The organism is Fluviispira sanaruensis, assembly GCF_004295685.1.
GTDB lineage: Bacteria > Bdellovibrionota_B > Oligoflexia > Silvanigrellales > Silvanigrellaceae > Silvanigrella > Silvanigrella sanaruensis.
On the sequence record NZ_AP019368.1, the window covers coordinates 230,686 to 288,356 of the forward strand.

General features: G+C 33.3%; 45 protein-coding genes and 5 tRNA genes (2 of these 50 only partly in view). 21 read left to right on the plus strand and 29 right to left on the minus strand.

What is annotated here, in order from left to right; all coding sequences use genetic code 11:
• On the plus strand, nt 1-710 hold the 3' portion of the coding sequence (ftsH, locus tag EZS29_RS00995) for an ATP-dependent zinc metalloprotease FtsH (RefSeq protein WP_281276290.1). 1,264 nt of this gene lie to the left of the window's left edge; the window shows 710 of its 1,974 coding nt (coding positions 1,265-1,974); its start codon lies off the left edge, out of view; its stop codon occupies nt 708-710.
• Between the two features lie 216 nt (nt 711-926).
• The gene (locus tag EZS29_RS01000) at nt 927-3,134 is read left to right on the plus strand and encodes an LTA synthase family protein (RefSeq protein ID WP_130605661.1); all 2,208 of its coding nucleotides are present in this window, start codon (nt 927-929) and stop codon (nt 3,132-3,134) included.
• On the opposite strand, the gene EZS29_RS01005 is transcribed toward EZS29_RS01000, so the two are convergent.
• Nucleotides 3,114-3,812 (minus strand): DUF2652 domain-containing protein, encoded by a 699-nt coding sequence (locus EZS29_RS01005; RefSeq protein WP_130605663.1) that lies wholly within the window; start codon nt 3,810-3,812, stop codon nt 3,114-3,116. The genes EZS29_RS01000 and EZS29_RS01005 overlap by 21 nt on opposite strands.
• A gap of 909 nt (nt 3,813-4,721) precedes the next feature.
• On the minus strand, nt 4,722-4,883 hold the full coding sequence (locus EZS29_RS15795) for a hypothetical protein (RefSeq protein ID WP_172603701.1): 162 nt from the start codon (nt 4,881-4,883) through the stop codon (nt 4,722-4,724).
• A gap of 734 nt (nt 4,884-5,617) precedes the next feature.
• Between EZS29_RS15795 and EZS29_RS01010 the strand changes: the two genes are divergently transcribed.
• The 3 genes from EZS29_RS01010 to EZS29_RS01020 all read left to right on the plus strand — a co-directional run bounded on the left by EZS29_RS01010 (nt 5,618) and on the right by EZS29_RS01020 (nt 9,569).
• A complete protein-coding gene (locus tag EZS29_RS01010; protein ID WP_130605665.1) occupies nt 5,618-7,075 on the plus strand; it encodes a hypothetical protein in 1,458 nt (485 codons plus the stop codon).
• 639 nt (nt 7,076-7,714) lie between these two features.
• Nucleotides 7,715-8,563 (plus strand): dihydropteroate synthase, encoded by an 849-nt coding sequence (gene folP / locus EZS29_RS01015; RefSeq protein WP_130605667.1) that lies wholly within the window; start codon nt 7,715-7,717, stop codon nt 8,561-8,563.
• A gap of 55 nt (nt 8,564-8,618) precedes the next feature.
• Entirely contained in the window at nt 8,619-9,569 is a 951-nt protein-coding gene (locus EZS29_RS01020; protein WP_130605669.1) for an HAD family acid phosphatase, read from the plus strand.
• A 14-nt stretch (nt 9,570-9,583) separates the two neighbouring features.
• Here the strand turns inward: EZS29_RS01020 and EZS29_RS01025 are convergent.
• Both EZS29_RS01025 and EZS29_RS01030 read right to left on the minus strand, forming a co-directional pair.
• Nucleotides 9,584-9,660, minus strand: a tRNA-Glu gene (locus EZS29_RS01025).
• A 195-nt stretch (nt 9,661-9,855) separates the two neighbouring features.
• A tRNA-Glu gene (locus tag EZS29_RS01030) sits at nt 9,856-9,931 on the minus strand.
• 222 nt (nt 9,932-10,153) lie between these two features.
• Between EZS29_RS01030 and EZS29_RS01035 the strand changes: the two genes are divergently transcribed.
• Nucleotides 10,154-12,430: an aconitate hydratase gene (locus EZS29_RS01035; RefSeq protein WP_130612693.1), complete on the plus strand. Its 2,277-nt coding sequence runs from the start codon at nt 10,154-10,156 to the stop codon at nt 12,428-12,430.
• A gap of 54 nt (nt 12,431-12,484) precedes the next feature.
• Here EZS29_RS01035 and EZS29_RS01040 read toward each other — a convergent pair whose 3' ends face one another.
• The 7 genes from EZS29_RS01040 to EZS29_RS01070 form a co-directional block, all read right to left on the minus strand.
• Nucleotides 12,485-13,843 carry a hypothetical protein gene (locus tag EZS29_RS01040; protein ID WP_130605671.1) on the minus strand — a complete coding sequence of 453 codons (1,359 nt, stop codon included), beginning with the start codon at nt 13,841-13,843 and terminating at the stop codon, nt 12,485-12,487.
• A gap of 316 nt (nt 13,844-14,159) precedes the next feature.
• A complete protein-coding gene (locus EZS29_RS01045; RefSeq protein ID WP_130605673.1) occupies nt 14,160-15,407 on the minus strand; it encodes an MFS transporter in 1,248 nt (415 codons plus the stop codon).
• Between the two features lie 356 nt (nt 15,408-15,763).
• On the minus strand, nt 15,764-16,150 hold the full coding sequence (locus tag EZS29_RS01050) for a GNAT family N-acetyltransferase (protein WP_172603702.1): 387 nt from the start codon (nt 16,148-16,150) through the stop codon (nt 15,764-15,766).
• 214 nt (nt 16,151-16,364) lie between these two features.
• A complete protein-coding gene (locus tag EZS29_RS01055) occupies nt 16,365-17,174 on the minus strand; it encodes a hypothetical protein (protein WP_130605677.1) in 810 nt (269 codons plus the stop codon).
• Between the two features lie 11 nt (nt 17,175-17,185).
• The gene (locus EZS29_RS01060; RefSeq protein ID WP_246035212.1) at nt 17,186-19,273 is read right to left on the minus strand and encodes an HD domain-containing phosphohydrolase; all 2,088 of its coding nucleotides are present in this window, start codon (nt 19,271-19,273) and stop codon (nt 17,186-17,188) included.
• Nucleotides 19,274-19,391: 118 nt separating this feature from the next.
• Nucleotides 19,392-20,759: a replicative DNA helicase gene (dnaB, locus tag EZS29_RS01065; protein WP_130605681.1), complete on the minus strand. Its 1,368-nt coding sequence runs from the start codon at nt 20,757-20,759 to the stop codon at nt 19,392-19,394.
• 69 nt (nt 20,760-20,828) lie between these two features.
• Entirely contained in the window at nt 20,829-21,296 is a 468-nt protein-coding gene (locus EZS29_RS01070; RefSeq protein WP_130605683.1) for a helix-turn-helix domain-containing protein, read from the minus strand.
• A gap of 246 nt (nt 21,297-21,542) precedes the next feature.
• On the opposite strand from EZS29_RS01070, the gene ychF reads away from it, so the two are divergent.
• Nucleotides 21,543-22,652: a redox-regulated ATPase YchF gene (ychF, locus tag EZS29_RS01075; protein ID WP_130605685.1), complete on the plus strand. Its 1,110-nt coding sequence runs from the start codon at nt 21,543-21,545 to the stop codon at nt 22,650-22,652.
• Here ychF and nth read toward each other — a convergent pair.
• The 3 genes from nth to EZS29_RS01090 are packed head-to-tail and all read right to left on the minus strand — an operon-like array spanning nt 22,642 to nt 28,093.
• Nucleotides 22,642-23,301 (minus strand): endonuclease III, encoded by a 660-nt coding sequence (nth, locus tag EZS29_RS01080; RefSeq protein ID WP_216678697.1) that lies wholly within the window; start codon nt 23,299-23,301, stop codon nt 22,642-22,644. The genes ychF and nth overlap by 11 nt on opposite strands.
• Nucleotides 23,298-26,192, minus strand: coding sequence for a sulfatase-like hydrolase/transferase (locus tag EZS29_RS01085; RefSeq protein WP_130605687.1), 2,895 nt, complete (start codon nt 26,190-26,192; stop codon nt 23,298-23,300). The genes nth and EZS29_RS01085 overlap by 4 nt, the downstream gene beginning before the upstream one ends.
• Nucleotides 26,189-28,093 carry a sulfatase-like hydrolase/transferase gene (locus EZS29_RS01090; protein WP_172603704.1) on the minus strand — a complete coding sequence of 635 codons (1,905 nt, stop codon included), beginning with the start codon at nt 28,091-28,093 and terminating at the stop codon, nt 26,189-26,191. Before EZS29_RS01090 ends, EZS29_RS01085 begins: the two co-directional genes overlap by 4 nt.
• A 421-nt stretch (nt 28,094-28,514) precedes the next feature.
• Here EZS29_RS01090 and EZS29_RS01095 point away from each other — a divergent pair, with 421 nt between their 5' ends.
• The 3 genes from EZS29_RS01095 (at nt 28,515) to EZS29_RS01105 (ending at nt 30,756) form a co-directional block, all read left to right on the plus strand.
• Nucleotides 28,515-29,369 carry a type IV toxin-antitoxin system AbiEi family antitoxin domain-containing protein gene (locus EZS29_RS01095; protein ID WP_130605691.1) on the plus strand — a complete coding sequence of 285 codons (855 nt, stop codon included), beginning with the start codon at nt 28,515-28,517 and terminating at the stop codon, nt 29,367-29,369.
• A gap of 92 nt (nt 29,370-29,461) precedes the next feature.
• Nucleotides 29,462-29,538: transfer RNA gene (locus EZS29_RS01100), tRNA-Gly, on the plus strand.
• Nucleotides 29,539-29,670: 132 nt separating this feature from the next.
• Nucleotides 29,671-30,756 (plus strand): NAD(P)H-dependent flavin oxidoreductase, encoded by a 1,086-nt coding sequence (locus EZS29_RS01105; protein WP_130605693.1) that lies wholly within the window; start codon nt 29,671-29,673, stop codon nt 30,754-30,756.
• On the opposite strand, the gene EZS29_RS01110 is transcribed toward EZS29_RS01105, so the two are convergent.
• Nucleotides 30,745-33,060 (minus strand): alkaline phosphatase family protein, encoded by a 2,316-nt coding sequence (locus EZS29_RS01110; protein WP_172603705.1) that lies wholly within the window; start codon nt 33,058-33,060, stop codon nt 30,745-30,747. The genes EZS29_RS01105 and EZS29_RS01110 overlap by 12 nt on opposite strands.
• A gap of 172 nt (nt 33,061-33,232) precedes the next feature.
• Between EZS29_RS01110 and EZS29_RS01115 the strand changes: the two genes are divergently transcribed.
• A complete protein-coding gene (locus EZS29_RS01115) occupies nt 33,233-33,655 on the plus strand; it encodes a nucleotide triphosphate diphosphatase NUDT15 (RefSeq protein ID WP_130605697.1) in 423 nt (140 codons plus the stop codon).
• Between the two features lie 123 nt (nt 33,656-33,778).
• Here the strand turns inward: EZS29_RS01115 and EZS29_RS01120 are convergent, their stop codons facing one another.
• Together EZS29_RS01120 and EZS29_RS15800 are read right to left on the minus strand one after the other, a co-directional pair.
• Nucleotides 33,779-34,651: an MFS transporter gene (locus EZS29_RS01120; protein ID WP_130605699.1), complete on the minus strand. Its 873-nt coding sequence runs from the start codon at nt 34,649-34,651 to the stop codon at nt 33,779-33,781.
• A gap of 78 nt (nt 34,652-34,729) precedes the next feature.
• Nucleotides 34,730-34,867: a hypothetical protein gene (locus EZS29_RS15800; protein WP_172603706.1), complete on the minus strand. Its 138-nt coding sequence runs from the start codon at nt 34,865-34,867 to the stop codon at nt 34,730-34,732.
• Between the two features lie 217 nt (nt 34,868-35,084).
• Here EZS29_RS15800 and EZS29_RS01125 point away from each other — a divergent pair, with 217 nt between their 5' ends.
• Nucleotides 35,085-35,552, plus strand: a complete 468-nt coding sequence (locus tag EZS29_RS01125) for a PH domain-containing protein (protein WP_130605701.1) — start codon at nt 35,085-35,087, stop codon at nt 35,550-35,552.
• A gap of 108 nt (nt 35,553-35,660) precedes the next feature.
• Here the strand turns inward: EZS29_RS01125 and EZS29_RS15805 are convergent, their stop codons facing one another.
• The 3 genes from EZS29_RS15805 to EZS29_RS01135 form a co-directional block, all read right to left on the minus strand.
• A complete protein-coding gene (locus tag EZS29_RS15805) occupies nt 35,661-35,831 on the minus strand; it encodes a hypothetical protein (protein ID WP_172603707.1) in 171 nt (56 codons plus the stop codon).
• Between the two features lie 179 nt (nt 35,832-36,010).
• Nucleotides 36,011-36,084, minus strand: a tRNA-Gln gene (locus EZS29_RS01130).
• Nucleotides 36,085-36,161: 77 nt separating this feature from the next.
• Nucleotides 36,162-37,607: an amidohydrolase family protein gene (locus EZS29_RS01135; protein ID WP_130605703.1), complete on the minus strand. Its 1,446-nt coding sequence runs from the start codon at nt 37,605-37,607 to the stop codon at nt 36,162-36,164.
• Nucleotides 37,608-37,667: 60 nt separating this feature from the next.
• On the opposite strand from EZS29_RS01135, the gene EZS29_RS01140 reads away from it, so the two are divergent.
• Nucleotides 37,668-39,245, plus strand: coding sequence for a hypothetical protein (locus tag EZS29_RS01140; protein WP_130605705.1), 1,578 nt, complete (start codon nt 37,668-37,670; stop codon nt 39,243-39,245).
• A gap of 123 nt (nt 39,246-39,368) precedes the next feature.
• Complete coding sequence (locus EZS29_RS01145; RefSeq protein WP_130605707.1) at nt 39,369-39,560, plus strand: hypothetical protein; 192 nt, start codon at nt 39,369-39,371, stop codon at nt 39,558-39,560.
• Nucleotides 39,561-39,868: 308 nt separating this feature from the next.
• On the opposite strand, the gene EZS29_RS01150 is transcribed toward EZS29_RS01145, so the two are convergent.
• On the minus strand, nt 39,869-40,267 hold the full coding sequence (locus EZS29_RS01150) for a hypothetical protein (protein WP_130605709.1): 399 nt from the start codon (nt 40,265-40,267) through the stop codon (nt 39,869-39,871).
• A 975-nt stretch (nt 40,268-41,242) separates the two neighbouring features.
• Here EZS29_RS01150 and EZS29_RS01155 point away from each other — a divergent pair.
• Nucleotides 41,243-41,500, plus strand: coding sequence for a hypothetical protein (locus tag EZS29_RS01155; RefSeq protein ID WP_130605711.1), 258 nt, complete (start codon nt 41,243-41,245; stop codon nt 41,498-41,500).
• On the plus strand, nt 41,478-41,954 hold the full coding sequence (locus tag EZS29_RS01160) for an alpha/beta hydrolase family protein (RefSeq protein ID WP_130605714.1): 477 nt from the start codon (nt 41,478-41,480) through the stop codon (nt 41,952-41,954). The genes EZS29_RS01155 and EZS29_RS01160 overlap by 23 nt, the downstream gene beginning before the upstream one ends.
• On the opposite strand, the gene EZS29_RS01165 is transcribed toward EZS29_RS01160, so the two are convergent.
• Both EZS29_RS01165 and pnp read right to left on the minus strand, forming a co-directional pair.
• Nucleotides 41,951-42,259 (minus strand): hypothetical protein, encoded by a 309-nt coding sequence (locus tag EZS29_RS01165; RefSeq protein WP_130605715.1) that lies wholly within the window; start codon nt 42,257-42,259, stop codon nt 41,951-41,953. The two genes, EZS29_RS01160 and EZS29_RS01165, sit on opposite strands and share 4 nt — an antisense overlap.
• A gap of 109 nt (nt 42,260-42,368) precedes the next feature.
• Nucleotides 42,369-44,492 carry a polyribonucleotide nucleotidyltransferase gene (pnp, locus tag EZS29_RS01170; protein ID WP_130605717.1) on the minus strand — a complete coding sequence of 708 codons (2,124 nt, stop codon included), beginning with the start codon at nt 44,490-44,492 and terminating at the stop codon, nt 42,369-42,371.
• 291 nt (nt 44,493-44,783) lie between these two features.
• Between pnp and EZS29_RS01175 the strand changes: the two genes are divergently transcribed.
• The 3 genes from EZS29_RS01175 to EZS29_RS16170 all read left to right on the plus strand — a co-directional run bounded on the left by EZS29_RS01175 (nt 44,784) and on the right by EZS29_RS16170 (nt 46,358).
• On the plus strand, nt 44,784-45,437 hold the full coding sequence (locus tag EZS29_RS01175) for a peptide deformylase (RefSeq protein ID WP_172603708.1): 654 nt from the start codon (nt 44,784-44,786) through the stop codon (nt 45,435-45,437).
• A gap of 316 nt (nt 45,438-45,753) precedes the next feature.
• The gene (locus EZS29_RS01180; protein ID WP_130605721.1) at nt 45,754-46,224 is read left to right on the plus strand and encodes a hypothetical protein; all 471 of its coding nucleotides are present in this window, start codon (nt 45,754-45,756) and stop codon (nt 46,222-46,224) included.
• A 5-nt stretch (nt 46,225-46,229) separates the two neighbouring features.
• Nucleotides 46,230-46,358 (plus strand): hypothetical protein, encoded by a 129-nt coding sequence (locus tag EZS29_RS16170; protein ID WP_281276291.1) that lies wholly within the window; start codon nt 46,230-46,232, stop codon nt 46,356-46,358.
• Nucleotides 46,359-46,490: 132 nt separating this feature from the next.
• Here EZS29_RS16170 and EZS29_RS01185 read toward each other — a convergent pair whose 3' ends face one another.
• Nucleotides 46,491-46,991 (minus strand): c-type cytochrome, encoded by a 501-nt coding sequence (locus EZS29_RS01185; protein ID WP_130605724.1) that lies wholly within the window; start codon nt 46,989-46,991, stop codon nt 46,491-46,493.
• Nucleotides 46,992-47,131: 140 nt separating this feature from the next.
• On the opposite strand from EZS29_RS01185, the gene EZS29_RS01190 reads away from it, so the two are divergent.
• Entirely contained in the window at nt 47,132-48,733 is a 1,602-nt protein-coding gene (locus EZS29_RS01190; RefSeq protein WP_130605726.1) for a hypothetical protein, read from the plus strand.
• 3 nt (nt 48,734-48,736) lie between these two features.
• Here EZS29_RS01190 and EZS29_RS01195 read toward each other — a convergent pair whose 3' ends face one another.
• The 5 genes from EZS29_RS01195 to accD all read right to left on the minus strand — a co-directional run bounded on the left by EZS29_RS01195 (nt 48,737) and on the right by accD (nt 55,371).
• On the minus strand, nt 48,737-49,738 hold the full coding sequence (locus EZS29_RS01195) for a M23 family metallopeptidase (protein ID WP_130605728.1): 1,002 nt from the start codon (nt 49,736-49,738) through the stop codon (nt 48,737-48,739).
• Nucleotides 49,739-49,854: 116 nt separating this feature from the next.
• Nucleotides 49,855-49,931 (minus strand) — tRNA-Arg (locus EZS29_RS01200).
• A gap of 84 nt (nt 49,932-50,015) precedes the next feature.
• Nucleotides 50,016-53,132 (minus strand): LPS-assembly protein LptD, encoded by a 3,117-nt coding sequence (locus tag EZS29_RS01205; protein WP_130605730.1) that lies wholly within the window; start codon nt 53,130-53,132, stop codon nt 50,016-50,018.
• On the minus strand, nt 53,129-54,484 hold the full coding sequence (locus EZS29_RS01210; RefSeq protein WP_130605732.1) for a bifunctional folylpolyglutamate synthase/dihydrofolate synthase: 1,356 nt from the start codon (nt 54,482-54,484) through the stop codon (nt 53,129-53,131). Before EZS29_RS01210 ends, EZS29_RS01205 begins: the two co-directional genes overlap by 4 nt.
• Nucleotides 54,485-54,507: 23 nt before the next feature.
• Entirely contained in the window at nt 54,508-55,371 is an 864-nt protein-coding gene (accD, locus tag EZS29_RS01215) for an acetyl-CoA carboxylase, carboxyltransferase subunit beta (protein WP_130605734.1), read from the minus strand.
• A 139-nt stretch (nt 55,372-55,510) separates the two neighbouring features.
• On the opposite strand from accD, the gene EZS29_RS01220 reads away from it, so the two are divergent.
• On the plus strand, nt 55,511-57,671 hold the 5' portion of the coding sequence (locus EZS29_RS01220) for a translocation/assembly module TamB domain-containing protein (RefSeq protein ID WP_130605736.1). 2,030 nt of this gene lie beyond the right edge of the window; the window shows 2,161 of its 4,191 coding nt (coding positions 1-2,161); its start codon is at nt 55,511-55,513; the stop codon falls past the right edge of the window.

A 57,671-nucleotide genomic window follows, 5' to 3' on the forward strand; every position in this document is an offset into this window, starting at 1 on the left:
AGGAAACTATTCGTGTTACAGCATACCATGAAACTGGACATGCTCTTGTCTCGCATTTTTTAAAATCACGGGAAAATGTGCATAAAATAACTGTGATTCCACGTGGACAAGCTCTTGGTGTCACTGCATATTTACCAAAAGAAGATGTCTACGGTTATTCCAAAGAAGATTTATTGACGACGATTGCTTATGCAATGGGTGGCCGTGCCGCTGAAGAAATCAAATTCTCTCAGTTCACAACGGGTGCCTCAAACGATATTCAGAAAGCCACAGATCTTGCTCGCCGTATGGTATGCCAATTTGGTATGAGCCGTCTTGGACCCATAAACTTTGGACAAAAAAGTGAAAATCCATTTTTAGGGCGTGACTGGGGTGAATCGCGTAACTATTCTGAAACCCTTGCGCATGAAATCGATATGGAAGTTTCTAAGATCATCAACACTCAATATGAATTAGCAAAACAAGTTCTTGTTGAGCATATGGATACATTTGAAAAAGTTTCTAATATTCTACTTGAAGTTGAGACACTGGATAGTGAAGAGTTTCTTGAAATTATCAATAACAATGCAAACGCCGAGAAAATCAAAGAAATCCAGCTAAGCAAAACTTTAAGTGGCAACAGTGATGGAAGTGATGCTTCCGGGGCAAAATCAGACCCGTCAAATACGAGCGCTATAAACCCATTGAACACAACTCCTACACCAGCTTAATTGACAAATAAGCTTATGTAAAAGTGAAGGGTAGGAAAGCGAATGTTTTCCTACCCTCCACTTTTTTTGTATATATCTAATATTGCTGTAATTAATTCTATACTTGATTAACATAAACTTTAATATCTCAATAATATTGTCTTAAATAAATTTGTTGGACTGTGTAAATTTGTTTGCTATATATTTTTTCGTTCGGTTATTTATGAGGAAATCTGAATGAAAATGATTAGAAAAAAAATGTTAATACTGTTTAATAATGTCAATGATTTCTTAGATAAAGAGAAAATATTTTGCATTCTTTTTAGCACTTTCTTCCTAGCGTTGATATCAAGTTTTTCTATTATTAGATATTTTACTGAAAAGTATCTAGGGATCAATCTACTCAATTCTACGGAGTTGAAAGTTCATGCTATTGTCTCTGGAATTCTTTCAGATCTTTTTGTTACAGGTATAATATCTATTATATTTATTACTTTTGCTTTTGCTGCCGACAAATTTATTTTTAATAAATATATAAAAAAAGTTTCTCAAAGAATAAAAGTTTTTTTGTTTTTTATTGTTGCATTTTTTTTTCTGTATCTATTATCTTTTCATATTCCGTATGTAAGTTTTTATTCAAGCCTTATAACTCCATTTCATTTAAAATATTTAATTGATCCTGCTTTTATAGATGCGAGTGCATCATCGGCATTGGACTCTAGAGTTTTAATCGCTTTTTTTGTTCCAGTGGTTTTATCTCTACTCGTATATGTTGCATTTAAAATTCCAACCCGGTTAAAATATTTTAAAATTGTTTTTATTATTTTATTGAGTTTAATGTATGGTGCGAAAAAATTAAATGAAGAATTGAATAGATCAGGACGAGTGTGGACTCCTGTTCATTTAAAAGTGAATTTTATTGAAAATTTGTTTTCAGTTTATATATTTAGTAAATCCTACGCGATAGGGGATCTTTCAAACAAAGAATATAATACATTAACGAATTATTTGGGAAAAAACGAGGAATTATCAAAAATAATAAATATAAAAAATAGTTCTAAAGAAAATGAACTAATTCCATCTGATTGGGAGAATCTTTTATTAAACTCTTCCTTAAAAGCAGAATATCATTTTGGTAAAGAACTTAAAGAGCAAATTCAAGACAGAATTAAAAATAATGATCCTCTATTGGTATGGGTTGTCATTATTGAAAGCTTTAAACCTGAAGATGGAAAGTTTCATTACCCAAGTAGCAAACATACATTTCAACCTTTTTATGACTCTTTATCTGCTTCTGGTATATCATTTACCAATGCTTGGACAGTGGGAGGGGTGACCCGCGCAGGACAAGAAGGAAGTCTTTGTGGATCTTGGGTTGGAGAATTTACAACCGCCATGCAAGAACTCCCTAATATAAATCCTGAATGTTTACCAGAACTGTTGAAAAGAAAGTATCCTGAGCATGTATTTTCCGCTTTCTGGCATGGAGGACGTTTTGACTTTGATGGTCAAGGAGTTTTCTGGAAAAAACATGGAATGGATTTAGTTATAAGTAAGGAAAACTTTGACTCGAATCTCCCCAAAACTCCGTGGGGATTGTCTGATAAAGTTCTTTTAAGAAGAGTTGCTCAAAATCTAGATTCCATTACGTTAGCTAATCAAAATAAAATTCAATTTCATGCAGTCCTCACAGTCACAAATCACGACCCATGGCATCTCCCTAAAGATGCTTCAGTAGAATTAATGGAAAAACATAAAGAGCATTTATTTCTTCCTCCACAAATTACTTCATCTTATACAGATGAGGCGTTAGAAGAGTTTGTTCATTTTCTTAAAAATAAGAAATATCCACATGCTCAAGCAGGAACATATTGGGATAACTCAATCATCTTTTTTGTAAATGATCATGGACATGCTATACCATCCTTGCCTTATCCTCAGAATATTGCCTGGGGGATCAATGCTGAAAATAATTTAATCATAGCAATAAAAAAGAGTCAGGCAAATTTAGTTATCAACGGTGGAATTGTAGAAAAAACTTTGCAAAAAAACTCACATAACAATAATAGAATTGGAGTTAAAATTCCAAATTTAGCAAGTCAGGCAGATATCTATCCAACAATTCTTGATTTCTTTGATTTTAAAAATATTTATTCACTTTCCGATTCCTTATTTGCCAATAAAAGAAGGTGGCCTATTATGGTAGATCTTGGAGATTATGTTTTTGCTCCTTCGCCTTATGAAGTTGGAAAAGGAATGGTTTGGTCAAGAAAAGATGCTCTAAATTTTAAAAGCGATTCTATGCAAAATAGTATGAATTATAATTATTATAATACAGCACGTACATTGTTTAAATCTTCTCAGTTTTTATTATTTAATGGGAATATTATGAAAAATGAAGAAAAAAATACTGATAATGTTGCTTTAATTCATGACCTTAATTAAAGAATAAAATAGTAATTTTATTTTAAAAAATATTTTAATTATTCTCAGTGGTTTTTTAACGTAAATAAGATTTTCGTTCAACTTTATATTTGGGTAATGGATAAATGTTTTTATTTCTCCAATTTCATCGTATTTTTCCTTGCCCCTAATAAATTCTAAGTCATTTAGAGAACCTATTTTATTAAATGCTTGTTCAGTTATGAGAATATATTTTTTACCTTTTACAGAGTTTTTAGATAATCTATGCAGCATAATAACATCGAGACCAGATAATTCTTGATATTGATTTATATTATAGAAAAGAATTTTACCCGAATGAATGATGAGTTTTAAATGTAAAGAATCAAGTGAGCAACAACTTTTACATTTGCATGTATTTACTGATTCCAATTTGTTTTTTGTATTCTCAAATGCCTTAAAAAAATTTAAAATATTGTCCATGAAAATTGCTGCACGAATATGATCTGATTCAGGCATATAGATAAAAATAGCATCACCTTCGAGCTTTGCTACTTTAAAAGGTTCTTTGATTTCGTTTAATAATGATTTTAGAAACTCTGAAATGATATATTGTCCATGAGCCCATTCAAACCCATGTTTTTTAACAAATTGAGTGTAACCACTGATATCAGCGAAAAGTAACATGGCTTCGTTTTGCTCGGTGTTATTGTCTTCCATACTTTCAAATATAACAAAAAAACATTAAAAAAATAAAAGTCAAAATAGTGACAAATAATTTTACTTTTAATTTAAAAGCTGTCCAACACGATTTTTAGATGAGTTAGATTAATTCTAACAGGATCAAGGCTTATTTTTCAACAAAAAAAACAAAAAAAGATAATATCATGGAATATAAAGAAATTTTAAGTGCTTCGCAAGTCATGATTCAATTTTTACCAGAGATCAGAGCAAGGAAACATGATCTAGCAAAGGTCCTTTCTGGAGTTTTTTAAGTATTAATTACAGAGATACAATGGAGGAATTTAAACAGAGAATATCCGTCGAAAAGTACATGCTAATACTGATTTAAATAGCTATTCATTTTCTTATTTTAAATTTCGCAAAATCGCTCGACAAATATATTGTCAAGCGCACGCTCTCGACCATTTATGCTTAATTCTATGCCCTCTAAGATATGTCGAATTTTAAATTCATTTCTGGTGGTTTGAGAACCTTGATTTGTGTTCAATTTAATAGGTTTACAATGCTATAAATCTTCTTCAAGGGCCTCTATACTAAAAGCTGTGTCTAAGTATTTTATAGTTTCCACGATAAAATATAATGGCTAAGCTAATCAATGAGAGCACAAAGTTAAAAAATTTTTTTCTAATCAAATGTATTTGATTTCTGTTCTCCAAATTTGATCTACTTCAGTAATATTCATACCAAATAATAAATAGGAGTATTTTTTATATACTAAATTTAGAATAGAATATTTTTTCTTTGGATATTATGCCTGCAATTCCATAAGCTTCATTCAATGAACAACATTTTTGTACCAGTGAACTTTGAATTTAAGTTATCCTATTTGCTGATATAGCTAAGGAACTTAAACCTCATAAATCTTTAATTCCATCTTTCTTTTGTTTATAAATATGTTTCAAATGCCATCAAATAGTTTTTCCAAGTGTAAACTTTATTAGGATACACTTGGTACAGGTGGCTATTTCTTATATTGTTGTTTTGTTCTTTTAATTTTTCTAAGGCTGTCTTACTTTTAAACTCTGCTGAAAAACGTTTGAGCTGCATAGGATTTCTCAAATTCAGCAATTAGCTTATTCTTATCTCAGTTATGATTAAATGTCATCATTTACGGTTTGTGGGCATTATAGTCTAATAACGAGGTGGAGCAGCAGTTCAAGGAATAGAACTGATAAGATCAACCCCGAATTAAAATATTCCTCTAATAATCTCTGTTTTTCATGGTATCAACATTTCCTATGCGACTTTTCTAACTTGTCCATTGAATTCCTTTTTATTGATGAAAAAAGTTAAATTAAAATAGATCAGGAAGATAATTTAAAACTTAAAAATCATATAATTAAATTAAAAATTATGTGTATAAAGATAAAAAAATTAAAATTATATTTTTTTAAATAATATCAAATAATTATTTATACTTATTGCTGTTGTTTAAAATATAGTAACATTTATAATTGACTTTTGAGAGGAATATTGATAATTTAAGAAGGAAATTTATTTAAATTAGTATTTTTGTCTAATTTAATTTTAAGCTGTATTGGATTTATTGAGCAAAGATTACATTAATAATGATATTATCTGCTAATCTTTGTTTTTGTTTTATTTAATTTGTGTAATAGGTATTTATATGCATTTATATGCATTTATATACTCCAAAAATATTATTATTAATTCTTGCTTCTCCATTCATTTTTCTTTTAAACTCCTGTGGAAAAATTAATAATAAAGAGCAAAATATTTCTTTTGCTGAGAATGAAGATGCGGGAGGAAATGGTTCATTGATGTCAAAGCCAGAATCTTGTTATTATAATACATATTTAAATAAAATGTTTAGCAATAGTTCAGAATACAATTCAGATTATATTCCGCAAGAATATTTTTTTAAAATCATGAGAAATCATGAGTTTACTATTAAAAGATCAGGTTCCGTACCATATAGACCAATGGATTCTTCTTTAGATTCATGCAAAACAAAATGTGATGATTTGAACTTAAATAAAATCTATGAATCATTGATTGCTTTAAATATTTTTAAGTATCCTGCGTTAAATGAAAAAATGTCTAAAATAAACCTCAAAATAATTAATGCTATGAAAAAAGAATTAGGAGATAAATTTGAAAGTTCTATTAGTTTTTGGACAAATAATATTCAAGATAATAAAATATCATACTCATCTCTTCAAAGACAATTAGCGTATCCTAACGATGAATTACCGGAATTCGTAAACAGATATGAGACTATTAAATATATAATCGGTCTTCCTATTTATGTAAATGGCAAGACTATTATAAATAAAAGCCCGAATGTTGGTTTTCAGTTTGACTATATCCTTTCTAACTCTAAATTAATAGATGGTGTTGGTTTTGTTACTAATAATGCTAGTTTATTCTTGCATGAAAGGGACTATTTCTTTAATGCATTTGGTAGACGATTAAGAGGTTACAGAGTTAACTCTAAAAATAAAACAAAGACTCTTTATTATGGAATCTATCCATTTGAAACTCCTGAACTTAAAGCTTCTGATTTAAGTATACCTTGGGTCAATCAAAGGGATAATTGTTATATTGAAATGAATGGAAGTTTATATAATCGATCAGTCGCAGAGTTAAAAATTCCACTTGTTTGTGGGATATCTGGTTCTACTAATTTAGCATTTTCTCCAATTTTTGCTTACTCTGTCAATCTAAGTGAAGATGAGTTAAGGCATTATATTCTTTTAATTTGGTCTATTTTTTCTAATGATACAGGGCATTCATTACAAGAAGTATTAACTTCAGCTAAATTAATTTCAATATATTATTCTGAAATAATGGAAAATGAAAGTGAATCTTTTAAAAAATTACAATCTTTTCTTCCCAAAGAAACAATTCAAAATCTAAGTAGGGTCACAAAAAAGATACGACCTTTGGGAAATACTATAAAGCGTGTTAAAAATGAAAGATGGTATGAAATCCGTGAAAAAATTTATGCTTTTAACAAAGTAGATCCTAACCACCGTTTCTATGATACACTTGGTCCTAAAAATGATCAAAAAAGAAGAAATCTAAGCTCTACAGAAAAAAGTAGAAGAAGTGAAATAGAAGATTTTTTTAATCATTATGAAGAGGTGAAGAATGATAATATCGATTCAAAATTTGGAAAGTATGACGATTTTCTCAGTCACTTATCTATTGATTCTGTCTTAGATGAATCTAATATACAGCTGCTTAATATTGTTGCAAGAGATTGTCAGCAATAAATTTAATAGATTTCTATATTAAAATTTGAAAATGTACTAAATTTCTCTTTTGTACGAATTGGCTTATCATGTCCAATAGGGACAGCATCTCTGTATGATTGTTTTACTTTTCGATTGCTTCCTTTTAGCATAACCTCGGTATTTTTTTAAATACCGAGGTTATGCTAAAATATTTTTTCTTAAGTTTGGACGCTCTATTTTTTCACCATTTATCGAAAGAAAAATATTTTTATACATTTTCAGTTTATTAATCATATATTTATTTAATCTTATAATGAGCTCATGAAATGGACATTGACGTTCATTGACAAATTTCTGTAAAGATTGTTCATTTGCATATGAAATTCTTGATGCTATTGCTCCTATAGATTTTCTCTCGCCATCTAATATTAATCCACATATCTTGAATATAATATATTTTTAATTAACGAAGTAGTAATAATGATTATGGCATAAAAATTTTTTTAAAAATAAATTAAAACAAAGTGATTTTCATGCAGATGAAACATTAACATTAGTGATATGATAAGCTCAGCTATGCGTAAATATAAATTTGATTTTAAACACTTTTTATGTAAAGAGAGAGGATAGCTTGTCTGATTAGACATGGCTTTATTCTTTTATTTATAAGGTTAAAAAATGGTATTATCTGGGGCAGAAAAATTTAGCAAAATATGCTCAGAAAATAGTAATTTATGGATGGGTATTGTCAACTTGACTCCTGATAGCTTTAGCGATGGGGGAGAATATTTTTCTATCGATAAAGCCATGTCCCGTATAGACACATTGGTGAAGAATGGGGCTCATATTCTCGATTTTGGCGGAGCTTCAAGTCGTCCCAATTCTCCTTTAATCACTCCTGAAGAAGAGTTTGAGCGCGTCTATCAAGTGATTTTAAAAGCAAGAAAAAGGATTCCTGAGGATGTTTTAATAAGTCTCGACACCTACTCGCCTCGCGTGGCGCAGAAGCTGGCTGAAGAGGGGCTTATCGACATTGTGAATGATATTTTTTCAGGTTTACGTGCTGAAATTACAAATGGCATAGTGCGAAATACAGCTGAAATAACTGCTGAGTATAAGCTTGGCTATATTTTAATGCATATGCAAGGGGTGCCTGAAAATATGCAGATAAATCCTTCTTATGGCAATTGTTTATCTGAAGTGAGAGACTTTTTACGGGAAAGAATTCTCTTTGCTGAGAAATGTGGTGTGAAATCAATTGCAATTGACCCAGGAATCGGTTTTGGGAAATCGCTTGAGAATAATATAGAGTTGCTTTCACAAAGTGGAATTGAGTTTCTAAAAGAGTTGAATAAACCTATTTTAATCGGTTTATCGCGAAAATCTTTTTTAGGAAAAATTTATCCTAACCTGACTGAACCTTCTATGCGGGATCGTGCGAGCAAGGAGTTTGAAAGTAAATGTCTCCAATTTGGAGCAAAAATAATTCGTTCGCATATTATGGCAAGTGAGTTAAATTTTAATTAAAAATAAGATAAAGTAAATTTGCTCTGCATAATTTTTTAATATTAGGAATAAAATAATGGATACAAATGAATTGTGGCATCTTCTTCAGATGCAAATGGATACAATTAAAAAAGAGTCTGACTCGAGTCATCATCCCGTTCTGGAAAAAGCACTCGGAGTTCTTAAAGAAACAATTGAAAATTATTTAAGTGAACAAGTCACAGCTGGGCTTCCCCACCCTCACCCACGCAGTCGTATTTATCGCTCTGAACCAAAAACATGGGAAATCTACGATAGCTCTTCACATGAAATAATGGATCTTATAACGAAGAAAGCAAAAAGTGCACAAAAAAAACCTGCCTGTGTCTTCGATTTAGATGGGACTTTATTTGATGTCGGTTATAGAACTCTTGGGCTTTTAAATGAATGGTTGGCTTCCGATGCCGCAAAACATTTTGACAAAAGACTTTTGCAGAAGATTGCGAAATTAAATTACAGCCACATTGGTTATAGTTTATCACATGCGTTTGAAAACTCAGGGTTTGATTTAAGAAACCAAGAAACAATGAGTTTATTTTCTTCTGTGGAAAGATATTGGAAGAAAAAATTCTTTGATGGGGCTTCATTGGTGAAATACGATAAAGTTATGGAAAATGCAGATTTATTTGTACAAAAATTGAGTGAAAATAATATCGAGATATTTTATTTGACGGGTCGTTATTTTCATTCAATGGCTAAAGGAACAGAACAGCAGTTGCTGAATTTTAATTTTCCTTTCGATAAAAATAAATTAATTTTAAAACACAATCCCCATGCAGATGATCAAATTTTTAAAGCAGAGCAAGTGCGAAAAATAGCACAAGAGTATGAAATTGTCGGTAACTTTGAAAATGAATATTTAAATATTGCATTTATGTCGCTTGAAGCGCGCGATGCGATTAATGTTATTGTCGATTCACACCACTCTGGTCGTCAGACTCCAGCGCTCGACTTGCCTATTTATCGTGTTTCTCGTTTTGAATTTTGATATTCTGCTTTAATTGGTGACCCTTAAGGGATTCGAACCCATGTCGCCACCATGAAAGGGTGGTGTCCTGGACCTGCTAGACGAAAGGGTCATTCGCATAAACATATACCTAGCAAAAACAATTTTTAATAACAACACTGCGTGAAAAGCAAATTTCTTGGCCTGAAGCTCAGTTTAAAACAATTTTTAATATTTATGTGATTTTGTTTTTGCTTATTTTTTTTCGCAATTGCGGCAATAAAAAAGCCAACCTATGTGGTTGGCTTATTCTAAGTTAGGAAAAATATGGTGACCCTAACCGGATTCGAACCGGTGTTACCGCCGTGAAAGGGCGGTGTCCTAGGCCTCTAGACGATAGGGCCACTTCTTCCGTGAAAAGGTAGGTATTCTTTCGCAAGAAAAGAGTCAAGCAGTTTTGAAATTTTTTTTTCGTTTTGCCATTTCCTTGGAGATATTGACTTTTTTTATGGCTCTAAAAAAATTTTTGCTTCACACTTTGTTTCAAAAGATCCGAGAAGAGCATAGCTATAGGAGAGAAGCATGTGAATCATGCCCTTTTCTTGTGTTTTGATGGAGGTTTTTTTATGGTACAAGATCTTGAAATGATGAAAAAAGTTTATTCAAACTTCAAATCAAATGTGGATTCAGCACGCAAACTTCTTGGGCGTCCGATGACGTATACAGAAAAGATTCTTTACTCTCACCTCAAACCCGCAAATGGGGGGCAAGGAACGGAACTTAAGAACTTTGGCAGAGGGAAAGACTATGTGGATTTCTTTCCTGACCGCGTTGCAATGCAAGACGCAACGGCGCAAATGGCTCTTTTGCAGTTTATGTCTGCAGGGATTCCAAAAGTTGCTGTGCCTTCGACAGTGCACTGTGACCACCTTATACAAGCAGAAATCAATGCCGAAACCGACCTTGCCACTGCAAACCGCGACAATGCAGAGGTTTATGAATTCTTAGCAAATGTTTCCAGAAAATATGGCATTGGCTTTTGGAAGCCAGGCGCAGGGATTATTCACCAAGTTGTCCTTGAAAACTATGCATTTCCAGGCGGAATGATGATCGGTACAGACTCTCACACACCAAACGCAGGTGGCCTTGGTATGGTTGCCATTGGTGTGGGTGGTGCCGATGCCGTTGACGTGATGGCGGGTATTCCTTGGGAACTTAAATTTCCTAAACTTATCGGTGTGAAGCTCACAGGCAGTCTAAAAGGCTGGGCTTCAGCAAAAGATATTATTTTAAAGTTAGCAGGGATTTTAACTGTAAAAGGCGGTACGGGCGCAATTGTTGAGTACTTTGGCTCTGGTACAGCTTCTCTTTCTTGCACAGGCAAAGGCACAATTTGCAATATGGGTGCTGAAATTGGGGCTACAACCTCACTCTTCCCTTATGACTCCCGTATGGCGGATTATCTTAAAAAGACAGACAGAGCAGAAATTGCGAAATTAGCAGATGAAGTGGCTGATTACTTAAAAGCCGATGTCGATGTCGAAAAAAATCCTGAAAAATTCTATGATCAAGTTGTGACAATCGACTTAGACACACTTGAACCACATATCAACGGTCCATTTACCCCTGACCTTGCGACTCCTATTTCAGAGTTTGCCAAGGCTGTTAAACAAAATGGCTGGCCTGAAAAGCTCAGTGCAGCTCTCATTGGATCTTGCACAAACTCTTCGTACGAAGACATTGACCGTGTAACAACAGTTGCTAAACAGGCTCTCAGTCAAGGTGCGAAAGCAAAATGTGAGTTTTTAATCACTCCTGGGAGTGAGCAAGTGCGTGCCACAATTGAACGTGATGGCCAACTCGGCGTGCTTTCCCAAATGGGTGCGAATGTTATGGCCAACGCGTGCGGTCCATGCATTGGGCAATGGAAACGTCATGGTGCGCTTGAAAAGAACTCGATCATCACTAGTTTTAACCGTAACTTTACGGCGCGTAACGACGGCAACCCCAAAACACATGCCTTTGTTGCTTCACCAGAAACTGTGATTGGTTTTGCTTTAACAGGCGATTTAACAGTTGATTTCACCAAGGAGCCTATCACCAACGACAAAGGTGAGAAGATTATGCTTCAACCACCGAAAGGACTTGACCTGCCTGACAAAGGTTTTGTGAAGGATGAGCATGGTTATGTTGAGCCTGAAAAAGATGGTTCAAAGGTTTCTGTGAGCATCAACCCACAAAGCGATCGTTTGCAAGCTTTAAATCCTTTTATAGCGCCAAACGTCAATTCTGACTTCAGTGGTTTGCGTTTGCTGATCAAAGCAAAAGGCAAATGTACAACAGACCATATTTCTATGGCGGGAAGCTGGCTCAAGTTCCGTGGTCACTTGGATAATATCTCCAATAACCTTTTAATTGGTGCCATCAATAGCTTTAACGGCGAAGCCAATAAAGTAAAAAATCAAGTTTCTGGCACCCATGGAGCTGTTCCGGCAACAGCACGCGATTATAAAGCGAAGGGAATTGGCTGGATTGTTGTGGGTGAAGAAAACTACGGCGAAGGCAGCTCCCGTGAGCACGCGGCGCTTGAACCACGTCACCTTGGCGGTAAAGCAATTATTGTTAAAAGCTTTGCCCGTATTCATGAAACAAACCTTAAAAAACAAGGTATGTTGCCATTAACTTTTGCAACACCTGCGGATTATGACAAAATTCGTGAAGACGACACTTTTGCTTTAAATCCAAAAGATCTTGCACCTGGCAAGCAATTAACTCTGACTGTTAAGCATGCAGATGGTAAATCAGATGAAATTATGTTGAATCATACTTTCAATGAGCAACAAATTGGCTGGTTTAAAGCAGGCAGTGCGTTGAACTTAATTGCGTCATCAAGCAAGAAGTGATTTTTAAAAAATTATTTTCTTTAAAGTCGATCTATTCTTTAAAATAGATCGACTTTATTTTTTTACAAATATAAATTCCCTATCTTCTGTAAATTTAAGTTGAATAGGCAAATTCTTTTTAGAATATAGGAATAAATTATAGCGAATAACGGGTACTATGGAAACTTCTTCAAAGCTTGCTTTTGCAAATTCTTTTAACGCTTTTTCATTTAAAGGAACTGTAGAAGCGGAAGTTTTTGTGACTTCGAGCAGTGCTGATAGCGTTTCTGGAAAATGGGACAAATAGTCAAGTACTGCAGGTTCTTTTTCCATATTTTGGATCCAAACCTGCCTATCTTTTTGCACTCTATCAAAGAAATATTGTATATCAGCACCTGCATACTCTTCTTCTTTATCATAACGAGTTACCCATTTTATTTGCACATTTGCTTTTTCAGCGATTTCTTCGAGTTTTTCCATATCAAAGGTTTTTTTAGGAAATTTATTGGGAAGTGCAATCGTTAATTTCTCTATTCCATTTGGAAAATTTTCGAATTTATCTGGCCAAGAGTATTTTTCATCAAAACCTGGTTCACCTTTGACAAAATGCCCAGGGACGGAGATATATTTATCCTTGTCTTGCGAAGAATTAATGTAGCGCAAGAGTGAAGCAATTTTTAAGCGATTGTCCCTATTTTTAAAAATTTTACTTTGGGAATTAAAAATAGCTACCATAGTTTGTGGCATAGGACTTTTATTGACGATAAAATCTTCTTTATTGGTTTTTGATCCTTCCATCATTCTATCATAGAAATAAAAATCATTATTTGCATAATTATCAGGAGTCGTTAACTCAACTTTATAATCAAATACATTCAATATATATCGTCCGTTTTCAAATTTAATAGGGTAGCGGCTTACAACATCAAATTGATTACCATTATTTAAACGAACTGGCCAAACCTTATTTCCCATAGAGCCTTGAAGAAGTGCTTCTTTAACAACACCGCGAACATTTTCCACTTTACTTTCAAAAGTAAGTTCAAACCGATTTGGAGAAAGAATTTTTATCCCACTATATTTTTTTGTTTCGAAATTAGGTGCATTTATTTCTTCTGTACCAACAACTTTTACGGAAGCTGAAATATCCCTATACATAAACCCTTTTGCTATTCCAATTGCTGCTTCAAGTGCAGAGACAGGAGTTCCATCTTGCCATTTTGCTTTTGGAGAAACTTCTGCTTCAAAAGTTTTACCATCAGGTGAAAAATGATATTTATGCAAAATACTTTCACTTGGCTCTTCATCATTTATATAAGGCTTTAAGACTAGACTCCAATAAACGAGATGAATCCAATTTTTTGGGCGCTCGAATGGATTGAAGGTGATTTTATCTACTTCTGAGCAAATTTGAAAGACTTTCTTATCTGTCATATGAGTTTCTCCTTGAACGTTTTGTGAAGGCAAAATGATAAGTGAAGTACTGATACATTGAATTAAAAAATTTCTTGTTTTCAATTGCATTTAAAATTTTAATTCCTAGAAAAATAGCAGTGCGCATTTCAATTATAGATTTTACAATCAGTTATTATCATTAAACTATAATCATGGCAAGCGGAAGAAGTGTTTAGCTGAGTTCAATAAGATTTAAAATTATTATTGTTGAGAAAAAAAGATACTTCAATTACTAAATAGGATAAGAATTTTTCTATTATAATATCTACATTTTTATAATTATACTTAAAAATTATCAACTGACATAACCATGTTTGATATAGAAATTATCCGCATCCTTGAGTTCTGATCGCATTAATTTTTTGAAGTTTGGCACTTTATAAAGAATAAAGGGTGTGAGAAGAGGAATGCAGCCAAACACAATCAGCGCTGTTTTTATGCCAAATCTCTCAACTAGAAAGCCGAGAGCTAAAAAGCCTAAAGGTATACCTCCCTCAATAAATAATTTCGTACAGCCTATTAAGCGGGAGCGATAATTTTCAGGCATAGCGAGCATACGTTTGGTGTTAGAGGTTATGTTAAAAGTGATCATCGCTTGCCCTAAGATAAATAAACAAAACAGACTGACCCAAACATTTTCTATAACAGAGTGCAGAGCTAGACAGAAAGCAGCTATTATTATGCAGAATGTGCATAAAATATCATCGGAGAATTTTTTAGCAAGAAACTTTGCAGTGAAGGCGGAACCAAAAAAAATGCCAACGGCAATAGAAGCTTCAAGTATACCGAGATAAAGCGCAGAAGCATGGAATACATCTTTTACAAGGAGAGGTATGCCCAGCAAAATAAAGGGAGTAAAAGAAAAATTAACCAAAGTTAGGGTGCAAGCCATTCCGAGCTCTATTGGATTTTTAATCAACATAGTATAGCCATTCAGCAACTTTTTATGCCATTTTTCTTTTTCGCTGTTATTTATTGCAGGAAATTTTGTCATTGTGCAGAAAATAATAGAAATAATAAATCCAACTACTGTGGAAATAAAACTTAAAAGTATGCCTAGAATACCAATGATAGCTCCGCCCATGACTTTTCCTAAAATAAAACTCAGGGACTGCAGCATACCTTCAAAACGCATAGCGCTGCCTAATTGTTCCTTTGCGACCATTTTGGGTGGAATGCTCATCACAATGGGCATAGTTATTCCCTCTATGATAGACATGCCAAGAATAGGTAAGATATAATAAATAGAAAATTTAGATGTGCTAAAAAAGATCATGATTAAGACAACAAAGGCTAAATTTATGAATTTAGTTATGAGCAATATCTTTTTATATGGAACGCTATCGCCGAGAAAGTTCAACAAAGCATAAGACAATATGCGAAAGCCTGCGCTTAAACTCAAAACAAGTGGTAATGAGCTTGGTGCGTCTTGCAAAATCCACCAAGTGATTGCGATCATGACAACGTTGATGCTCAATATATTCAGAAATTCGCTGATGCGAAAATTAAAAAAATCTTTTTGGATCAATGCTTGTTTAAACATAAAGCAATTTTACCCTTTGAATAAAGTATGTGAGAAAGGACGTTTTATGATCTTTCTTAGGGTTTTATGCTGCATAAGTTGAAACAGATATTATTTTAAGTAAAGATTTATAAACTCTAAAATTTCAATATAGTAAATAAAAGTAATTGTCAAATAAGTTATTCTATCCATGACTGATAAGAAGATATTTCAAGAGAAAAATAAAAATACTTCACTTGAAATAATCTTAAATAAAATTGAAAAGTAATTTTCAAATAGGTAACTCATAATAATCATTTTTTCCTAAAGACTAAGTTGAATATATTCTATGTTTTGTTTATTTATTAAATTAAAAATTATTAAAATGAAATCTTGTATTACAAACTACTAAATAATCCATATTTTTTTTCTTTAACAATAAATCCAATTGATTTATACATATTTATTGCCAAGCCATTTTCATCTGCGTCAAGAGTGAAAAATTCTTGATTTGAATCGTCAATAGCAAATTTTATTAATGTTTGGGCTACTCCCATTTTTCTATATTCTTTAAGTGTTTTTAAATTATGCAGACGTGCAAATTCCTCATTCCAATATAATCCAATATCTGAAATAATTTCACCATTTAAATATGCTGCATACCAAAATCCATAATTATTTTCTGTATAAGATTTGAATTCGCGAACTCTTTTTTCAATCGATGACTTACTCGAATATGCAGATAAAAATCCAATTTCTGCTACAGCAAAAGCTCTCGCTCGCAAGAAAATAACAAACTTTAAAATGCGTTCTGATGATTCAAAGTGTGGTAAATATATCCAGTTTGTGCAAATTAAAGGTAAATATAATTCAGATAAATTAAATTATAATTATTCTTTGTTCTATTGGAAGAGTCAAGCACCTAATTTTTGGAAAAAACATTTAGTAGAATTAAATATGTGGCCTGATGAAATTATGTAAAAATTTTTATTTAAAAATTTATTTATATTGATTATTTATTTTCGCAAGAAAAGTTTTATCATTGCTGACAGCAGAAATGCTTTTCCAGAAAGAGAGGCGTTCTTCCTCAGTAAATTTCGATTTCTTAGAAAATGGAATATAATAAGAAGTGATACTGAGTGGGATTTTTTGTAAAGTTATTTTGTCGCTGTATTTTGCATCTTGCAGCATAGTAATTCCTGTGTGAACGCTTGTGATTGCGACACCGCCTTCTTTTAGCATTCTATTTATACTGACATCAATTTTTTCAGAAACCTCAGGAACTATGCCTTTTTCCTCTAAATCACCCATAATCATTCTGCCTTTATCAATAAAGACAAGATCGGGGAGATTCTCTATTTTTCCATTAAAAACATATTTATTATCTTCATTATTCACTTTTTTTGGTGAAATAACTACGAACCCATTGCAAGCAAACTTAAAAGGGGAAGAGCAGGGTTTATTTTCTTTGTCTGATCCGGGTGGAAAGTAAAAGAAACTTGCTCTTCTTGTGTTGTACGATGATGTGATCATGACATCGTATTTTCCTTTAATCAGTTCACTTTGACATTTCGTAATAGGAATTCCAGTAATTGATAATGAATAGTTATGTTTTTCATTATCAATTTTCAAACGAATTAAGGCTTCATTAATAATATCAACCCAAATGCCAAAAGTTTTGCCTTTGACAAAATTTATATTTGGGTATTCTCCTCTATTGTCAGAGCAAGCTTTAATGACTTTATTTTGGGCAAAAATATTTAACGGAAGAATAAATATTATAAAAATCAAAAAAGAAAGAAATTTCATAATTTCCTCGATTAAGCAACTGAAGTCGATCTTTCATCTGAGCTTGCCTCAAGCGTCAGCTCCCCTACTTTGGCTTCAACAAATATTTTAAAGAGAGCTGCATCCAGCTTACCAAGTTTTACTTCAGACTCCAAAATATTGAGTGCTCTGTCATAAGGAATAGCCTTTTTATAGGGTCTATCACGGGCGATGAGTGCATCATAAATATCGGTTATCGCCATCATTTTGGCTTGTACTGGGATGTCTTTGCTTTTTAACTTTCTTGGATAACCAGAGCCATCAAGGCGCTCGTGGTGGCCATAGACAATTTCAGGCAGATCTTTTAATTCTTTTGACCAAGGGATCTTCACGAGAAAGTTAAATGAGTGTGTCACATGACTTTCAATTTCAATGCGTTCCTGTTGGCTGAGAGAGCCTCTTTTGATACTTAATAAATTGATTTCATGAGGTGTCAATAAAGGAACTGGGTTATCCCCAATGATAATCTGCGTTCCAGCAATCTCCGATATTTTTTCGAAGGTCTCTTCGCTTAAGACGGCAGGTTCATTGACATTAAGAATTGTCTTCCAATAATTTTCTAATTTCTCTGCTACTTTTCTTACTTCTAATTTAATTTTTGCCAGCTCATTTTCTGAAGGAGCTTGATTTTTAAGCATAAGACTGTTGATGTAAGATTCAAGAATATTGGCATACATTCTATCTTGAATTGAAGAAAAGCGAATTTGTATTCTTTCCAGTTCATGGGGGAATAATTTTTTTTCCTTTTGCAGAATGTGTTCACGCACACCAATTTTCCCAAAATCATGTAGGAGGGATGCATATTTTATTTCTTCAATTTGTATTTTTGAAAATTGTAGATTTCCATACAAACCAGTTTGGGTTTGATTGATAGCATCTGCTAAGCCCACAGTTAAAGTAGCAACTCTTTCACTGTGCCCTTTTGTAGAGGGATCGCGAGATTCTATCGCAATAATACTAGCAGCTGTGAAAGATTCAAAGACCTGTTTTAAATCATGAATAAGTTTTGCGTGTTCAAGGGCTATTCCTGCTTGATTGGTCAGAGATTCTAGTAAATTAAGATCGTGTGAAGGGAATGGGACAACGGAATTTTCGATATCTGTCTTCTTGTCTAATATTATATCATCGGAAATTTTTTTATTTAATAATAGAATAAATCCATCCACCTCTGACGACGGTAGACGTATCGGAAATGCACAGTATGATTTTATTTTGTATGTTTTTGGGTCAAAAATAAGTTCGGATAATTGGTTTGAGGCCGATTGAACTTTTTTATTTTTTGATACAATTAATTTACTTTCTTCGTGCCACGAGACACCGACCATTTCTTCGCAGATTATTTTGGTTATCTTCGATTTTTTAGGGTCATAAATTTCTTTCTTAAGTGAAATTTTTTGGCTATTGTTTATTTTATATTTTAAAATAAATTTTTGATTTTTTATTTGATTTATTTTGCTTGACTCTCTGATATCATTTTTTTCGTCAAATAGGCCTTTTTTAATAAGGATAAATCCAGAGTCTGCCGCTGATATTTTCATACTCTTCTTTAGCACTAAGTTTAAAAAGTCGCCTGCCAGAAATGATTTACTCGTCATTGCTTGACTGATTTCTTTAAGTGCGCTGCTCTCTATGTCTCTTAATGTTGAAAAAGAAGAGAGAAAATCTGAGCTAGCACGAATAAATAATGAATAGATAGAATTCTTTAATTCTTGTATAAACTGATTTTTATTTATTTGCCCTGAAAATTCACATATAATATTTTCCAATTTATTTTTATCTGCACTGTTTTTTTTGCGTTCTGTAATAGTGTCATTATTTGACTCGAGTATGAAAAAGCCAGCATGTTTGGCATTTGTTCCATGGCGTAAAAAGCTTTTTATTTGTGTATGATTTTCTGTATATTGTTTTAAGGTAAGAACAAATAATTTAAGGTTTTCAGAATCGATTCTTTTAGCAGAAAAGGCTTCATTTATTGAGCTTTTCATTATATTAATTTTTAACAGATTTAAATTGTTAATTGGAATAGGAAGATCGAATGGTTTGTATATGCAGTAGACATCTATTTTTTCGAACGGCGACATATTCACTAAATTCACTCTCCGATTGGAACGAAAACATTGAGACTTCAATTCATCGGAGAATTGATTAAAAAGATAAATCCAACTTATTTAGATTCATGAATAACAATATAGGAAAAAATTAACTATCAAAGCGTGCAAGATTATGAAATGAAGTGAAGCTATTTTGGAAGGCAAGTTTTACAGTGTCAATTGCACCATGCCTGTTTTTTCCAATTATGATTTCTGCAATTCCTTTATCGGTGGTGTCTTTGTTATACACTTCATCACGATAAACAAACATAATTTGGTCTGCATCTTGCTCGATTGATCCGGATTCGCGTAAGTCCGAAGGACGTGGTCTCTTATCAGGTCTTTGTTCAAGGCCACGATTGAGCTGTGATAAGGCAATTACGGGGCAATTAAGTTCTTTTGCTAATGCTTTTAGTCCCATACTTATGATTGAAATTTCTCTTTCACGGCTCTGCGAAGCTTTTCCATGGGAAGCGCCTGCGGACATAAGTTGCAAATAGTCAACAATGATGAGATCTAATGTTCCGCGTTCTCTTTTCACTTTGCGACAGCGGCTTGCGAGGTCAATAATACTAATTCCAGGGGAGTCATCCAATAAAAGTTTATCCGTTTGAAATGACGCCGCTTCAGGATAAAGGCGAGCAAGTTCTTCACTTGTCATCTTACCATCTCTGAATTTATGCGATTCAATTTTTGCAGCCGTTGCAAGCATACGTTGCATCAATTGCGAATTGCTCATTTCAAGACTAAAAAAAGCAACGGATTTTTGATGAAGAAAGACAGCATTGGCAGCAAAATTTAATGCTAAAGAAGTTTTTCCCATTGCGGGTCTTGCTGCAAGAATAATTAAATCTGAGGGTTGAAATCCAGCTGTTATGCGATCAAGGTCCGTAAATCCACTAGGGATTCCTGTTATTTTGCCTGGATTTTGAAATAATTTTTCGAGATCAAGAATTGTTTCTTTAACAACGCTGGCTGACGGTATAAGCCCAGTGGTTATTCTTGACTCTGCTAATTGGGTGAATTTTGATTCCGCATAACTTAAAAATTCTTCTACATTTGCACCCGCAACTTTTTTACCTCGACCCACTATTTCTGCACATGCCTCAATGACAAGGCGCAGTTCCCAATATTTTTTAACTTCATCTAACCAATAACCAAGTAATTCAGGCCGGGCATTAAATTCAAGAAGTCTACGAACGCCTTCAAGATCTCCTGCCTTTAGATTATCACCTTTTTCTCTTAATTTACCATAGACTAAAGTAACATCAGCGGGAGTATTTTCTGCTACGAGTTCGCGCATGGCGGAAACGATAACTCTATGCTGTGGGTCGAAAAAATATTCGGGTATGAGTTTGTCTGTGTGACCAAAAACACTGGAAGGTGTGGCAAGAATGGTACCAAGTACAGCTTGTTCTGCTTCTCTCGAATGAGGTAAACCGGCAATGCTAGGGGTATTTTGTGGTGTAGAATTCATTTTAAACCTATTTAACTATCCGAAAATAATTTAATTTCGGATAGATATTATACACGCAGCAAAATAAAATTATTGTCTTGCTTCGGCAGAGTTTTCTTCTAAGCGCGCATTGAATGTTGATTTTGCCGAAGAGCGTTCTGAATTGCGTAAAGCACGGCGTAAATCACGTGGCTCTATAGAAAATTCTTTTAATTTTCTATGCAAAGTATTTCTGTTACAGCCTAAAACATCAGCAGCTTTGCTTTGATTGCCTTTTGTCTTTTTGAGCACGAGTGCAAAAAGAGGTCTTTCAACGTGCGCCAATACTGTTTTTAAAATATCATTTGGTGAATCTTCATCGAATTTTTCAAAAAGATTGTGAAGTTTCCAATAGACAAGTTTTTCTAAGCTTGTTTCTTCAATAAACAATTTAAACTCTTCAGGACACGATGAAAAACTAAGAAGTTTTTCATTCGTCATAGCAGTATTATCTGAGTCGTCTGTTGGTCCTTGAACAGTTGCTCCCTCTATTGTTCTATTAAGATTTTCAGAATTCATGTCATATTCCTTTAAAACAAATGTAAATTCTCAGTCGTAGCAGGAAAGTGTCAACTAAGAAGAGACCATGCCCTCAACACATGTCAACTCCAACCATAGGCTCAGGGATTGGTTTAACACGAGCTACAGAACTGTCAACCAATGTGGCACAACCTTCTCTTTCGATCTTGCCTTAGGACTAAAATCATCTTAATGTTACCCCCTGCCGTTTTTGAAGGCAAAGCTTTATCAAGAAGAGGGAAAAACATGGGTTTTAATTGTGGAATAGTAGGCCTTCCGAACGTAGGAAAATCAACATTATTTAATGCAGTAACTCGAACAGCAAATGCCCAAGCGGCCAATTACCCTTTTTGCACAATTGAGCCAAATGTTGGGCGAGTTGCTGTTCCAGATGAAAGAATGGAAAAAATTAATGCTATTATAAAAGCAAAAAAAATTGTGCCAACTTTCATGGAGTTTGTTGATATCGCTGGCCTCGTAAAGGGAGCGAGCCGCGGTGAAGGGCTTGGAAATCAATTTTTAGGGCATATAAAACAAGTTGATGCCATTGTGCATGTGGTTCGTTGTTTTGAAGATTCGAATATCACTCACGTTGATGGAAATACCGATCCCGCAAGAGACGTTGACACCATTAACACTGAACTCATTTATTGCGATTTTGAAACTGTGACAAAAAGCGTCGATAAAATGTCACGCTTGTTAAAAAACAATGATAAAAAAATATTAATTTCACATGAATGTGGTTTGCGCCTGAAAGATCACTTGGAGCAGCTTAAACCAGCACGCACTTTTTCAGTGAAAAATGAAGATGAAGAAGACTACTTAAAAAGCTTGCATTTAATTACAAAGAAACAAGTCCTTTATGCAGCCAATGTGAATGAAAATGAACTCGCTGACAATGGTGAAAACTCTAAACATGTTAAAGTTTTAAGAGAAATTGCGCATAAAGAGGGTGCGCAGGTTGTTGTCGTTTCTGCGCGCCTTGAAGAAGAATTAGGTCAGCTTGAACCAGAAGATGCTCAGGTCTATATGGATGATCTGAATATCAAAGAATCTGGGCTCGATCGCTTGATAAAAGCAGGATATTCAATTTTAGGGCTTATGACGTATTTTACAGCAGGTGTGCAGGAAATAAGAGCATGGACAATTCCAAAGGAATGTAAGGCTCCACAAGCTGCGGGAGTTATTCACTCTGATTTTGAAAAAGGATTTATTTGTGCAGAGGTCTACGCATATGATGATCTCATGCGTCTTGGCAGTGAAGCTAAAGTCAAAGAAGCGGGTTTGTATCGCAAAGAAGGACGTGATTATCTATGTAAAGACGGAGATATTATGAACTTTTTATTCAATGTGTGACCCCAACTTTTAGACATAAATGTTCTATTGGACAGAGTTCACACTTTGGTTTTCTTGCCACACAGTGATATCTACCGTGAAAAATAAGAATATGATGTGCTTTTACGGCATATTTTTGCGGAACTCTTTTTAAGAGTTCCTCTTCAATTTTAAGCCGATCTTTTGTTTGCAAAACGAGGCCAATTCTTTGGGATAATCTTTCTACATGCGTATCAACTGCCATTGTGGGAAGATTGCAGAGGACATTTAAGATTACATTTGCCGTTTTACGCCCGACTCCAGGTAATTCTTCAAGTTTTTCACGCTCAAGTGGGACATCCCCAAGGTATTTTTCTTGTAAAATTTTCGCTAATTTAAAACAATTGCGCGCTTTTGTCGGGGCGAGTCCAATGCTTTTTATCACTTTTAGAAATGATTCTTCACCCATTTCAATGAGATCTGCAGCGGAAAAAAAAGGAGATTGTTGAAGAAGTGGTTCAAGCGCTTTGTTAACAGATTTATCTGTCGCTTGCGCGCTTAAAACCACAGCGATTAAAAGCTGAAAGTGATTATTGTGGAGCAATTCACATTGCGCTTGAGGCCAAGTCTGAAAAAGTATTTTAAAGACTTCATCGCATTGTTTTTTATTTATTAATTTAACCTCTTTCACTTTGCATAACCCCATTCGCGCAGAGCATTTTGCAAAGCTGCTCCGCCGCCTGTTCCTTCAATTTGCTCGACTTGTTCATTGGATAAACTTTTTTGTATAACGATAACTTGGTCTTCAATACTATAATTGCGTTCTATGATTCCATCAGGAGGTGCAAAAAAAGAGCAAATATTATTTTGTAAAGAATCGACTAAATACTCTGCTGCAATTTTATTACCGTTAGGGCAAATAACCGGGGTTACATTTTCTTTTAATTTTATATCTTCAATAGTACTATCACCTAAATTAATCCATATACTTTCATCTGGGTTTATTTTTCCATTAAAATCGTATTGCACTGTGTCACTCATTTTTTTCTCTGTGTATTTAACGCCCTCTGGAATTAATGATATTTTTGCTAAATTATTTTTTTCTTTATGTTTTAATTTTAATGACATAGTAAAATGTCCGTTATATTTAGCAATAAAGCGAATCACTTTATCCGAAGGAGAATTTTGATAGTATGCGCTACGTAATTCTTTTAATTTATTATTTTGCACATTTGCTAATATATCTTCCGTGTGCGTGTTAAAATTTACAGATGAAAAAATTTCAGGTTGGTACCAATTGATCACCTGGCTCCAAGGATTATGGGTTAAGTAAAGTTTTACTCTATCAGGTGTGAGTTGTCGCATGTATTTCATAGGTTTATCTTTAAATTCTCCTCCCCAATAGAGAATTCCTGCGTACTTATGTCCATCAAAATAGATGCTTTTTCGCTCTTGCAAAATATCTTGAAAAGTGAGTTTAGAATTCATTTGTATGGCATGGGAAAAATCGAATCCTCGCAATTGTTTACTTATGTCAGATCCACCAGCAAGGCTATGTAAAGTTGGAAGCATATCAACATGAGCTGTGGGGATGCTTACGGTTTCACCAATCCCTTTGAAATTATCTGCGAGTTTAATAATAAGAGGAACCCTTACTTCTTCATCAAATAATGAATTTCCTTTATCAGCATAGCCACCATCAATATTTTGTGGAACTCCTTGAAAATAATTCCAAGGTTGACGATCAAGTTGTGCACCATGATCGGAGGTAACAATAATATCAACTTGATCATATATACCTAAGTCTTTTAACTTCTGTACAATATAAACAAATTCAGTATCCCAATAGCGAGCGGCTCCATTGTACAGTTGTCTTTTTTGATTCAAGCCAAATGGTTTCGAAAGAAACTTTTTTAAATCGATATCTTCAAGGGGAGGTTTATAGGGGCCATGCGTCGTATTGTAATGCAAATATAAAAAGAAGGGTGCATCGCCATAATTTTCAAGCCAAGTACCCATTTGTTCCGTAATTTGTCGGGCTTCGTATTCTGGAGTTTCTGAAACAATAGCATTGTGAAAACCGAGATCAACTCCGCCTTCCATTGCTTCAGTAAAAAGAGATAACCAACCGATGGCACCAACACGATAGCCTAAGTTTTGCATAGAAGTTGCAAGCATAGGATATTTTTTATCATAAAAATTCTTTTTCATTTTTTGATCTGCCGCATAAGTAAACGCTACGGATCCTATTTCGCGGGAGTAGTGAGAAGTCATGAGCGGTAATATGCTCGGAACGGTCATGTTACCCTGTGCTCTGTGCTCTAAAAATTTTATACTTTGGGTTTTAGCAAAGTCATTTAAATTTGGCATTAATTTTGAATCATAAGCAGTTTCTGCTCTTAATGTATCTATTAATATAAAAATAATACCTCTTCTTTTTGGAGGCGATACTACTGTCCGTTCAAGACTAAAATCACCTAAAGCAAAGATACAGGAATCATTGGTGAGATCGACTCCGGTCTTTTGTGGTTGGTTGATATTAAATTGTTTTAAAATATTTTCACTAAAAGAGTTATTGCTTGTAATTTCTTTTTCCTGTTCTTCTGATAGATTAGAAACATGAGCAACTAGTTTTTGCGGAGGTGTTTTTACATTAATTATAAACTCACCAATTTTTCCATAATTTGGGATTGTATTTGGCAAAAACCGCTCATTCCAAGCTGCAGAAATAGAATTAGCTACTCTGGTTTTTAATTGTGTCGTAGTTGTTTCAATAGTACTTGCAATTATATTTCCATTTTGATCTTTTATTTGAATTTTACATTGTGCTTGTGCTTTATTTTTTTGAGGAAATAAATAATATTGAATTCTTATTTTATTTCCATCCTCCACTTCAATTTTAATATTTCTTTTTCTGGTAACAACTAAAGGTGCTTGATTGCTAACTAAAAATCCTCGTAATAAATTCAATTTCATAGGATAATAGCCTATGCCAAAGTGGATTAAACCTGCGGGCGCGCCTGGCTCTATAACTGGTGTTATAACGACTCCTCTTGCATTATCAGGATCAATATAATTGAATGGAGTTTTTAGGTCTTCATCATTAAAAGGCGCTTCCGTATAAAGCCAATCCGTGCGAATTTGAGAAGTTTCATTCAATTTAGTATTTATTGATACGTAAGGAACGCGTTCTGGAACTGGCAAAACACCACGAATTAAAATAAAAATTAGAATTGGTATAGCTATTATTAGAAAAGCAACTGTTGTCTTTAATAAAATTAATATCCAAAATCTATTTCTAGATAAAAAATAAGAAAGTGTTTCGTAAACAATTCGTAACCATAAAGGTCCTTTGCGAAAAGAATATCTTTCTCCTTTTATTTCGTATATAAGAACCCTTCTTTCATACGCACCAAGAGCACTTTGTGGCATTCGTTTTTTTATTTTATCGAGGCCTGGAACTTTTATACCTCTTAAAGCAAAAGATAATGCTATACGGCCATAGAAATAAGTTAAAGAAAGGCGGAGGGCTTTTAATGGTCTTAATATTATTCGAATATATTGACGCTTAAGTTTCTTCATTGAGTAATATTCTCCGAATAAAAGAATGAACCTTTACCATTAGGAACTATTTCGACACCTCTTGATATTAAATATTTATTCATTTGATTAAGCATCTCCATAGCAATTGCCTTATAATTTTCAACACTTTTTGGATCTGCTAATAAATCAACTTCTGAGGCTTTATCAGTACGAAAATACAAAGAGGTTTGCACACCATAGCGCGTTGTTCTCGCAATTAATTTATATATATCATTTACCCATGCTCTTTCTTTTACACCAGGTATTGCTTGTGAATAACTTGGTCTGACGTAAAATTCAAAATTCATGCCTTCATCAATATCTAAAAGAGATGTAACGCTTGGATAAATAACTCTTGGTTGATGTTCGGGCGTTAACTTTCCAGTCGTAAACCAAATACCAGTTTCCATATAGGCGAGTCCCGAGGGAAAATTTGGTAGTTTCTCAGTAATGTCGAGAAGAGGCTCTCCATCTAACTCATTTTCCGGAAAATTAACATTAATTCTTCTGGCAATTGTAGGAGCAATATCAATTGTGCGAACAATATGTTTAATAGGCTTTTGTGATTGAATAGGGACTGAGTTCCCTTTAGTTAGTATAATAAGCGGTGTTACGTTAGAATATTCACCTGAAACTCCATCCCCATGTCCCATTCCTAAATTGCCTTCATAAAGATTTTCTCCGTGATCACCAAAAAAAAGAATAATAGAATTTCTGAGCCAGCCTTTATTTTCTAATTCAAGATATAAATCTTTTAGGGTGCTATCGATTGCATTTAATGATCCATCATATAACGCAATAGTTTGATTTATAGAAGTTTCAGAAATATTATTAATTTTTGCATTATCTATCAAGGTTTGATCAGGGATTTTTCTAAATTTATAATTACCTTTGTCATCTTTATCCTGAAATTTCGCAAACCAAGGACCAGGTGCTGCATAGGGAAAGTGAGCTGTCGAGAAAAATGTAGTCATAAACACCGGACGTGATACTTCTGAAACATGGGAAAGACTTTCTGAAAAAGCTTTTGCAACTAAGCGTGGATCGGATATTTCTGGAGACTCAAGCAAAGCGGGAAGTATGCGATGCATTTTAGGTAAAGTTAAAATAGATTGAATTACACTGATGCCTGAGATTATTCCATTTTCGACCATGGATTGTAAATTTGAGGTTGGTGCATTTATTTCGTCTGCGCCAAATGGATATCTTGGAAATATATCCCCTGCAAAATCAGAGACAAAAATTGTCGAATATCCACTTTCTTTTGCCGTTTCAAAAATTGTTTGTTTTTTTCCAATTCTGGTATTTCTTGAAGGAAACATAGTTCTGACACCATTATTGGAAGAGTAAATTCCTGTAGCAATTTCGACCCAACTTGGAAATGTGCGCGGAATTCCTACAAGCATAGGTTTAAATAATTCAGCTTCTCTCAGTTTAGTTCTTAAAAATGGCATAACATTAGCATATTTATTTTCATTCAAGCGATCATAGCGTAAACTATCACTGGCAAAAATAAAGACATTTGGTCGATGCTGTCTTGTGTTATTTTGTGGTAAATTTATTTGCAATGAAGAATTCATATTAATAAGAAAAATACTGCCAAATATGAAAAATATAACAAATGAAACGCCTTGTATTGAAAAAATTCTTGATTCTATGTCAAGCTCTTCAACTTGAATTCCAGAACGAGCTTTTTTTACAATTCTGCTCTGGAGAATTAAAAATTTCATATGAATAATGAAATTAATGCAAAATGCAATTGAAAGCGCTATAAAAGGAAGCCATTCTGCAAATGTTTTTCTTCTTGATATTTCAGAAAGAGTTGATAGATCCTGGACAATCTTTCTTGCAAAATCGAAATTTTGTACTATAAGCCAGTTTTCAGTCACAGCTGGATACATAGAGCTAATTCTTATTATGCAGCAAATAAAAAATATAAAACCAAAAATAATTTTGTATTTATATTTAAATGATGATGTTATAAATTGAAGTCCTAGACAGATTATCCATGAGATAAATAAGATCTTTAATAAAATGGATGCTACAAGTATTGGATGGCTTTTTATCACTATTAAAAATAATGAAAATGTATTTTCACCTAAATAAACAAAACCAGATGAAAATATTATCGAGATAACAAAAAACGGGACGAAAAAAATTAAACTCCCTAATAAATATCGAATCCAAAAATTCCGCCAATTCTTTACCGTCAACATATTAACACCTATTTCTAATGTTAAGTAACATGCGTGCTAAACTCCCAAAAGTATCCTTTATTTGGTACTTTATAAAAAAAATAAGTGCCTATTTGGAGAATTATGCATGAAGTTACCAAGAATTTATGAACATTTTAAACAAGGACAAATCTTCACTATTGAAGAAGCCCGAGAAAAATTAAAAACCACTGGCAATACCTTACGTAAACGATTGAGCGAACTTGCAACACGAGGATATATTTTTCCCATTCGACAAGGACTCTACCGAGTTTCTAAAATTGGCGAGCGACCAGAACGTGAGAAAAGTTCACCCTTTGCTATAGCATCCAAACTTACGCCTTATTGTTATGTTGGTTTTCACTCTGCTCTGCAACTTCATGCAAAAGAAACTCCAAAAGAAAATGATACAATTTTTATCGTAAGTCCAACAAAGTTTAATTCTTTTAAGTTTGAAGGGGTTTATTATTTTTGGTGTCAAAGTCCAGAACCTCATGGGCTTGAAACATATCTTTTGCATAATGGTGAACTTGAATTTCCATTATTGGCTTCAAATTTTGAAAAATCTCTTGTGGATTGCCTGAAACGACCGGCTCATTGTCCCCCCTTTCATGAACTTGTAAGGCTCTGTAAAAAAATAACAATTTCTCCAGATCTTGAGAAAATTCTGCGCTATGCCTCGGATTGCAATGTTCAAGCTCTATTCAATAGGTTGGGATTTTTATTCGAAAAAAGTTTGGCCTATTGGAAAATCCAAGAAGAATATTTTAAACAAATAGAAGGAAAAATGAGTCGAAAACAAACAGAATGGCCTATCTTGTATGAAGCGCAGACCAAAGCCACGCTTGAGACACCTTTTTCTTATGCAGGAAAGTCATCTCAGCTTCAGGCGGATTCTCAAAATATGCAGGCCTTTGAATTGCGCAATCGCTGGAAGGTTCAGTTTTCCGTTAATAATCAATAGTTTATGCGTTCAAATTGTTTCTTTAGATTTTTTTCTGTGAAATCTCTTGACTCTCTTGGTCTCTTTCTGTAGATAAAAAAACACTCTCAGGTGCGGGAGTAGCTCAGTTGGCTAGAGCATCGCCTTGCCATGGCGAGGGTCGAGGGTTCGAGTCCCTTTTCCCGCTCCAATTAAAATCCCCAGTTTATGATAAACTGGGGATTTTTGTTTTATATATAAAAAAGACACCCTTTTATAAAACTTGATTATAATATAGGCGCATTCTAATATTTTCTTTTATGCAATAAAAAGGAAAATAAGTATGAAATCTGCAATGCCAAAATTCCTCAGTCATGAATTTAATTTGCAATACAAAATCAAAATTCCTGTAATTCAAGGACCAATGGCTGGGGGGTTGTCTTTGCCTCCACTTGTTTCGGCAGTCATAAAAAATAATTGCATAGGGTTTTTAGCTGCGGGTTATCTTTCTGCTGAAGTACTGGAAAAGCAAATAATTGAAGTTAAACATGCGGCTAATGGATTATTTGGCGTAAACTTATTTATGTTAGATAATAAAAAGGCAGCTGATTATAAAAAACCAGAAATTATAACTAAAATTGAAAAAAAATTAAAAATTCCGGCGCAAAAAAAATTAAATTTTGCAGTAAATGAAGAGAATGATAAGAAAATAGATATTATTATTAAACAAGGAGTAAAATTAGTGAGTTTTACTTTTGGTTTACCTAAAGAAAAGTGGATAGAAAAGTTAAGAAATAATAATATATACCTTGTTGGGAGTTGTACGAATATTGAAGAAGCAAAAGCAGTTGAAAATATCGGGCTCGATGCGCTTGTGGTGCAAGGAATAGAGTCTGGTGGGCATAGAAGTGCTTTTTTAAAAATGAATGATGAAATAGGACTTTTCTCTTTATTACAAGAAGTTTCAGAAAATATTAGAATTCCAATTATTGCAGCAGGGGGAATAGCGACTGGTAAAGGAATATTGGCTGCCAGGATTTTAGGCGCAACAGCAGTGCAAATTGGGACAGGATTTTTACTGACACGTGAGAGCTCTGCTGTGGGTGCATATAAGAAAGCATTATTGAATTCATATGCACATAATACAATTGTAACAGAGAAGATCTCAGGGAAAAAAGCGCGAGGAATATGTAACAAATTTGTAACGGAATTAAATTCAGCGCAAATGAAGGCACTTCCATTTCCAATTCAAAATCACATGACAAAAGAAATTCGCTCTCTTTCTCAAAAGAAAAATAAGAGCGATTATTTATCCTTATGGTGTGGACAATCTGTGCATTTAATTAAAAAAGAATTATCAGTAGAAGAGTTTTTAAACAATCTAAAAGTGGAATATTTATCTGCAGCGAATAATTTTTCACTCAGATAATGCAACTTTGGATTTATTATCTAAATCAAATTCAGTGAAGCTTACTTTTGGGCAGCCATTTAGTCTTTTTGCAGATGCTTCATCGAAATACACATAACGGTTCCCATCGTGGGTGGTTAAAATCTTAACATTTAAATCCGTATAATAGCTGTTCACTTCTGCGTCGATAAAACTATTTTTGACTTCGGAATGGAAATCAAATGGATGAGTTGTTGGATGATATATCTCTAGATCGCAAACAGCAGAAGATGTTAAATTCATACTTGTTACTTTGATATTACTTTCACTCACATTTGAATTTTTAAGTGCTTCTAATAGTGGTCTACCATCGGTCTGCCCTAACTTCAAGCCTAATAGAGTCGCAATTGTTGGCGCCACGTCAACATTTCCAGTAGGTAAATCAATTGATATTTTTTCTTTAAAATCGGGTCCAATAGCTAATAAAGTATTATGAATATCTATTTTTCCAAAGGAACCATGATTTCCTCTTTGCCATTCACCATCAGTAGAATCGAATTCTGTACCTTTTAATCCATTGACAACCACGTTGGCATTGCTTGTTAGACTCACGATTATATCTGGATTTCTTCCAGAAGTATTTGCTAATTTTACATAGGAAAGAGGTAATGCTCCTTGGGGAAACTGAGATCCTAAGCGATATCTCAGGTCATCAACAAAAATAGCGCTGTATTCTTGGCGTCTTTGAAAAAAGCGAGTCAGTTCTTTCAGAACTTCTGGATTGTGATTAGGTAGATAAATATAATCTGTACCTCCATTGGGAGCAATCACGATTTTTTCAACCTTATCAGAGTTAGAAAGATCACTCGGTACAGGATATGCTGGAGAAGTAAAAGCTAAATTTTTTCCAGATTTGTCTTTACAAATTGCATCAGGCTTATTGTAGCCGGGAGATGAAGTATGAATTTGTCCATCTGATTTTCTTATTCCAGATAATCCAGCATTAAAACTGCAATCACCTCCGTCGTATGCTGCAATTAAATAGCCATCTTTTGTTTTTAATTTTGCTTTAGTTATGAGGTCAGCAGTTCGTATAGTGCCTGAGACAGAAATGCCATTTGTAATTAATATTTTTTCGTTATTTATTTTTGAAAGAGATTTCTCAGCTTTTGTGGCTGGGCCGATTTTATGATTTCCATTTTCATCACTTATTATCTGGTGAAGATCATACATAAGTTGAGGAAAACCATTTGTATCATTTCTTTTTGTTGCTAAGATATTACTATGTGAATGGTCTGAAACGATAATAATATTTGTCATTTTATCTAGATTAAGCTCTTTAAGTTTTGCAACAAGCTTTCCTAGTATTTTATCATTGGCAGATAATGCGTCATAATATGCACTTGAGCCTGGTCCATATGCGTGCTCAGTGGAGTCAGGATTTCTCAACCATAAAACGCTTAAATCTGGGTTTTTTTCGGGGATAATATTATTGATAAAAACGTTGGACATATAATCATTTTGGGAATTATAAGGTGATTTGTTACCTTTTATAGGATCGGTGCCTTCATTTTCGTCGCCTAAATAGTGAAATTTATCACTTTTGATAGGATTCCCATTGTTTTCTGCGAGAATGATTTGTCCAGGTTCATACGCATTTGCAGTGTACTTTGGTAAACTAATATTTTTTTCTTGCAGTTCTTTTGCAAATGCTAGAGGCCATGCATGTTTTTCATCAAGAATAAATCCTTGCGCTTTATAATCTTGAATAAATGCGGAACCAGATTTCCCGACAACGGCTGTGACAAGACCATTTCTTTGTGCTTCTTGCATAAGAGTGGTGACTTGAATAAGGGGTTCTTCAGCTTGTGGCTGATCTATACTTTGTAATATTTTATAGTCTTGTGTAAAAAAAGGCTCTAAAAAAGAATTTGTGATATCTGCACCGCTAGCATCGCGCGCTTGTTCTTTAATATTTTTATTGAGTGCGCGCCAAGGATAATAAAGTGTATTCCCGTAAAATCCACTTTTTCCAGCGTTGCTCCCTGTAGCAAAAACTTGGGCATTAAGCATTGTGAATGTTGGATAAGATGAATGATTATTTTTAAATTCAACACCATTTTTAGCTAATTGAATTAAGTTCGGGATAAGATCTTTAGCTTTTGGATCGGTTAATACATCAGGGCGCAATCCATCCCAAACATAAAGTATAATTTTATTTTTTGACGCAAGATTGTTTTTTTCTTGTGACATTTCTGAAACATTCTTGTGAGTTTGACATGAAGTAATTGTTACAATAGATAAGCATGTTACTAAATAATTGAACTTATTCGATCTTATAAACATATGAGCCTCCATATTAAATTACAAATATCTTATACGTGCAAAATATTTAATTTACAAATTTTAAAATGAATATTTTTTCCGTAATAAAAATATGAGAAGTAGTAATATTGATTTTTCTAAGCAGCGATAGTATTAAATTTTCAATAAGTTTTCATAAAAACAGGAGTGTAATATGAAACCAGGTGTAGGTATTGGAGTTATAATAGAAAAAGATCAGAAAATACTGATAGGAAAAAGAATTGGTAAGCATGGCAATGGATTTTATTCAATTCCAGGAGGTATGCTTGAAGCTGGTGAAGGATTCTTAGAGTGTGCAAAAAGAGAAATTTTTGAGGAAACAAATTTACAAATCGAAAATGCAGACTTTTTTTGTGTTACTAATAATATAGAAACATTTAAAGATGAAGGCGTGCATAATATCTCTATCATTTTATATTGTAATTGCTTTAAGGGTCAGTTAAAAGTTATGGAACCAGATAAGTTTATAGATCTTTCTTGGATGAGTATAGAAAAAATTTCAGATATTCCCCTACCCCATTTTGAAGGGAGTGAATTGGGCATTCGAGAATTTCTAGAAAAAAATATTTCTTTATAAGATAATTTTCTCCTGCGAAAATAGTACTAAAAAATATTTGAAATATTCCCTATAAAAATTTTTTAAGAACAATTTTAATCTATGAATGATTATTCCTCGAATTTAATTTCAAAAAACATTTAATCAATAAGTTTTTATGACTTGAGTTTTAGGTATCAATAAATTTTTATAAAAAATAATAATGAAAGTCGTGAAAAAAAACACAATTGCGAAGAATAAAAAACTCACTTTAAATGGCATTTGGATATTTGTAAACTTTGCCAGAGCACCACCCAGAAAAGGAAGAGTTGTTGCAACGATGGCTGCAATGGATTGAATAGTAGCTGATACTCTGCCAATCTGAGCAAATGGAATGCGATCTTGCAAAATGGTTTTGAAACTCAGGCTTAAAATTCCAGATGCTAATCCCGTGAAACCTATTGCTACGTAAAAGGCGAAAACGGGTGATATGAGCCAACTTTGAGTCGCATAACCGAAGAGAAAAAAAGAAATTGAGTTCATGAGTAAACCTATGCTGGTCTCGGAAGCGCCAAAACTCATAAATAAAAAGGAAATAAGATCATTGCTGAGGTAGAGGGAAAGTGAAGATAAAACAAAGCATGTAATAGCAAACAATAAAAGCCTATCGTTGCTGATTTTTGTTTCTACACCGGTGCTTTTTGTGCAATCAGCTTTTGCAAGTTGTGGCGATTTTTCCACGACATTCATTCTTATGAATGTATATAATCCAATTAAATTTAAAAAAACGGATAGATAGAGTAAGGAAGATAGCCCAATATTATTATATAATAATATAGAAAGGATCGGCATGCATATGCGACTTGAGTTAACAATATAACCATATTTTTCATAAAATTGAGCAGAAGTTTCTGTAGGCAATAACATTTTAGAGACTGTAACTGAATTGCCAAATCGGCCTATATTCTTTAAAAAGACAATTGAGCAAAGAAAAAATATATTTGCAATATACAGTGACAGGATCATGGCTATCAACATGAATGCAAAACTTACTGTCCGAATTTTATGAGTTTCGATTTTGTCTGCAGCTTTGCCAATTGTTTTACTAAATATGATCTAAGGTGCCGTAAAGCAGGCTCCCATAATGCCAATTTCTAAACTATTACTTGATAATACATAAATTGCCATTATAGAAAAAACTGTATAGTCAAGATAAAGATCGAGCTCATTAATTGCAAGATTTAAATAACGCACTTTTCCTCCTTGTTTACTTTTGTTCAAAAATAGTTTCATTATTAAAATCTGTCAATTAATTTACATTAATTACTTAAAATTTAAATTAATTTTTTAAAAAATCAATAATCAATCGTGCTTAACATTTTTTCTATAAATGCTTTACATTATTAAATAAAAAATCAATAATAAATTCTATTGGCAGTAAGTTTATAAGTATTTAACTGAGGAGGGTTCAATGACTTTAAAATTAAGAGAAAATGAAAAATTAAAGTTAAAAGCAAATATTCATTGGTTGGAGAATATTTCCCAAATTATTTTCGGAATTTTTCTGACTATCTTTGGTTTAGCAAGTCTTGCTTCAAAAGATTCTTTTTTGTTATCATTTTTAATAATAGGCTGGTTACCTTTTATTTATAAAGTTTTAGTTATTCGTGCAAAAAATTATTCTCTTACGAATCAAAGATTATATATTGAAGAGGGGCTTTTTTCAAAGAAAAAGAGAGAAATTCCTATCCAAAAAATCAATGATTTTGAGATATCTCAAAGAATATTTCAGAGGTTATTTGGTGCAGGAAACGTTCACGTATTGACAGCTAATGACAAACCAATAATATTAAAAAATATTAGAAATCCAGATGAGTTTAAAAATAATATGAGTGAAATAACAGGGGTTATTTCACAAAAAGCAATAAATCCTGTGTAATTATTAAAAAAAATTGAACAAATAGAATATATGATAAAATTGAATTTTATTTTTACATCATTAAATAGTTTGCTCTGCTCAGTAAAAATTATGCAATCTTCTAGAAAATCATGATTGACAGTTGCTATATTTAGCCTTTTTTTCAGAATTTATTTTTAAAAGCTTTTTTAAAAGTTCTTTTTGCTTATTCTCCTGATTTTTCTTTAAAAGTAACTGAATAAGCTCATTTTGAGTTTGGGAAGTTAAAGGTGCTGTATCTGTTTGAGATTTCTTATTCATAATATTTGCCCTATTCAAGCTAAAAGCTGATTGGAAATCTTTTCACAATTTATCACTATAATAGCACAGTTTAAAAAATTTCTGTTAGCAGTTTTTAGAAAGATTCTATTAATTTTATTTAAAGGCATTTAATGAACTCAACGGAATTTATAAAAAATTATAAATTATTTGTTTATGAGTGGCTGGGGAACTAGGACTCGAACCTAGACTAACGGAGTCAGAACCCGTCGTCCTGCCATTAGACGATTCCCCAAGATAGAGTGAGCTGAGCTATATCCTAGTGAAAAAAAATCTTCAAGTCGAGAAACTGGGATTATTTTAAATTTGGGATTAAATTTTTTTTATCAATAGCCTGAGTCTTTCATTTGCTTCTTTTAAGGACTCTTTATATTTGTGGCTTTCAAGAATGCTTTGGGTGAACTCACCATTTTTGCCATGCCATGTTCCATTAATACACATATTGTGTATTGCTCCCGTGGTGTCCCCCATGCTTAACGACCTTAATAGATCCGATGGTGGCCAAAAACAAGGATGGTTAGTTTCCCATACAGTGATATTGGCTAAAGTATTATTCTCAATAGAGCCTGCTTGAAAACGCGGGTGAAAATTTCCTGGACCATTTAGAACCTTTTTTAATAAGAAATTTGTGTTTGAAAATTTATCTTCTAAAATTTTTGTTCTCATACGATTTTTTATAAATAAATTATTTTCTTTGCCAAATTTTTTGTTAAGAATATTTGTATATTTGCAAAATGTATTATTTAAAGAAGGAAAGCCTCCCACAAAGCGCAACTCTTTTTGAACATTCATAGAGTCATTGCTTGCGACACAATCTGTGCCAATAAACCATTGTGTGTCATGTTTTTCCCATTCTAAAATATTTGCAGGAAACTGGAAAATCATTTGGGAAAATGGGCAGAATACAAGTGCGCAGTTTTGTGCATCTATTTTTTTAAAATCGCTTTTATTTAAATAAATTCCATGAACAAGTAATGAATTTATATTTTCATCAAAAATTTTGAGTTTGTGCAGAAATCCAATTGGAGTTAATTTATATCGTGAATAAATTCTTTTCACTTCTTCGTATGATTGAGCAACATGAGAATGTATTGGGAGATTATGAGCGAGCGCTGCCTGACGAATTCGTGCCCATAAATTTTCACTTACAGAGTCCGTGGCATGGGGGCCAAATGCAGAAAATATTCCAGCATTTGAATACTGGGAATTTTCACTTATTGCGAGTGTCTCTTGAAAAGAGTGTTCGCAAAGTTCTACACCAGGTCCTGACAGATCTTGTAAAGTTGGGGAAATAACGGCACTAATACCTGTCTCTAAGCAAGCTTGGGCAACAGAGTTTCCATGGTAATAATGATCCCATATAAGAGCATTGCCATTTAAAATATTTTCATATGCGCCCATGCGAGCAAAAGCATGTACATCTGATGCTGTTAAGTGCGATTCTGCTTTAAAGAATAAGTCTTCGACTAAGTTTTTTGTTTGACATCTATTACTTAATATTGCTCTAAAGAAGCACATTGCGATATGGGTATGGCAATTAACAAAAGAGGGTGAAATCAAACGATCGCCAAAATCATGGATTTCGTGATCTGTGTTTTTCTTTTCTTTTTCCTTATGTTCTTGATAAGATTTTAATGTGTGTTTTTTAACCTTGGTAATATGAATACCAGAGATTTCTATAAAAGCTGGGCAAATAATAAACTCAGAATTTTCTCTTAGGAGAACTTGGCTTGAGAGCAGCAACATTTTTTTTAACACGGTATTCTCCAAAGTAAAAAAATATTTTATAAATAAAACTTACAGACTGCAAGAGAAAATATGATAAAGGTAATTTCATTTTTAACCTATGTTATCTTTATTTTCTATTCTAATATCTTATATGCGCAGGATCATGGATATATTTGGTTTCCAGTTGCGTGGACATTTTCTTTAGGTGAAGGGAGCAGCACGAATCTTAATCTGACTATTCGCTCTATACGTTTAAATTTCAGAGAAATAAGTCAAAATAAATATATTTATTCAAGTTTAGACCTTCCGTTGAAAAATCAAAAGCAATTTATTCTCACGAATAAAAATCTTATAAAAACCGTTTATTCAGCAAAACTTATTAAACTTCCAGAGGGGAAGTATGAGTTCATTGGAGTAAGTGCAGAAATGAAAAATGGAACCAATGGATTTACTCAAATTGATATTCCTTATTCTGATCCATTTACAAGTAAAGTTGATCAAAAAATTCAATTCATAGTAGGGAAAAATAATATCTCTCCCTTCCCTTCTCTTTCTGCTGAAACAAAAATATATTTTATTAATAAAACTTTGGAAAAAAAGACTTTATTTGATATAATAGATGATGATGTTATTTATATTGATCCAATACGTGAATATATCAAAAAACTAGGGAGAACTTTTCATAAAAATTTCTCTGGATTTCAAGTGGCAAATCTTTCCTTTCCACCTTTACAGAGTTCTGGAAATTATCTTAAGTCTTCTAAAACATATTATTTAGGGCTAATTTTGGATATACCATGCGAAGTAAAAGGGACTCTGCGCTTTATCTGGGTCAATAAAACAGAGCCAATACAATATTCGTTTCTTATGAAACTCAATCACACGTCGCTTAAATGTAAAGATGAAAAGTTTGTGCCACAAAAATTTTATTTTCCAGAAGGCAACTGGACGCTGCAATCAATGAATGTTATTTCAGAAAACAAAAAGTTAAATAATTTTAATACATATGATTTATTGAAAAAAATTAGAATTACAAAAAATTATTTTAGCTTGAATGATTCATATTATACTTTAGCAAATATAAAAGAAAGAGCAATTACAAAAGTAATTGAAATTAATTTGAATAATAAACGAGATCCTGACGCAGTTTATTTTCTGGGTAGTTCAGAAATTAAAAAAAATACAGACAGAACTTCAAAAGAAAACTACTTAATTTATTTTAAAAGAAACTATGAAATAATAGATGTTCGCAAACTCTTTCTGGCAAAGCGTGTTTATAATGCATATACAAGTGAAATAATGAAAAAGGATAGAATTATCGGAACGATTAATCTAAAAATTGAACTCATTGGGAATGATAGGATTAAGCGTATTCAAGACAAATATTTAGCAGAATTAAAAACATATTCCTCTCAAGAGCTTGTTTCTTGCGTATCTGAACAAGAGATTCAAGATCCTCTTATGGTTTTAAATGGTGTGATAAAAATAAAAAATACTAAGAAAAGGTCGAATTCAGTAGATTTTGAAAAAAATGATATTACTTTTGGTGTTTATGGAAAATCGCAAGAGATTGTCAGAAATTGCTTAGAAGTAAAATTAAGAAAATTTCAATTTTCACGACCTGTCAATCCTCCATTTATTGCAAATATTACATTTGAAAGTTTGTAATTCAATTGATGAGATTTTATGGGAAGAAATATTTCAGAAAAATAAAAATAGTAATTTCTTCTAAAATGTCAGGCAATTGAAAATATTCCAGAGATTATTCATTTAATAAATGCTGAAGATAGTGTGGTTAAGAAATTAAAAAAAAAACTGGAAGGTGGCATGACAGAACTTCAGTTTGCTTCTGCAATTGGAATTCCTGCAATTTTTATTTCTCAAAAATTTAAACGTTATCTTTTGGGTGCTAATGAGGTTTTAGGTAAAACTAGGGAGGTATCAGAAAGATTGAACAAACTCTCTCAACTATCGAATAATTAAAAATCATGTTCCTTTTACTGTAAATGAAATTGCAGTAGCTTCTAAAGAACAAACACAAGGAGTTTCCGATATAACAAAGGCAATTGCCGAAGTTAAATACGCATCGGAAAAAATAGTGTAGTTTCACAACAGGCATCAAGTATTGCAGAGGATCTGGAAGAAGGGGCAAGAAATTTAAATGAAGTCTAAAACCGTTTAGTTAAAGTCTCTTTTCAATAAGAATGTTGTAAAAGGAGAAACTGTTTTTCCAAAATATAATATTATATTTATTTGACAAATAATTAATAAATTTTAGATATTAAAAAAAATTATCCGAAGTGTAAAAATGAATGCTCGGGCTCTTCTTCTTGTAATAATGTAATGTGTCCATCAAGCAATTGGCAGTTATTTGTTGAAAATGGAGTCCAAATTCCGCTAAAGGGTTGTGCATAATAAAATTCTTTTCCAAATTCCTCTATACATTTTTCTTTCAATGCTGTGACTTGAGAAATGTCATTTTCAATTACAAAATGAACAAAATAATGATTTTCGTCTATGGGCATTGATTGCCATTTACCTTGTACTTTAGTATTTCCTTTATCAAGTAACTCCCAATTCTGATTTTTATCTGAACAAATAACTTTTACTTCTTCAGCAATAGAGTATCTTTCATGTAATAAAAATGATATCATAAAAATGAAATAGAAAAATAATTTTTGTTTGTTCATTGAATCTCCTTATGATTCATAATTCGCATAAAAAAAATATAAAAAGCACTATAAAGACTGAAGCAATAGCTTCAATTTTTAAAAAATGTATTGAAAAAATTAACATGACTTCAGCTACGAAAGAGCTGAAAATGAAAGTTCATTAATATTTGTCCTACTACATATAATTTTTTTTCTCAACTTTATTGCAATTTTTTTTAAAATAAATATAAGCATGATGTATTTTAAATTTTTTCCAAAACGATACAATACATTTTGTAAATCATTGAAGCAAAGTTATTTTTCATTTATCGAAATGGGTGGTAATGCTTCTAAACTGTTTTAATCTAACAAATAGATTTTCTACTAAACATCGATTTGATGAATTGCTTTCCTATTCTTCTATCGTGATCTTGTCTTTCACTAAAAATAGAATTTATAGGATTTCCTTGTGAGTCTGCAATCAGTTGTATTTTACTTGAATTACCTCAAACAGCTAGAGCAATACATTCTTCCTTTTTGCATTTTGATTTTACAGATAGCTGGTGAGTATTAACTTTTGTTGAATCTATAAAATTCCATTCATCATCTAATTTTCCTCGAATTTTTTATAATAATTTGCGCCCAACTTCTATTTTTGGCCAGTGATTAAATTTATTAAAATTGTTGAATGTGAGCCAAACTCAGTTGGAAGCGCTCTCGATGGTGCTCCAGTTTGTAGCTTCCAAAAATCGCCTTCCTTAAAAAGTCCTAATTCTATTTGAAAAATGAATTTTAAATTCTTTTAGCAATGATACTAGCCTCGACCACATTGGAGCTATTATCTATCATAAGCCTCAACATGTTTCCCTCTTTTGTTAGGCGTCGTAATCTAACTTTTGCGGGAAATCTTCCAGAAATAAAGTATTCTTCATTATTTGAGAACTCTCCCTAAGTTTTATATAACTTTACTCTCATCGTTAAGGAGAACTTCTTTAAGATTCATAGGAAAAAGTAATGTACAAGATTATAAAGAAAAAGAACTGCGTATTTGAATATTTTCAACTTGCAGAGCGCACGGAAAAAATTATTTTATTTACAGGTTTTAAATCGAGTATAAATCGTTGGAACAAGAATTTTATTGAGAATTTATCGAAATATTTTACGGTGATTTGTTTTAATTATCCAAATATCGGTCACTCAATGGGAGTGATATGTTGTTCGATCTTATCTTTCTTTACACAATTACCCTATGCCAAAAGCAGTTATTTTTAATAATACTTCGCCAGGTGGACAAAAGAGAGTTGTGTCAAATAGTGATGTTTATCAGATCCTAAATAATGAAGATTCTGAAAGTCCAGCATATATAAATCTTATGTATGGTAAAAATATTGAACTTGAAGTTTTAAACAATTCCTACTTGTCGAGTGATGTGTTAAATATTTCTAAAGAATTAGAAAAGATGCAAACTGAGCTTATAATGAACTTTTTCAAAGAAGAGAGTTTTTATTCACAAAAAATATCTCAACCAGTGTGTATTATTCACGGGCGAAATGATCAGGTTTTCCCTCTGCAAAATGCATATAATTTTTTACCAATGTGTGAAAATATGACTGAATTGCATTTGACTCAGGGTCATCATGCTCATCTCACTGAATATTCAGATTATATTGCGAAGATTATAATTTCATATGTGCAGGATTTAAAAAAATTTAATTTAAAAATTTAATACGGTTTTGGTTTGTCTGGAGTTTTATGGAAATGAATTGTTTTTCTGTCGCCCCAGTAGAAATCTGCTCCAAGGGCGAGTTTTTGAAAAACTTCTATGGCCTCTTTTTTCGATTCAAAATCGACATAGGCTTCTCTATATTCACCAATTTGAACATTAGTGTATTTAATAATAACTCTATATTTACCATTGTGGAGGATCATAATATCAACCCAATTAGCACTAAAACCTTCTGCATAAGATTTAGGGTTGAATGGTATTGAGATAAATAGAATAGAAATAAAAATGATTAAGATTTTTTGCATAAAAAAACTCTGTCCTTAGCATTTATTAAGACTTTTCGGTAAATAACTTTAAAGGCTTAAGTGCAGAGAAACAGAGTTAAGAGGCTGAAAAAACTGCCCTATTTAGGAATTATAAAACCCAAGGACGCGTTCCTTCATTTGATGGAGTTTTGCCAATGGCATCTTTACGGCTCAATTTAATCCGGCCTGTTCTATCGAGTTCGATAACTTTAACCATGATTTCATCGCCTTCTTTAACGACTTCTTCGGTTTTATTGACTCGTGTTGCAGCCAATTGTGAAATATGCACAAGGCCTTCAATTCCAGGTTTAATTTCAACAAATGCGCCGAAATCAGCCGTTTTCTTGACAATACCGAGATAGATTTCGCCAATTTCTGGATCCGTGGTTAGATAGTTTATCATGCGTTTAGCTTTTGCCGCTGCAGTTCCATCGGTCGAAGCAACGCTCACGATGCCTTCATCGTTGACTTCAAGTTTACAACCTGTGTCAGCAACGATTTTCTTGATATTTTTACCACCTGGGCCAATAAGATCACGCACTCTTTCAGGCTTAATTTTAATCTGTTCAATGCGTGGTGCCAATTGACTTAAATCGTTTGGACGCGCAATTGTGTGGAGCATTCTGTCAAGAATATGTGTACGGCCTTCTTTAGCTTGCGCAAGAGCTTGTCTAAGAATTTCCATTGAAATTCCTTCGATTTTAATATCCATTTGCAAAGCTGTGATTCCTGATTTACTTCCAGCAACTTTAAAATCCATATCTCCTAGGTGGTCTTCATCACCTAAAATATCAGAAAGGATTGCAAACTCTTTACCTTCTAAAATAAGTCCCATCGCAATACCTGCAATTGGCTCTTTTAAAGGAACACCAGCGTCGAGCATGGAAAGAGTGCCTGAACAAACGGATGCCATTGAGCTCGAACCATTGCTTTCTGTGATTTCGGAAACAATGCGAATAGAATATGGAAAGCGATTGCGTGCAGGAAGTGCTGCTTTAAGTGCTCTTTCTGCTAAGTTTCCATGTCCCACTTCACGGCGAGCTGGAGAGCCTAAGCGTTTGACCTCACCTACGGAATAACCCGGCATATTGTAATGGAGCATGAAAGTTTTTTCTTCTAGAACATTCATGATGGATTCACTTCTTTGTGCATCATCGCTGGTACCTAAGGTAACAACGCCGAGGGATTGTGTTTCACCACGGGTAAAGAGAGCAGAACCATGCGTTCTTTTTAAAACGCTTGTTTGACAATCGATATTACGAATGTCTTTTGTTGAACGCCCATCAACACGTCTGTTGTCTTTAATAATACTTGTGCGCAAAGTTTTATATTCTTGCATTTCGAAAAGGTAACTAAATGCTTTTTCAGATTCAGCATTGCCTTCTTCAACAAGAGAGGCTTTTGCTTCTTGCTTGATTTTGTCTATTTCGCTTTTACGTTCAGCTTTTCCTGCAATGGCGTATGCATCACGGAGTGGTTTTGCATATTTTTTAGCGAGAGTTGCTTTCATATCAGCATTTTCTGGCGCGCTTGGCACAGCTCTTTTCTCTTTTCCGCAAATTGAACGGATTTCTTCTTGTACAGCACAAAGTTTTTTAATTTCTTTGTGACCGATTTCGATTGCTTCAAGAACTTGTTCTTCTGAGAGGAAGTTTACTGCGGCTTCAACCATTAAAATGGCTTCACTTGTACCAGCAACAACAAGGTCGAGATCGCTTTCTGGCAGTTCAGCTTCAGGTGGGTTAATTAAGTATTTACCATTTTTATAACCAACGCGCACTCCTGCCACTGGTCCCGCAAAAGGGATGTCTGATATATGCAGAGCGCAGCTTGCGCCGAGAATAGCGAGTTGTGCTGGGGAAACTTTAGGATCGAGGGAGACAACGGTGGCAATAACCTGTGTTTCAACAAGATAAGTTTCTGGAAAAAGAGGCCGAATAGGGCGGTCAATCAGACGGCTTGTTAGGATTTCACGGTCAGATGGTCTTGTTTCTCTCTTAATATACCCACCTGGAATACGCCCAGCAGAATAAAACTTTTCAATATAATCTACTGATAAAGGGAAGAATGAAGCCGTTGCCTGCGCCTGTTTTGCTGCAGTTGCGGAGACAAGAACTTGCGTACCACCGCAAGTGATAAGAACAGCTCCGCCAGCTTGGCGAGCAATTCGACCTGTTTCAATGTGGATTTGGTCGTCGCCAATTTTGACGGACTTTTCTGTAATTTTGAACATGAAATAACCTTAAAAAACATAAATATTCCGCTCAAAATCGGGATATATGAGGGGATATTTTATTGATGTTTATCCTCACGGCCAATCCGAGAGTCCCAGTGCACCATGCACCAGCTTGAGTGTGTCCCGTTCGTCGATCAAAGATATTAGCAGAGATTAAAGTTATTAAAAAGTCTTTTCATTCTATTTTGGTTGAAAGTCTTTGCATTTGGTGGTCTAACGGGTTTGAAGTTTTGGCTCTTTTCTCTTCTTTGGAAGGAATGTCTAGTCTTTATGTTGGAGATATTTTCCATGTCGTTATTCAAAGTTTTACACTATCCTCATGTTCTTTTACGTAAAAAAGGGACGCCTATTACAAATTTTTCTGATAATTTTCGCTTATTCTTAAAGAACTTTATAGCGACAATGTATGAATTTGATGGCGGTGGACTTGCTGCTCCTCAGGTAGGAATTGCAAAACGTTTTTTTGTTGTAGATTTTAAAGCCGTCTTTGAAAGTGATAAATTTGAAAATAAGGAAAATAGCTTTAAAGTATTTGATAAAGATAACAAAGAAATCCCTGCAAGTTTTCCAATGGTTTTTGTCAATCCAGAGCTTGTCGAAATGACTGAACCAATAAAAGTGAATTGGGAGGGTTGTCTTTCTTTTCCTAATGTAGAATCATTTGAAACTCAGCGTTTTTTAAATGTAGAAATTCATGCACAAAATGAATTTGGTGAAAAATTTTCAGTTAAATCAACACATCTTTATGCAAGCGTTTGTTTTCAGCATGAATACGATCATTTAGATGGGATAATGCTGCCTGATAGATGGAATAAAAAAAGCTTCTTTGAAGAAAATATTATATTAGATATCAAAGATTTTGAAAATGATCCTAAAGAAAGAAAGCGCATGAAAAAATTAAGGGTTATTGAAGCACATAAATTAAAATATGATTTTATTTAGAGAGTGTAATAATAATTATCAATAATAAGTATTTCATTTATAGGTAAAAATTGAAATTTAAAATCCTGGGGCGCAGCTTTCTTTTTTTTTATTTTTAATAGGTTGTGATAACTCTAGGAAATTCAATAATAATAGCAATATAGTAATTAACAAACCACTTTTTTCAGAGGCATTAGGAACTGTGAATTTGGGAAATACATGTTTTGCCAATTCTGTTCATAAATTGATATGGGAGTACTTACGTAACCCTAAAGTAAATCCGAATATTATAAAAAATACCAATGTTTAAAATTCATTTTATGATTTCATGGATAAAATGAATTTTAAACATAACTTATTATATACAGATCCTATTCAAGTCACTTTTGAGAATGCGAAAGATCCTTACTATAAAGATCAACTAAATACTTTATTTGAAAATATTCAAAAAGAGTTAAAATCTCAAGGAGTGGATGGAGCTGTTTCTGGATATTCGCTTAAAAAAGATCAGATGGATGCTAAGGAGTATTTTGTTAAATTAACAGAATTGATAGAACTTAATTCTGTATTGCCTTCGCTGACTATTTCAACGCAAATTGAATTAGAAAATGGAGCAAAATTGCCGGAGCAAGCAGAATCAACACATAAAAATCGTAATCTTAATGATATAATTTATTTTCCTATAAATATACAACATGATATCCAATCTTTCGATCAATTGTTTTTAGATAACTTAACTACAGAAATTGATGATTTTAAAGTTAATGGTATCAATCATACAATTAAAAAAATACATACTTTACTTTGAGAGATATGAATATAGTTCCAGATAAATTATTCTTTGGATTTAAGAGATTTACTTATGACTTAAATGGAAAATCATTTAAAATTAATAGCGATATTTCTTTATCTAAAAATATTAATATTGGAATGAACGATTAAATATGAAAAATGATATTGAAAATAATGGATATTTATTTCTGTTTTCAAATATAAGTAATTAGGGTGCCTTCGCGAAAAATGATGAAATTTTCATTTTTGGTGTACACGTAGGCAAAAATTTGATGATACATTCTAGTATAAATTTGCATTTTCATGCAAATGTAAAAGAAACTCTATAATGTTTTCTTTTGTTTCACTTGGTAGAAAATAAAATTCAGGCATTTCACTTTTTGGTATGCCTTTCTCTATAGTTTTTAATAAACTTTCTTTGCTAAAACCATTAATATATTTGGTAGAGGGATCGATAAAATTAGGAGCTCTCTTTCTTAAGGTAACCGAGAGAGGGCCATCACCTTTACCGCTTGGTCCATGACAGTTTGCGCAGTATTCAATAAATGCATTTCTTCCTAACAATTGTTTATCAGTATAATTAAAATTCTTTTTTTCTTCTTCAGTAATTGCCCAGGGTGCAGGTGAATTTTGAAAAAGTTTTCCCAAAGGAGATTTGTCAAAATATGCAGGAATAATCATAAATACTGCAATTAATATGAAAAAGAATACTATAAATATCCCTGTGATTACTTTGATTGGAATTCCTTTTCTTTTGTTATTGCGCGTAGATTTTTGTTTCATTTACTGAACCTCATTGTTGCGGTATCTAATTTGTAAACCTGAGTTCTTTTATCGTTAAAAAACTGCATTTTCAATTTTTACATGCTATGGTTTGCCCCCGATGGCATTGTTTTCTCAGTGAATTCGTTTTGGAGAAGTAAATGATTAAAAGAATTCAAGACAAATGTATGATTAAAAAGTTATTAAATTTTACCCTTATATTTACCGCAACCCCCCTATTTTTCGCACATTATAACGCAAGAGCGTCCACTTCACTTATGGTGAGTGGCCATGCGGGTGTCGTTGGGCAAGCAACTTATAACACTCCTCCTAAGCAATCTACTTACTCAGCGTTTCGTGTGCCTATCGGGTTGTTATTTGAAGCGCGCCCAACGGATAATTTTTCACTTTTTTTGGGTCTTGAATATGCTTATAATAATTATCCAGGCCCAAGCACATTATTGGGGCAGAACGCGCAAGCAACAGCTCATGCAAGTGATGATAAAACAAATGCTTATTCATTTTTTCCCTTTTCAAATTCTGTCAATGGAACAACTGCTTACTCACAAAATACGGATGTTCCGACCTTGACCCAAGCCTACTTCAGTTATCAAACAGCAGTAGGATTATTCAGTGCTGGTCGTATGCCTCGCAATTGGGGTTTAGGTATTTGGCGCAATGCGGAATGGTCACCTTATAGCTCACTGCCGACAACAACCGACTCTATTTCGCTTTATACAGACTTTAATGCCTTTGACGTTGCAATTTATATTGATAAATATGGTGAATTAAGCGGAGGGACATCAAATGATGGGGATGCCAATGCTTATACGATAGAAGCGCGCTTAAAATCAGACACCTCAGACGTCGCTAGTTCAGGCGTGAGCCAAGAAGTTGGTATAACTTATTCCAAGTTCTCGCATAATAATTCAAATACTTCACTGAATATTTTAGATGTATATACAAAGTTTTATTTATCTAAATTTTTTCTCGGGGCAGAGGTTTTGTACCCAAGCGGTACGACACAAAGCTTGAATTATCAGAACTTAGGTGGAGACTCAGTTGCTTCTTTAATCAACGCAGCGCGAACAACCCTTCCCCAAACTATGCAAAGTGCAATTGCAGCTCTTTTGAAAATGAAATATCAAATTGGTGGTAATGAAAACTCATCAATAGCAGCCATTGAAAAGTCACAAAAATTAATAGGCACTGCGGATCGTGAAGAATCCCATGTCTTAGGTCTATGGGCTGGATATGCAAGCGGTGGTTCCAATCAATTTTACACTTCGACAACGGGAAGCGATATCACTGCGGCTGTAATGAATTCAAATATTCAACCTTCGTTTTTAATGTTTAACAACACTATGCCTGCAGTCAACGGTATGCCAGGTGGTGCAATAACCAATACAACTTTCTTGCGTTTGGATTATACCTATGAATCCCCTAGTATTGGTGCATTTGGTCCAACCGTGGTTTGGGCTATGCTCAATAAATTAAACGATCTGACACAAGCAAATAATAAATGCACTAACGAACCAAGTGCAACTTCATCTGTTAATAAGTTGTGCGTTGGCTATGACCATGATCTTGGCGTAGAAATTGATATGTCTTATCGTTATACGACTCTTGACCGTGTGACATTTGGCCTCGATGCGGGTTATTGGTTTGTGGGTCAGGCATGGAAAATTCGAGACTCGAAAGGAGAATTCACATCCCCAGAAGGAAATTATGGGTTGCGTGCATCTATTTCTACGGAGTTTTAATTCCTACCAGATAACAATGAAGTTTTCAGGGTCATAACGTTTACCGCTCACTTCTATTTCATAATGAACATGTGGACCTGTACTATGCCCCGTATTTCCTACAGCAGCAATTATATCGCCTTTTTTTACTTTTGCCCCTTCTTTTACATAAATTGCACTTGTGTGAGCGTAACGCGTTATCATTTTTCTTTCATGTTGAATTTCAATGAATTTCCCATAATCTTCCGTGCGATTGACCTTTGTAACCACTCCATTTGCCGTTGCATATATAGGTGAGCCAGCTGGCGCAGCAACATCGATTCCATAGTGAATGCGTGCTTGGCCTGAGATAGGGCTTGTTCTCCAGCCAAAGATAGAGGTGAGTCTGCCGCGCACAGGTGAAATATCAGGGATAGATTGAAGCTTTAAAGCATTTTTTTGTGCTTCAACTAAAAATCTTTTTAAATCATTTAGTTGTTTAGTCGTTTTGAGTTCTGATTCTTGCACAATGTCAAACAAAGACTTGAGTTCTAAGCTTTCTATTTTTAAGCCTGTGATTTTATTCCTCAGGGCGAATTCTTCTCTTGTCAATGGACCTATTCCATTCTGCTCTGTTGGATTATTTTGCGTTTTATTTTTGTTTGGTTTTCGGTCATCGGTTCTTGTGGTTACTTTTTTGATTTTCTCTGAGTAATTAGTAACTTGATTTACTGACTCTTGGATACTGTGAATACGGGAGTTCAGTGCATCGACTTCGCTTTGCAAGCCTCTGCTATCATCCCGAGCCTGTGCGAGCTCCAGAGCAATTTTTCTAACGGATAAGTAATTCACAGTCATCGCAATTGCGACTGTTATAATCATGGCTGAGAGGATAAAAAACAAAGGGGGGAAGAATCCAGGAATTCTATAAATATGAGTTCTTCCAGTTGTTTTAGATATATATAAAACTGTGTGTGACTGTAAAATGGAAGTTCTAAGCTTTTTTTGGGAAGTCAGTTTATTTTTTCGTTTTTTTGAAAAAAGCACTCAAAAAATTCCTCCAGTATAAGCTGATTACATTGCTTATATCGGAAGAATTCTTTTATGAATTGAGTAATATTTGCCTAATTTCTTCAGAAATCAGTGGGTAGGAAATTTTTGTGTGGCCTGGCCGGCGCGATTCGAACACGCGACCATCGGATTAGAAATCCGATGCTCTATCCAGCTGAGCTACGGCCAGAACACACGTCATTTTGGTTAGCATAAGCGGATATTGTTGTAAAGCTTTTCCTAGAAAAAGGCTTGTAAGAGCTATTTTGAGTCTTTACCAATCAGATTTGTCGAATTTTTTTTCATAGCCGAAGATCTTTAAATTCATCGATATTACATAAGTAGGACTGCTTTCTGGAACTCCTGCTGGTTTGTTTATAGCAAATATTAAATCGAGACAATCCTGAATATTTAATAAAGATAAATTCTTGGTCGAAGCATAATTACGACCGTTTGAAAAATCAGTACCTGCTGGGGCAGAAGGGTCTGTATTTTGAGCCCATTCATAATTTAATTTTAACCAATTGAATGGTAAATAAGTTATTCCATAAGACTCTTGAGTTTTCTTAATAAAATTATCTGTATTATTGGGATCAAGCACAAATTGTTGATTATTCGAATAAGAAAGTTTGAGTCCAAAGGGAAAGTTTGCGTTAGATGAAAAACCCAAAGAATTTATTCTTTGGTAATACTGACTAAATGAGGTTGTGAGGGAGGCATCAATGGGGACGAAAGGAGATAAATTAACTTTTCCTGTCGCAATGATATCTGTGTATTTCTGTACAGGGATAGAAACAACAGAGCTTCCAGCATTTTGATTTGCTTCTTCAGCTGTTCTTTCTGCAAGAAGGTTGTAGCCTGTTGCAATTGACAAGGTCAAAGGCGTCATTGTCCAGAGAGTTTCTTTTTGATAGAAATTGCCTTCTGGCCAGATATAGTTTTGTTTTAATTCATTTGAGCTGACTTTATCTGAATAGTCATTTAATTCTTTTTTTGCCCAAAGATCGAAGACTTTTGCAGCTTCAGCTTCTGAAGTAAATTGAAAAATCTCTTTTGTGTCAGGAGGCAAATTTAAATTTTTATCTTTAATACTTTCATAAAAAAATTGAATATTACCAACGCCTATATCCAGCCTTTCAGGAATGCGGGCAATAGGTGCTTTTGATAATTTATAATTTTCTTTTTTTATTGTCCATGAAGTCTCTACTCCTAGAGTCAATGTAGCGTTACTCAATACATTATCTTCTGCATACCAAAGCTGATAAGTTGTAGGAAAATTAGAGCTCATTGTTACGTTAGGGATATAAGAAAAATCTGCATAGGGCTTAAAATTTTGTGTAATAGAAATATTTTTTGAATCTAAGTATGCATTTTTTAGATTGGCATAAATAGGAATTTCTACATGTGATCCATATTGAAGATAAGATAAAAATGGTTGGCTTGAATTATACGGAGTTGATTTTGGAAAATAATACTGTGTACCTGTCCCTTTGACTGAAATATTTGCATTTATGTAATCGTTAGATTTTAATGGTAATATAATTTTAGAAGACGTATTGAGGCGGTAGCCGCTCGCATAAGGATCTGTAATACTCTTATCTGCATTTGGTTCATAAAAAACACTTGTCCCTTGAGGAGAAGAGCTATTCTGATTCATCGAAATAAAATTTGTCCCATTTATTCTATCCACATTTTCCCAAGAAGTTTCATTGCTAAAAGAAAAAGGTAACTTAAAGTAACGATCTGGCAAAAGATGAAATTCAACTCGTGGCAGTCGAAGGGGAGTGTTTGCTTGTGAGTCAGCAAATAAATCTTTTAATCCTTGACCTCGAATAGAGAGGACAAAATTATTACCATAATACTCTGCATCAATTTCTTGATTTAAAAATCTTCTTGAAGCAGGAGAAGTGTCTCCATACACGGAAGCTAAGGGATTTATATTTATATTGTTATCTGAAAAATCGGATATATAGCTATTATCGCTAATTAATTGGGCATTGCCCTTCAAGGAAAAAGATTGTTCAATAGGAATATTTATTGAATTATTTGAAAACCATCTATTTTCCGTATTAGTGCCCAAATAACTATTGTATCTTTGATTTGTAATTCGATCATTTATAGCAGTGGCACCTGCTATTTGGGATGCCGCAATATTAGACTGATTGCTTTGCCAGTTTGATTGGTTGAGCTTATCTTTTATAAATTTACCTTCAGTTTTTAATGTGCTATTTTCTTCAAGACGGAGTCTAAATTCACCAGAAAACTGCGATCCCCTCTGACTAAAATACTCATATGTCAAAGTGCTATCCGCATGTGGTCCAAGAGTGATAAAATAAGGTAAAGAGATTTCTTGTCCTGCATTATTACTCATATATCCACTTGGGAGTAAGAATCCCGTTTCTCTTTTACTCTTTATTGGAAACTTTAACCAAGGCGAATAAAAAATAGGGATGGATAATAAATCTACAGAAACATCACGCATAGTAATATATTCGTTCAGCTCAATAGTTGCATTTTGTGAACTAAAACCATAGACAGGAGGCTCATTTAAATCACTGCATTTACAGGGAGTTATAATTGCATTATTAAGAATAAAAGTATCTTGATCCTTTTGAATAATTTGGGAGGCGGCTATTTTTACATAGCCTTTAATAGAAGTAAAGTTTGTTATCTTACTGGAAATTTCAGGATTTTCTCTGTTAAATTTTTCAACTGCCGCCCTTCTTTCGATAAGCTTATCACGAACTTTTTCTGGCAGTGAAGCTAAAATTGCATTTGGTTGATATTGCGTTCGTGTGAGTCGCGCTAAAAGACGACTATAATGCTTCAAGATGTCGTTCATTTTATTCGCAATATCTTCAGATTTATTTCCTTTTATAGAATATAAATTTTTTAAGTTAATATATTCTTCGCGCATTGCTTTTAATTCATTTTCCAACTCTTTTTTTCTTGTATTTTTAGCTAAATCGAAAGCAATTTCTGCTTTGCTAAAACCTAGAGTTTCTTCGCTTACATTTAATTCTGTAAGTGAAGGATCTGAATATATTTTTGCATTATCCATTCGCATTTGTTTGGTGTTAATATCTATTATTATATTTGAGGCAGTTATTTTTTGCTTACTATTTATCAGTTTTACATCACCATTGGCTGTAATAAGCCCAATATTTTTTTGAAAGATGATTTTTTTTGCGGATAAATAACTATTTCCAATAAGAAATGTAGCATCATCATTCAGGGTTATACTTTGAGAATTTTTATTAATTATTATATTATTGGCATCGTAATATATTAGATTTGGTATTTGCAGAGTATCACTTTGTGATTGCGAGTGTGTTTTTAAATGCAGAATTGATAAAAAAACAAACAAGAATCTTAAGAGTATATTTTTCACTCATTTCCTCTAAAAATGGATAATCCAAATCGTTGCATGACTGTTCCAATAAAAGCAATTGAACCTGTAATTACAAGCGGGAGTTCTGCAAATTGATTCATGGCATTTTCTAAAGCAGAATCCAAATTATAAAAGTACTGACATGTTATATCTCCCTGAGGAGAAAGCGCAAATTTATAGTTTTCCAACTTTGAATTTTCAATATACTGAGAAAAATGGTCTATAGATTCAGATCTTTCTGAAGGGATTTGAGTGAAAATAATATTTTTCGATATTTTTGGCATAATTTCTAAAGACTTTTTCCAGTTTTTATCATTTAAGCTAGCAAAAACAAGGACGCATTTATCATCTTTAAATTGAGATTGCAGATATTGCTTTGTAAAATAATCAAATCCATCTGGATTGTGTGATGCATCAAATATGACTTTACGATTGTTAATCATGCGAATATCAAAACGCCCTGGCCAATATGTTTTAGAAATAGCCTTGCTTATTTTATCTTCTAAAAATTTGTATTTTATATTATCAGTATTCTCTAATTCATTTATAATTGATAGTGATAAACGCAAATTTTTAATATTCATTTTTGGAAAATTAAAGACTGTAGTGTCTTTAGATTCTTTAAAATAATTAAGAATATTTTCATATTTTTGATTTAAATTGGAACCAGATTCAATAATATTTGATCCAATAATATTGCAGGCTTCATACAGGCCTTGTCTGGCTTCTGAATTTATTTCTCCAATAATAAAGGGCTTATTTCTTCGTGAAACATGAGATTTGTCATATGCGATTTTATAGAAAGTATCTCCTAAATAATCGATATGCTCAAGACTTACATTAGTGATAGCACTTGCAATTGGAGCAATTGCATTCGTGCTATCATATTTGCCGCCAAGCCCAACTTCACAAACAAGAAAATCAACATTTTGTTTTAAAAATATGAGCAGAGCTGTCGCAGTAGAGATTTCAAAAAAACTTGCATTTGGCAGGTATTTTTTTGTAGCTTCTATTATAATATCAATATTTTCTTCGAGAATAGATTCAGAAATGGGCTCACCATTTATACGTATCCGTTCATTAGGATGTATAAGGTGTGGTGAGGTATATAAGCCGGTTTTCAAATCATGTTCTCTAAGAATTGACTCTATAAAAGAACAAGTCGTTCCTTTACCATTGCTACCAGTAACCAAAATTGAAGGAATATTGAGTATACCCTTAGTTAACCAATCCGTTAGCAATTTTTGCATGCGGAAAGCGCCAGGAACAATTGGACCGCGAACTTTTTGAAAAAAAGGTTCCAAAGAGGATTTAACTTCTAATTTTCTTTCGAGAGGGAGTTTATATTTCATTTTATTGCTTAAATTTTAAAAGTTTACTTTCTTTTTTTTTGCTCAGGAGTGCATAAAATATTTAAAGTTCGAGAAATGATTTCTTTCATTTCGGATCTTTTTACGATTTTATCGACTACCCCATGTTCAAAACAAAACTCAGCAGTTTGAAAATCATCTGGTAGTTTCTGGCGAATAATGCTTTCTATAACTCGTCTACCAGCAAAGCCGATCGTTGCTCTAGGTTCGGCAAAGTGAACATCTCCAAGCATAGCATAACTTGCAGCAACTCCTCCTGTTGTAGGGTCGCACAGTACACTGATATAGGGGAGCCCTGCATCTTTGTGGAGACCAATTGCAGTCGAAGTTTTAGCCATTTGCATAAGTGAAATAAGTCCTTCATGCATGCGAGCCCCGCCGCTGCTGCTCACCATAATGACAGGCAAACCGAGCTTGCGTGCGCGCGTAAACATCCGCATGATTCTTTCGCCGACAACGGAGCCCATGCTTCCACCCATCCAAAAGAAATCTAAAACACCAAGAGCTACGGCTTTGCCATTTAGCAGTCCAGCTCCGGTGATGACAGCATCATAACGTTTAGTTTTTTTAGCCATATTTTTTAGACGCTCTTCATAAGAGCGACCGTCATCAAATTCAAGGGGATTTGTGCTACACAAAGTGTGATCCCATTCAAAAAATGTATTATTATCTATAAGCAGTTCAATTCTTTGTTCCCCAGGGAATCTGTGGTGATAACTGCAAGATGGACAGACAAGATGATTTTCTTCCAAATCTGACACAAGAACAATTTCAGAGCAAGAAGGGCATTTATGCCATACTCCGGATGGAAAAGATTTTTTTTCAGATATATCTTGAAGTTTTGCGGGTTCCCGCGATAGCCATCCCATTTAAGTCACCTCCTCGACAGAATGCAGTTGGTAGTCCATAACAAAGCATACGCATAAGGTCAAAACTTATGGCGTAGCAAAAATGATTTCTGATGCTATCATAATTGATAGATGACAGCCCTAATGAAGGAAAATCTTCGTGATCAAGTTTTTTAAGCGAATCATTTTATTTATCATAGCTACGTTCGTATCTATGAATGTAGCTGTTTTTTTTATCCTAAATAGTCAGACAGTTCAACATGCAATTGTTGAATATATCAATGTAAACTACTTTAATAAGCAAAACCTTGATCTGAGTTTAGGTTCATTGAGCCTAAGCTTCTTTACAGGCACATTAAATTTAAACGAAGTCTATATAAAAGAGAAAGCAAATGAAAACAATAATAGTAAAGAAAACTTTATCGGTTTGAATCAATTATCAGTTTCTCTTAATTTAACATCGTCATATGTTAAAAGATCTTTTGTTATTAGAAAAATACTTTTGCGAGGATTAAATCTAAATATAAAATATGATGAAAACGGAGAACTTATATTACCAAAATATTTAATTCCAAAAGAGAAGGAGCAAACTTCTGAAGGGCCTATAAATATACCAGAATTGGTAAGAAAAATGATGTCTGAGGTGCAATTTGATTTAGAAATTATTAATATTGTTGTTCAGCTGGGAGAAATAAATAAAAATAACTACCAAAAAATATCTTTGTCACACGCTGAATTTAAAAAAATAAAAGATAAAAATAATATTCCGTCCTTTCAAACTGAAATACTATTAGGAGACTCTGCGTTTAAATTTCCTGTAATAGATAAATTAATCACACTCAGTTATTTAAGAACTCATATTATATTGAATGAAAAGGGGGATTTCAATATACACGAGTTAGATTTACAAAGTAATTTGGCTAATTTAAATGCAAATATAAATGGTAACATTGGGAAAAAAGTACAGAATACCAAATATAAAGCACAAATTGAAATGCTAGAAATTGATGGTAAAGAGGCATTTGATCTGCTGCAAATGGAATCTTCTGGTAAAGTGCTTTTAAAAGGACAGGTTGAATCTGGAAAAAATTTGTACGAGGATCCTACTTTTAAAGGAGAAGCAAAGTGGAAAAATTTAACTTTAGAGTCCTTTGATATTTATTCAGGTAAGGCTGATGTCATATATGTGTCTAGAAAAATAGTATATGATAAAGCTGATATTAAAACTCCTTTAGAAGGTAGAATTCATGCTAAAGGGGAATTTCAATTTTATAAGAATTTTTATTTTGAAAATATAGCAAATGTTGAAAATTTAAATTTTTCTGAGCTTTTAAAGGGGCTTAAAGTAGAAAAAACGCCTGTCGATTTTAAACTCAGTTCAGAAAATTTAAAAGTATCAGGATATATTCTTAGTAGTAATAAAAAAAAGTCTTTTGAACTCTTTGCTAAAGGTGAAGCGAAAGCTCAAAAACTTTATGTAAATACTTTTCTGGATCAAGTAGGCAGAAAACCTATACCTGATATAAATATCAATCTTGATCTCAGAGCAAGCGCTTTAGGTTTGTCCTTAACAAAAACCGAAGGGGCAGTAAAAAATTTAAAAACATTTAATTTAGCTAAATTTGTAATTGATGAGGGATATATTGATTTTACTCCTAAATCAGGAGTTGGTGTTAATTTCAAAATGACAGGGAAAAATATTGATATTTCTATTGCAGAATATTTTTTAAAATTCCCCACTGCAGGCATAGCTGATTTCACAGGTGAATTGAAATTAGATCGAAAAACAAATGAAATTGAATTTTCATCCCAATCAAAAGTTTATAAGGGAGAAATATTTGGTGTACAGTTTGAAGAATTTAATGGAAAATGGGGCTTAAATACAAAAGGTGTATGGATAAAAAATGCGGATATACTGGTAGGTAGATCTGAAAATTTTAATAAATCGACCCTGAATTTAAATAATTTTGATTTTAATTTTGACGATATGCATTCTAATATAAATGCTAAAGTAAATGGTAAGTTAAATAATCTGATATATGCTGTACAATATTGGTTACCCCAAAGTATATTAGATACTGATGCGGATATAAAAAACTTTGAAGTAAAACAAAAAGGACTTTTTTTCCATTTATCAACTTGGGATTTATTATTAAAGTCTAAATTAGAAAATATTAAATTATTAGATTCAGTTATTCATGAAAATATAATTGATTTTAATTGCAAATCTGGATTATGTACTGATTCCCTAATTTCTTTTCTTGATATTAAGACAACGGAAGAAATTGAAAGTGGCGATGAAGATAATACTTCTTTTGCTA

Bases quoted from the DNA above. Each gene is read 5' to 3' on its own strand.
- EZS29_RS01040 (WP_130605671.1), bottom strand. From the start codon at position 13,843: ATGACAGATAAGAAAGTCTTTCAAATTTGCTCAGAAGTAGATAAAATC.
- EZS29_RS01155 (WP_130605711.1), top strand. From the start codon at position 41,243: ATGTACAAGATTATAAAGAAAAAGAACTGCGTATTTGAATATTTTCAA.
- EZS29_RS16170 (WP_281276291.1), top strand. From the start codon at position 46,230: ATGAATATAGTTCCAGATAAATTATTCTTTGGATTTAAGAGATTTACT.
- EZS29_RS01090 (WP_172603704.1), bottom strand. From the start codon at position 28,093: ATGTATCCAGCTGTGACTGAAAACTGGCTTATAGTACAAAATTTCGAT.
- EZS29_RS01165 (WP_130605715.1), bottom strand. From the start codon at position 42,259: ATGCAAAAAATCTTAATCATTTTTATTTCTATTCTATTTATCTCAATA.
- EZS29_RS01120 (WP_130605699.1), bottom strand. From the start codon at position 34,651: ATGTTGATAGCCATGATCCTGTCACTGTATATTGCAAATATATTTTTT.
- EZS29_RS01085 (WP_130605687.1), bottom strand. From the start codon at position 26,192: ATGAAGAAACTTAAGCGTCAATATATTCGAATAATATTAAGACCATTA.
- EZS29_RS15795 (WP_172603701.1), bottom strand. From the start codon at position 4,883: ATGCAGCTCAAACGTTTTTCAGCAGAGTTTAAAAGTAAGACAGCCTTA.
- folP (WP_130605667.1), top strand. From the start codon at position 7,715: ATGGTATTATCTGGGGCAGAAAAATTTAGCAAAATATGCTCAGAAAAT.
- EZS29_RS01060 (WP_246035212.1), bottom strand. From the start codon at position 19,273: ATGTCGCCGTTCGAAAAAATAGATGTCTACTGCATATACAAACCATTC.
- ychF (WP_130605685.1), top strand. From the start codon at position 21,543: ATGGGTTTTAATTGTGGAATAGTAGGCCTTCCGAACGTAGGAAAATCA.
- EZS29_RS01000 (WP_130605661.1), top strand. From the start codon at position 927: ATGAAAATGATTAGAAAAAAAATGTTAATACTGTTTAATAATGTCAAT.
- pnp (WP_130605717.1), bottom strand. From the start codon at position 44,492: ATGTTCAAAATTACAGAAAAGTCCGTCAAAATTGGCGACGACCAAATC.
- dnaB (WP_130605681.1), bottom strand. From the start codon at position 20,759: ATGAATTCTACACCACAAAATACCCCTAGCATTGCCGGTTTACCTCAT.
- accD (WP_130605734.1), bottom strand. From the start codon at position 55,371: ATGGGATGGCTATCGCGGGAACCCGCAAAACTTCAAGATATATCTGAA.
- EZS29_RS01125 (WP_130605701.1), top strand. From the start codon at position 35,085: ATGACTTTAAAATTAAGAGAAAATGAAAAATTAAAGTTAAAAGCAAAT.
- EZS29_RS01150 (WP_130605709.1), bottom strand. From the start codon at position 40,267: ATGAACAAACAAAAATTATTTTTCTATTTCATTTTTATGATATCATTT.
- EZS29_RS01105 (WP_130605693.1), top strand. From the start codon at position 29,671: ATGAAATCTGCAATGCCAAAATTCCTCAGTCATGAATTTAATTTGCAA.
- EZS29_RS01160 (WP_130605714.1), top strand. From the start codon at position 41,478: ATGCCAAAAGCAGTTATTTTTAATAATACTTCGCCAGGTGGACAAAAG.
- EZS29_RS01010 (WP_130605665.1), top strand. From the start codon at position 5,618: ATGTCAAAGCCAGAATCTTGTTATTATAATACATATTTAAATAAAATG.
- EZS29_RS01005 (WP_130605663.1), bottom strand. From the start codon at position 3,812: ATGGAAGACAATAACACCGAGCAAAACGAAGCCATGTTACTTTTCGCT.
- EZS29_RS01020 (WP_130605669.1), top strand. From the start codon at position 8,619: ATGGATACAAATGAATTGTGGCATCTTCTTCAGATGCAAATGGATACA.
- EZS29_RS01190 (WP_130605726.1), top strand. From the start codon at position 47,132: ATGATTAAAAGAATTCAAGACAAATGTATGATTAAAAAGTTATTAAAT.
- EZS29_RS01180 (WP_130605721.1), top strand. From the start codon at position 45,754: ATGAATTTTAAACATAACTTATTATATACAGATCCTATTCAAGTCACT.
- EZS29_RS01035 (WP_130612693.1), top strand. From the start codon at position 10,154: ATGGTACAAGATCTTGAAATGATGAAAAAAGTTTATTCAAACTTCAAA.
- EZS29_RS01055 (WP_130605677.1), bottom strand. From the start codon at position 17,174: ATGAAATTTCTTTCTTTTTTGATTTTTATAATATTTATTCTTCCGTTA.
- EZS29_RS01070 (WP_130605683.1), bottom strand. From the start codon at position 21,296: ATGAATTCTGAAAATCTTAATAGAACAATAGAGGGAGCAACTGTTCAA.
- EZS29_RS01185 (WP_130605724.1), bottom strand. From the start codon at position 46,991: ATGAAACAAAAATCTACGCGCAATAACAAAAGAAAAGGAATTCCAATC.
- EZS29_RS15805 (WP_172603707.1), bottom strand. From the start codon at position 35,831: ATGAATAAGAAATCTCAAACAGATACAGCACCTTTAACTTCCCAAACT.
- EZS29_RS01175 (WP_172603708.1), top strand. From the start codon at position 44,784: ATGTCGTTATTCAAAGTTTTACACTATCCTCATGTTCTTTTACGTAAA.
- EZS29_RS01110 (WP_172603705.1), bottom strand. From the start codon at position 33,060: ATGTTTATAAGATCGAATAAGTTCAATTATTTAGTAACATGCTTATCT.
- EZS29_RS01210 (WP_130605732.1), bottom strand. From the start codon at position 54,484: ATGAAATATAAACTCCCTCTCGAAAGAAAATTAGAAGTTAAATCCTCT.
- EZS29_RS01140 (WP_130605705.1), top strand. From the start codon at position 37,668: ATGATAAAGGTAATTTCATTTTTAACCTATGTTATCTTTATTTTCTAT.
- EZS29_RS01115 (WP_130605697.1), top strand. From the start codon at position 33,233: ATGAAACCAGGTGTAGGTATTGGAGTTATAATAGAAAAAGATCAGAAA.
- EZS29_RS01095 (WP_130605691.1), top strand. From the start codon at position 28,515: ATGAAGTTACCAAGAATTTATGAACATTTTAAACAAGGACAAATCTTC.
- EZS29_RS01045 (WP_130605673.1), bottom strand. From the start codon at position 15,407: ATGTTTAAACAAGCATTGATCCAAAAAGATTTTTTTAATTTTCGCATC.